Below are 56341 nucleotides of genomic sequence, written 5' to 3'. Positions count from 1 at the left end.
TCGGCGCTCTCGGCCGACATGCTGGTGCCGCTGCTGGAAGACGAGGGCGAGCGCTTCTCGCAGTCGCTGGCCATCATGGAATACCTCGACGAGACGCACCCCGAGCCGCCGCTGCTGCCGAGCGACCCGGTGGGCCGCGCCCATGTGCGCGCGCTGGCGCAGTCCATTGCCTGCGAGATCCATCCGCTGAACAACCTGCGCGTGCTCAAGTACCTGGTGAAGGACCTGAAGCTCGACGACGAGGCCAAGAACGCCTGGTACCGCCACTGGGTGCGCGACGGCATGCTGGCCTTCGAGCGCCAGCTGGCGCAGCACCCCGGCGGCACCTTCTGCTACGGCAACACGCCCACGCTGGCCGACTGCTGCCTGGTGCCCCAGGTGTTCAACGGCCGCCGCTTCGACTGCGACTTCAGCGGCCTGCCGCGCAGCATGGCCGCCTTCGAGGCCTGCATGGAACTCGACGCCTTCCAGCGCGCGCAGCCTTCGCAGTCGCCCGACGCGGAAGCCTGAGCAGGGTGAAGGCGATGGACGCGCATTGGCTGGTGCCCGACTGGCCCGCGCCGGCGAACGTGCGCGCCGTGTGCACCACGCGCCACGGGGGGGTGTCGCTGGGCCGCTATGACAGCCTGAACCTCGGCGACCACGTGGGCGACGAGCCCGCGCACGTGGCGCGCAACCGGGCGCTGTTGTGCGAAGCCGTCGGCGCCCAGCCGGTGTTCCTGCAGCAGGTGCACGGCACCGGCGTGGTGGCGCTCGATGCGGCGCAGGACGTGATCAGCGACGGCACCGCCGCCGATGCCTGCACGGCCACCACCGCAGGCCTGGCCTGCACGATCATGGTGGCCGACTGCCTGCCCGTGCTGTTCACCGACGCGGCCGGCCGCCGCGTGGCCGCCGCGCACGCCGGCTGGCGTGGGCTGGCAGGCGGGGTGCTGGAGCAGACGCTGAAGTCCTTCGGGGACGCGGGCGCCGCCGGGGTCATCGCATGGGTGGGGCCCTGCATCGGCCCTAAGGCCTTCGAGGTGGGCGCCGAGGTCAAGGCGGCCTTCGAGGCGCATGCGCCCGAAGCCGCATCGTGCTTTCGCGCTGCCCCGGGCAGCCCCCCCACCGCGGGCAAGTGGCTGGCCGACCTGCCCGCACTGGCGCGCCAGCGGCTGCGCACGGCGGGCGTCTCGTCGATTCATGGCAACGACGGCAGCGACACGTGGTGCACCGTCGGCAACCCGTCACGGTTCTTTTCGCACCGGCGCGACGGCGTCAGCGGGCGCTTCGCCGCGCTGGTCTGGAAGGCCTGAGTCCGCGGGTTTCAGTGCGGCCGGTGCATTGGCCGCTTCTGCTGCCTCTGCCGCCTTGCGCCGGGCGGCTTCCTGCGCCTCGGCCTCGCGCTGCTTGATGGCGCGCCGGCGTCCCGGGCTGCCCATCAGGTAAACCACCAGTGCCACCGGGCCCAATCCGTACAAAAGAAATGTGAAGATGGCGCCCAGCACCGTGCCATTGGTGTTGGTGGCTTCGGCCACGGCCATCATGACGACGACGTACAACCAGCCGATGACGATGAGGTGGATGAACACTCGGAGTTTCAGTTGGTAAATGAACGGCAGGAAAGGGCCGGGGAATGCGTTGTAGGTGCCTTGTGAATGCAGGATACTCAAAACACGCAAGCCATCCGTACCGATTCAGGCGAGGACCAGGAGACATGATGAAGCAACCCACGGGGGCCGATGCGTTCGCGCCCTTTCAGCAGGCACTTTCCGAGGGATGGAGCAAGGCGCTGGCGTCGTTCCAGCAGTCCGCCGCGCAAGGGGCTTCGGCCTTCGAGCCGGGTGGCACGCCGCTGTGGCAACTGCCCCAGATGCCGTCAATGCATGGGCTGCCCGGCGGCATGAAGCTGCCCGAGCTGCCCAAGTTCTCCATCGCGCCCGAAAAGCTCCAGTCCATCCAGCAGCAGTATCTGGCCGAGGCCACCGCGCTGTGGGGCCAGGGCTTCAACGCCAGGCCCGAGGGCGACAAGCGCTTCGCGGCAGATGCGTGGGGCAGCAACCCGCTGTCGGCTTTCTCGGCCGCGGTCTACCTGCTCAACGGGCGCACGCTGCTCAGCATGGCCGAGGCCATCGACGCCGACGAGAAGACCCGGGCGCGCCTGCGCTTCGCGGTCGAGCAATGGATGGCCGCTTCGTCGCCCAGCAACTCGCTCGCCTTCAACGTGGAAGCCCAGAAGAAGGCCATCGACACGCAGGGCGAGAGCATTGCCAAGGGCATCCAGAACCTGCTGCACGACATGAAGCAGGGCCACGTCAGCATGACCGATGAAAGCGCCTTCGAGGTGGGCCGCAATGTGGCCACCACCGAGGGCGCGGTGGTGTTCGAGAACGACTACTTCCAGCTGCTCGAATACAAGCCGCTCACCGCCAAGGTGTACGAGCGGCCGTTCCTGCTGGTGCCGCCTTGCATCAACAAGTTCTACATCCTCGACCTGCAGCCCGAGAACTCGCTCATTCGCTATGCGAACGAGCAGGGCCACCGCGTGTTCGTGGTGAGCTGGCGCAACCCCGATGCGTCGATGGAAAAAGCCACCTGGGACGACTACATCGAGAACGCCGCCATCCAGGCGATCCACACGGTGCAGGACATCACGGCGCCGACCAACAAGTCCGGGCAGATCAACACGCTGGGCTTCTGCGTGGGCGGCACCATCCTGAGCACCGCGCTGGCCGTGCTCGCGGCGCGCGGCGAGCAGCCGGCCGCGTCGGTCACGCTGCTGACCACCTTTCTCGACTTCAGCGACACCGGCATCCTCGACATCTTCGTGGACGAGCCCATGGTGGCCTACCGCGAGATGCAGCTCGGCAAGGGCGGCCTGCTGCCCGGCGGCGACCTGGCCTCGACCTTCAGCTTCCTGCGGCCCAACGACCTGGTGTGGAACTACGTGGTCGGCAACTACCTGAAGGGCGAGACCCCGCCGCCATTCGACCTGCTGTACTGGAACAGCGACGCTACCAACCTGCCGGGCCCGTTCTACGCCTGGTACCTGCGCAACACCTATCACGAGAACAAGCTGGCCAAGCCCAACGCGCTCACCGTGTGCGGCGAGAAGCTCGACCTGGGCAGCATCGACATTCCGGCCTACATCTACGGCTCGCGCGAAGACCACATCGTGCCCATCGGCGGCGCCTACGCGTCCACGCAGCTGCTGCCGGGCAAGAAGCGCTTCGTCATGGGCGCGTCGGGCCACATCGCCGGGGTGATCAACCCGCCGGCCAAGAACAAGCGCAGCCACTGGACGCGCGACGACGGCAAGTTCCCCAAGACCCAGGTCGAATGGCTCGCCGGCGCGAAGGAGCACCCCGGCAGCTGGTGGACCGACTGGGCACAATGGCTCAAGGGCCACGCGGGCAAGCAGGTCGCGGCGCCCAAGGACTATGGCAACGGCAAGGCCTACAAGGCCATCGAGCCGGCCCCCGGCCGCTACGTCAAGGCCAGGGCCTGACGGCGGCGCGCCAGGGCGCAACGGATTTCAAATCACTTCAACGGAGAACCTCATGGAAGACATCGTCATCGTTTCGGCAGCACGCACGGCGGTCGGCAAGTTCGGCGGCTCGCTCGCCGGCATCGCGGCCACCGAGCTGGGCGCCATCGTCATCAAGGAAGTGATTGCGCGTGCCAACCTCACGGCCGACCAGGTCGGCGAGGCCATCATGGGCCAGGTGCTGGCGGCCGGTGCCGGCCAGAACCCCGCGCGCCAGGCGTGGCTGAAGGGCGGCGGCACCAAGGAAACGCCGGCGCTCACCATCAACGCCGTGTGCGGCTCGGGCCTGAAGGCCGTGATGCTGGCGGCCCAGGCCGTGGCCACGGGCGACAGCGAGATCGTCATTGCCGGCGGCCAGGAAAACATGAGCATGGCGCCCCACGTGCTGCCCAACTCGCGCAACGGCCAGCGCATGGGCGACTGGAAGCTGGTCGACACCATGATCGTGGACGGCCTGTGGGACGTCTACAACCAGTACCACATGGGCATCACCGCCGAGAACGTGGCCAAGAAGTTCGGCATCGACCGCGCCGCGCAAGACGAGCTGGCCCTGGGCTCGCAGACCAAGGCCGCCGCCGCGCAGGACGCCGGCAAGTTCAAGGACGAGATCGTCGCCGTGAACATTCCGCAGAAGAAGGGCGACCCGGTCGTCTTCGACAAGGACGAGTTCATCAACCGCAAGACCAGCGCCGAAGGCCTGGCCGGCCTGCGCCCCGCCTTCGACAAGGCCGGCGGCGTGACCGCGGGCAATGCCTCGGGCCTGAACGACGGCGCCGCCGCCGTGATGGTCATGACGGCCAAGAAGGCCGCCGCGCTCGGGCTGAAGCCGCTGGGCCGCATCGCCAGCTACGCCACCGCCGGCCTCGACCCGGCCATCATGGGCATGGGCCCGGTGCCCGCGTCGACCAAGGCGCTGCAGCGCGCCGGCTGGAAGGCCGCCGACCTCGACCTGCTGGAAATCAACGAAGCCTTCGCCGCGCAGGCCTGCGCCGTGAACCGCGAGATGGGCTGGGACGTGAACAAGGTGAACGTGAACGGCGGCGCCATCGCCATCGGCCACCCCATCGGCGCGTCGGGCTGCCGCATCCTGGTGACGCTGCTGCACGAAATGCAGCGCCAGAACGCCAAGAAGGGCATCGCCTCGCTGTGCATCGGCGGCGGCATGGGCGTGGCGCTGACGATCGAACGCTGATCGCCTTGGCGTTGCGGTCGCTGCGGTCGCTGCGGTCGCTGCCGTTGTTGTCGCTCAGCGCGACATCGACGGCCGCAGCGCCATCGCCGCGCGCCAGCGCACGAGCTCGGGGTGCTGCTCCCCGGGCTTGACCCGCACCACGCGCGCGAAATCCACCGCCACCACGGCGGTTATGTCGGCCAGGCTGAAGCGGTCGGCGGCGAGAAACTCCCGCCCGGCCAGTCTCTCGTTCAGCGTCTCGAAGAACTTCTGCACCCGCACCAGCCCGCGCTGCGCGAGCTCGGGAATCTGCGCGTAGTTCACCGGCCCCGGCAGCGCCCGGTCGGCCATGGCGGGCGAGCTGTTGCGCAGCGTTTCGGCGATGGCCATCAGCCCCTCGAATTCCACGCGCCAGTTCCAGCTGGCGACCTCGGCCTTTTCCTGCGGCGTGACGCCCATCAACGCGGGCTCTGGGTAGCGCGCTTCCAGGTAGGCCGCAATGGCCGCGTTGTCGGCCAGCAGCGCGCCTTCTTCGGTGCGCAGCGCGGGCACGGTGCACTGCGGATTGATCTCGCGGTAGGCCGCGCCCAGTTGCTCACCACGGGCGAGGTCGACCTGCACCGTGTCGTGCGCAATGCCCTTCTCGGCAAGCAGGATGCGCGCGCGGCGCGGACTCGGCGCTGTGGCGCAGTCGTAGAGAATGATCATCGTCTGTCGAACTCCTCTGTCCCCTGGGAACTCATCGCATGAATGGCACGACCCCCGATAGCGTCTACACGCCGCCCACCGTCTGGTCCTGGAACAAGGACAACGGCGGGCGTTTCGCGAACATCAATCGCCCGATCGCGGGTGCCACCCAGGACAAGGACCTGCCGGTGGGAAAGCATCCGCTGCAACTCTATTCGCTGGCGACGCCCAACGGCGTGAAAGTGACGGTGATGCTCGAAGAACTGCTGGCGCTGGGCCACGCCGGCGCCGAGTACGACGCCTGGCTGATCCGCATCAACGAGGGCGACCAGTTCACCAGCGGCTTCGTGGCGGTGAACCCGAACTCCAAGATTCCCGCGCTGCTCGACCGCGGCGAGCCCGCGCCGGTGCGCGTGTTCGAGTCGGGCGCCATCCTTCAGTACCTGGCCGAGAAGTTCGGTGCCTTCCTGCCGAGCGAACGCGCGGCCCGCGCCGAATGCCTGTCGTGGCTGTTCTGGCAGATGGGCAGCGCCCCGTACCTGGGCGGCGGCTTCGGCCACTTCTATGCCTACGCGCCCACGAAGATCGAATATGCCATCGACCGTTTCGCCATGGAAGTGAAGCGCCAGCTCGACGTGCTCGACCGCCGCCTGGCCGAGAGCCGCTACCTGGCGGGCAACGAATACACCATCGCCGACATGGCCGTGTGGCCCTGGTACGGCACGCTGGCCAAGGGGCAGCTCTACGAGGCGGGCGTGTTCCTGTCGGTGGGCGAATACAAGAACGTGCTGCGCTGGACCGACGAGATCGCGCAGCGCCCGGCTGTGCAGCGCGGGCGCATGGTCAACCGCACCTGGGGCCAGCCGGACAGCCAGCTGCACGAGCGCCACGACGCGAGCGACTTCGACACCCGCACGCAAGACAAGCTGGCCACGCCTTCCTGAGCAGCGAGCGCGTCGGGCGGCCCGAGCGCCCCGAGCGGCGCGACACGTTCCACCCCCGCCGGTCCCCAGCCCCACGGAGCAACGATGAGCGACAAGATCCTGGTGTTCTACGGTTCGTACCGCTCCGACCGCATGGGCGTGCGGCTGGCCGACTACATCGTCGAGGGGCTGCGCGCGCGTGGCGACGACGCCGAGTTCATCGACGCCAAGGCGGTCGGCCTGCCCATGCTCGACCGCATGTACAAGGAATATCCCAAGGGCACCGCGCCCGCGGCCATGGAAGCGCTGGCCGAGAAGATCCGCACGGCCGACGCCTTCGTGTTCGTCACCGGCGAATACAACTGGGGCCCGCAGCCGGGGCTGAAGAACCTCACCGACCACTTTCTGGAAGAGTGGTTCTGGCGGCCCGCGGCGGTGGCGAGCTACTCGGCGGGGCGCTTCTCGGGCGTGCGCTCGGGCACGGTGTGGCATTCGATCCTGTCCGAGATGGGCATGGTCGTGGTGTCGAGCACGCTGGCCGTCGGGCCCATCTCGCAGACGCTGGACGCCGCCGGCAAGCCGACCGGGCCGGCGGGCGAGTCGCTAAACCGCTCCTTCGGCCGGTTCGCGGACGACCTGGCCTGGTGGACCGAGGCGGCGCGCGCGCAGCGGGCGCGCAAGGCGCCGCCGTACTAGCTGGTGCTGTAAGTCGTTCGACTACAAAAGATGCGCAGCCTCGTGAGGCCTGTTGCATCTTGTTCACCGCTCAAAAATTGAGCAAAGTGTGGAATAGCCATATAAAACAACGACTTATATTCGTTTTACAAGGCTCCACCTCAGTTGTCCCCAAAGTTGTGCACAGAAAGTGGGGACTACACGGGTCAACCCGTGTTTTCGGGCCGAGACCGAGGCTCGGACATCGAAAAATCGGCCAAAACCTAGGGTTTCACCTGATTCGACGGTGTTCAGGCCCTTGAAACTTGTTCACCGCTTAAATTTTGGGCAAAGTGTGGAATCCCTTTATAAAACAACCACTTGCGTTCGTTTTACAAAGCTCCGCCTGAGTTGCCCCCAAAGTTGTACACAGAAAATGGGGATTAACCCGGCTTGTACACACTTGCATAACAACTGCTGAAAAACGGCCTACCCAGGCGCTTTTCATGCTGGCGTGTCAGGCCCGGCTTCCGGCACGGCGTAGTGCCTGCACAGCGTGTCGACCAGCGCCTGCGCGTACACCGGCAAGGCCGCGCGGCTGCGCACCAGCAGGTACCGTTCGCGCACGCACCACGCGTCGGCCAGCTCGATGAGCGCGAGCTGCATGCTCTCCTGGTTGCGCCGCGCGGCCGACTCCGGTACCACCCCGATGCCCACGCCGCTGCCGATCATCCGGCACATGGCGTCGAAGCTGCCGAGCTGGATGCGCAGCTTCTGCCGCCTGCCCAGGTTGTCGGTGATCTGCGCCAGGAAGGCCTGCAGCGTGCTGCCTTGCTGCATGCCGACGGCGTCTTCGTCGAGCGTCTCGGCGAACGCGATGCGCCTGCGCTTGGCGAAGCGGTGCTTGCGCGCGGTGACCAGCACCAGCCGGTCGGTGCTGAAGTGGATCGACTCCAGCCCCAGCGTGTCGACCGCGCCCGCGACGATGCCGATGTCGGCGCGCCCTTCGCGCACACCGCGCGGAATCTGAGCATTCGGTTTTTCCTGAAGGTCGACGTTGATGCGCGGGTTGCGCGCCAGGAAGCCCGGCAGGATCTCGGGCAGGAAGTCGGTCACGGCCGTGGTGTTCGCGAACACGCGCAGGTGACCGCGCAGGCCGCCGCCGTATTCGAGCAGGTCGTCGCGCAGCTGCTCGGTCTGGTGCAGCACCAGCCGCGCATGGTGCAGAAAGGCCTCGCCCGGCGGCAGCAGCCGCACGCCGCGTGCTTCGCGCTGCAGCAGCTGCAGGCCGGCCTGCGCCTCCAGCGCCTTGATGCGCGCGCTGGCCGCGGCCAGCGACAGGTGCTGGCGCTCGGCGGCGCGCGTGAGGTTGCCGAGCTCGGCGGTGGCCACGTACAGGCGCAGGTCGGTCAGGTCGAAAAGCATGGCCGATGGTAGGCGCCGGGAAGGCCCCAGCCTTCGGAATTGCAGAAGGCTGGGTTCCGAATTCGCAGATTGCGCGGGCAGGAAGGGCAAACGACCATGCGGCCATGGAGACACCACACATGAGATTTCGCGCACGCGCACTGCTTGCGTTCGCCGCGGCAGCCACCCTGGCCTGCACCGGCCCGGCACACGCCGACACCTATCCCTCGCGCCCCGTGACCCTCGTGGTCCCGCAGGCCGCCGGCGGCACCAACGACATCGTCGGCCGCCTGGTCGGCCAGAAGCTCGGCGAGGTGATGCACAACGCCAGCGTGGTGGTCGACAACCGCCCCGGTGCGGGCGGCAACATCGGCACGCAGCTGGTGGCCAAGGGCCCGAAGGACGGCTACACGCTGCTCATGACCATCAGCAGCAGCCAGGCCATCAACCCGGCGCTGTACAAGAACCCGGGCTTCGACCCGGTGAAGGACTTCAAACCGGTCGGCCTTGTCGGCGCGGTGCCCAACGTGCTGCTGGTGAACCCCTCGTTCCCGGCGAAGAACTTCGCCGAGTTCCTGAAGCTGGCACGGCAGAAGGGCGCCAACTACCAATACGCCTCCGCTGGCAACGGCACGCTGAACCACCTGCTGGGCGAAATGCTCAACAGCATGGCGGGCATTTCGCTGCAGCACGTGCCGTACAAGGGCGTGGCGCCGGCGCTGAACGACGTGCTGGGCGGCCAGCTGCCGATCGTGTTCGCGAGCCTGCCCTCGGCGCTGGCGCACATCAAGGCCGGCAAGCTGCGCGCGCTGGCCGTGAGCGGCGACAAGCGCTCCGCCGTGCTGCCCGACGTGCCCACCATCGCCGAGGCCGTGCCCGGCTACAACGGCACGCTGTGGATCGGCCTGTTCGCCCCCGCCGGCGTGCCGCCCGAGGTGCTGGCCACCCTGCAGGAGGCCACGCGCAAGGCGCTGGCCTCGAAAGACCTGCGCGACAAGCTCGACCAGCAGGGCGTGGAGATTGCCGCGCCCACCACCCCCGAACAGTTCTCCGCGCTGCTGCATGACGACCTCGCCAAGTGGGCGCGCATCGTCAAGGCCTCTGGCGCCGCGGTCGACTGAATGCACCCCTCTATGCCTCCAATGACACCGATGAACGACACCACCCGACCCCTGGTCGACAGCGACGCGCTCGCCAGGCTGCAAGCCTGGCAGGGCCGCAGCGAAACGCTGGCCGACGACATCACCGCCGCGCCCGTGCGCGCGCTTTCCGCCACGCTGGACCGCGACGACGCGCCGCCTGTACCCGGCACGCCGCTGCCCGCGCTGTGGCACTGGCTCTACTTCCTGCCGCACGCGCGGCAATCGGAAATCGGCGAGGACGGCCACGCCAGGCGCGGCGGCTTCCTGCCGCCCGTGCCGCTGCCGCGCCGCATGTGGGCCGGCGGGCGGCTCGCGTGGGAGCCGGGCAACCCGCTGCGGGTGGGCGACAGGGTGGAGCGCACCTCGACCATCGCCTCGGTCACGCACAAGGCCGGGCGCACCGGCGAGCTGGTGTTCGTGCTGGTGCGCCACGAGGTGCGCAACGAACGCGGGCTGGCGCTGACGGAAGAGCACGACATCGTCTACCGCGCCGCCGCCCCACGGAGCGGGGCGGCCGAAGCCGGACCGCCGCCCACGCCCGCGCCCATCCCTTTGCCCGGGGACGGCGCCTTCAGCCGCGACATCGTGCCCGACGACGTGCTGCTGTTCCGCTACTCGGCGCTCACCTTCAACGGCCACCGCATCCACTACGACCGCCGCTACGTGACGCAGGTCGAGGGCTATCCGGGGCTGATCGTGCACGGCCCGCTCATCGCGACGCTGCTGCTCGACCTGCTGCGGCGCAACGTGCCGGGCGCGCAGCTTGCGCGCTTCGAGTTCCGCGCGGTGCGCCCGACCTTCGACACCGCGCCGTTCCGCGTGCACGGCAAGCCGGCCGAGGCAGGCGCCGATGGCAAGACCTTCAGCCTGTGGGGCGAAGACGCCGACGGCTGGCTCACCATGCAGGCCACCGCGGTGCTGGCCTGAGCGACGAAAGAACACCCATGACGCGACCCCTGGACGGCATCACCGTCGTCTCGCTCGAACACGCCATTGCCGCGCCGTTCTGTACCCGCCAGCTCGCCGACCTGGGCGCGCGCGTGATCAAGGTGGAGCGCCCCGGCGCAGGCGACTTCGCCCGTGCCTACGACGCGCGCGTGAACGGCGAGGCCTCGCACTTCGTGTGGGTGAACCGCTCGAAGGAAAGCCTCACGCTCGACCTGAAGCAGCCCGCCGCGCTCGAGGTGCTGCAGGCGCTGCTGGCCGACGCCGACGTGCTGGTGCAGAACCTCGCGCCCGGCGCCGCGGCGCGCATGGGGCTGGGCGCCGAGGCGCTGCAGGCGAAGCACCCGCGGCTCATCGTGTGCGACATCTCGGGCTACGGCGACGACGGCCCGTACCGCGACAAGAAGGCCTACGACCTGCTCATACAGAGCGAAGCGGGCTTCCTGTCGGTCACGGGCACGCCTGAGGACCCGTGCAAGTCGGGCAACTCCATCGCCGACATCGCCGCGGGCATGTACGCGTACACCGGCATCCTGGCCGCGCTGCTGCAGCGCGGCAAGACGGGCAAGGGCTCGCACATCGACGTGTCGATGCTCGAGTCGCTGGCCGAGTGGATGGGCTACCCGATGTACTACGCCTACGAAGGCGCCACGCCGCCGCCGCGCAGCGCCGCCTCGCACGCCACCATCTACCCCTACGGCCCGTTCCCCGCGGGCGACGGCGGCACGGTGATGCTGGGCCTGCAGAACGAGCGCGAGTGGCGCCTGTTCTGCGAGAAGGTGCTGCTGCAGCCGGGGCTCGCGAGCGACGCGCGCTTCGACAGCAACGCACGGCGCAACGACCACCGCGAGGCGCTGCGCGAACTCATCGTGGCGACCTTCGGGGCGCTCGACACGGCGCAGGTGCTGCAGCGGCTCGACACCGCGCAGATCGCCAATGCGCGCATGAACGACATGGCCGGCCTGTGGGCGCACCCGCAGCTGCGGGCGCGCGACCGCTGGCGGCAGGTGGGGTCGCCCGCGGGCGACATTCCGGCGCTGCTGCCGGCCGGGCGCCAGAGCGCCTTCGACTACCGCATGGACCCGGTGCCGGCCGTGGGCGAGCACACCGACGCCATCCTGCGCGGCCTGGGCCGCAGCGACGCCGACATCGCGGCGCTGCGCGAGGCGAAGGCGGTATGAGCGGGGCGCCTGCACCCGCATCTGCACTCGCGCACGAACTCGCGCCTGCACTCGCACCTGAACTCGCGCTCGCTCGCACCTTTCTCTTCGTGCCCGCCGACCGGCCCGAGCGCCACGCCCGCGCGCTGGCCACGGGGGCGGGCGGCGTCATCGTCGACCTGGAAGACGCGGTGGCGCCCGAGCGCAAGGCGTCGGCGCGCGCGGGGCTCGCGGCGTCGTTCGCCGCGCTGGCTTCGCAGCAGCGTGCGCGCCTGCTGGTGCGCATCAACGCCGCCGGCACGCCGTGGCACGACGACGACTGCGCGCAGGTCGACGAGCTGGCCGCGCAGGGGCTGGTTGCCGGTGTCGTGCTGCCCAAGGCCGAGCGCGCGAGCGACCTGTCGCGGCTTGCCGAGGCCGTCGGCGCCAAGGGCGTGCTGGTGCCGCTGGTCGAATCCGTGGCGGGGCTGGACGCGGCCGATGAGCTCGCCGCCGCGCCGCAGGTGCTGCGCCTTGCTTTCGGCAACCTCGATTTCCAGGCCGACCTGGGCCTGGCCTGCGACGCCGACGAGGCCGAGCTGGTGCCCGTGCGCCTCGCGCTGCTTATCGCCTCGCGCCGCGCCGGGTTGGCCGCGCCCATCGACGGCGTGACCGCCGACTGGCGCGACGCCGCGCGGCTGGCCGCCGACACCGCGCGCGCCCGGCGCGGCGGCTTCGGCGCCAAGTTGTGCATTCACCCGGACCAGGTTGCGCCGGTGCATGCCGCGCTGGGCCCGGACGCCGACGAACTGGCCTGGGCGCGCCGCGTGGTCGAGGCCGTTCGCGCATCGGGCGGCGGCGTGGTCAGCCTCGACGGAAAGATGGTCGACGCGCCGGTCGTGCGGCTGGCCGAACGGCTGCTGGCGCTGGGCGCGCGAGCTGCGCCTTGCGCGCCCTGACCGAGCCCCGAATACCCGAAAGCAGAGACAGCCGAAGACACATAACCCAAGGAGACAAAGAAATGAGCGCAACGAAGAAGACCTGGAAGTCCAACGCCCTGATCGCCGCCGCGGTGGGCGCCTGCCTGCTGGCCGCGCAGGCACCGGCCGGCGCGCAGCCGGCCTGGCCCGACAAGCCCGTCACCATGGTGGTGCCGTACTCGGCCGGCGGCCCCACCGACGTGGTGGCCCGCATGCTGGCCATTCCCATGGGCAAGTCGCTGGGGCAGACGGTGATCGTGGAAAACACCGTGGGCGCGGGCGGCACCATCGCGCCCACGCGGGTGGCCCGCGCGGCGCCCAACGGCTACACCATCCTCATCCACCACATGGGCATGGCCACCGCGCCCGCGCTGTACAAGAAGCTCAACTACGACCCGCTGAAAGACTTCGAGTACGTCGGCCAGGTGCTCGACGTGCCGATGACGCTGCTGTCGCGCAAGGACTTTCCGGCCAGCACCTACCCCGAGCTGCTGGCCTACGTGAAGGCCAACAAGGACAAGGTCACGCTGGCCAACGCGGGCGTGGGCGCGGTGTCGCAGCTGTGCGGGCTGCTGTTCATGAACCAGATCGGCGTGCAGCTCACCACCGTGCCCTACAAGGGCGCCGGCCCGGCGCTGAACGACCTGATGGGCGGGCAGGTCGACCTGCTGTGCGACCAGACCACGCAGACCGCGCCGGTCATCAAGGACGGCAACCGCGTGAAGGTGTTCGGCGTGACCACGCCCAGGCGGCTGTCGAGCATGCCCACCATTCCCACGTTGGACGAGCAGGGCCTGAAGGGCTTCGACGTGCGCGTGTGGCACGGCGTGTACGCGCCCAAGGGTACGCCGCCGGCGGTGATCGACAAGCTCAACGTGGCCTTGCGCGCCGCGCTGCAGGACGACATGGTCAAGCACCGGCTGGCCGAGCTCAGCTCGGAAATCGTGCCGCTGGACAAGCAGACGCCCGAGAGCCTGCGCACGCACCTGGCGGCGGAGGTGGACAAGTGGGGCAAGGTGATTCGCGCGGCGGGCGTGCAGGCGGACTGAGCTGGCGCGCCGGTCAGGCACCGTAGAGCCGAAAAAGGCGCCACTAAACTGGCGCCTTTTTCGGGAGGGAGACATGGTGCAGAACAGCCCGGCGCAATTCCAGTACGCCATCTTCGTCGAGGACAAACGGGGCCGCGAAGTGATGCACACCGCGCCGGTGCCCGAGGACGATGCGCGCTTTCTTCGCGAGCGCGTGCTGCCCACCCTGCAGCCGCTGGACGACGCGACCTACCTCGACGGCCCGGCCATGATCCTGCACACCGGCGCGCGGTTCAGCTATGTGCTGGACGGCGACGACCTGCTGTGGTGCGTGGAGTGGGAGCCCGGCCTGCTGGTCGTGCGCTTCTCGCCAGATGGCCGCATGGCCTGGACCGCGCTGCGTTCGCCGGTGCCGGGCTTCGGCGGGCGCAAGCCGCTCAAGCAGGACCTCGAGGGCTACGACGAGGACGCCGAAGACCCGCAGTACAACGTCGTGTTCCATGCGTGGGACGCGCAATTCGACGAGTTCTCGCGCACGCACTACGCCTTCGCGCCGGCCAGCGACGACGCGAAAAAGCGCTATGCGGCGGGGTTGCGCCACCCCGATGGCCTGGTGGCGACGGTGCCCGAGCGCAAGGGCAAGGCGCGCAGCGCATGGATCGCCGCCTGCCAGCGCCGGGTGCAGGAGTGGGCCGGCGAGGGGCTGCGGCTGAACTAGGGGGAGGGCGACGGCACCGACGGCGGTGCCTCGGCCGCCAGCGTTTCCTCGAACAGCGCGAGCAGTTGCCGCGCGAACACGTCCATGTTGCGCGGCCGGTCGGTGTCGCCGTTCTCGATGGTGCGGCTCACAGTGACCGCGCCCACGATGGCCAGGCACACATGCCCTGGCGCGTCACCGTACGGGCTGCCCACCGGGCCGGCCGCGCCGCTCTCGGCGATGCCCCAGCTCGTGTGGTGCGTGTCGCGCACGCGGCCGGCGACCAGGCGGGCGTAGGGCTCGGTCTCGCCGCGCAGGCCGGTCATGTCCTCGGCGGTCAGGCCCAGCAGGGCCCGGCCGGCGCGGCGCGAATACACGACCGCGCCGCCGCGGAAGTAGGCCGAGGCGCCCGGCACCGCGAGCAGGGCGGCCGACACCAGGCCGCCCGCCGAAGACTCGACCACCGCCACGGTCTGTCCGCGCGCGCGCAGCGTCTCGCCGACGCGCGCGGCCAGCACGGCCAGGGGTTCCAGCACCGCGGGGGCGCTCATGGCGTGCGCGCCGGGTTGCCCGGGCGCTTCACGTAGGCGGGCGCGCGCTCGTGGCTGGCCGTGCTGCCGTACACCGTGTCCGCCGGGTAGTACTCGGCCTGCAGCTGCACCTTGGCCGCGGCTTCCTCGCCCGCGGTGTGCGCGATGAAGGCCAGCATCAGGTCGGTACCGGCCGATACCCCGGCCGAGGTCCAGACGTTGCCGTCCCGCACGAAGCGCTGCTCGACCACCTTCACGTCGCCCATCGCGCGCAGCCGGTCGAGGGAGCCCCAGTGCGTGGTCGCGGTCTTGCCCGACAGCAGGCCCGCCGCGTGCAGCACGAAGGCGCCGGTGCACACCGACAGCAGCGCCTTGCAGCCGGGCGCCTGGTCGGCCAGGAAGCAGGTCATGGCGGGGTTGTCGACCTCGCGCCGGGTGCCCATGCCGCCGGGCACCAGCAGCCAGTCCAGCGGCGGGCATTCGGCAAAGGACACATGCGGGTTGATCGACAGGCCCTTGGCGCAGGCCACCGGCTCGCGCTTCTCGGCCACGATCAGGCAGGGGCTGGGGCCGCCGGCCAATTTGCTCCACATGGTCAGCATTTCCCAGGGGCCGACGAAGTCGAGTTCCTCGACGTCGGGAAACACGATGATGCCGAAACTCATACTTTCGAACTCCTATGCGAGGAAGCCCCGCGCGGGGCACGGTGACACGGACTGCTGCGAGGATAGAGCCTGCTCGCAAAGGCCGCTTCGTGACAGCTGGTTGCAAGCCTGGCTCAGTGTTTTCCTCAGAGAGCCGTGGCCTGAAACTCGCTAGAGTGAAGGCGGCCGTTCAGGCTTTTGCTACGTACATAAAGGAAATCTCATGAGCAAGAAAGTTGCATATGTCACCGGGGGCATGGGTGGCATCGGAACAGCCATCTGCCAACGTCTGCACAAGGACGGGTTCACCGTCGTCGCCGGTTGCGGCCCCACCCGCGACCACGGCAAGTGGCTGGCCGAACAGAAAGCCCAGGGCTTCGAATTCCACGCGTCGGTCGGCAACGTCGGCGACTGGCAATCCACCGTCGAAGCCTTCTCCGCCGCCAAGGCCGCGCATGGCGCCATCGACGTGCTGGTCAACAACGCCGGGATCACGCGCGACCGCATGTTCCTGAAGATGACGCCCGAAGACTGGAGCGCGGTCATCGAGACCAACCTGAACAGCATGTTCAACGTCACCAAGCAGGTGGTGGGCGACATGGTCGAAAAGGGCTGGGGCCGCATCATCAACATCAGCTCGGTCAACGGCGCCAAGGGCCAGGCCGGCCAGACCAACTACTCGGCGGCCAAGGCCGGCATGCACGGCTTCACCATGGCGCTGGCGCAGGAGCTGGCGGCCAAGGGCGTCACCGTGAACACGGTGAGCCCGGGCTACATCGGCACCGACATGGTCAAGGCCATCCGCCAGGAAGTGCTCGACAAGATCGTGGCCACCATCCCGGTCAAGCGCCTGGGCGAGCCGAGCGAAATCGCCTCGATCATCTCGTGGCTCGCGACCGACGAAGGCGGCTACAGCACGGGGGCCGACTTCTCGGTCAACGGCGGCCTGCACATGCACTAAGCATGCTGACCTTCACCTGAACAAGAAACCCGCCTCGGCGGGTTTTTTTGTTCACGGAATGTGGCTTCTACGAATGGAAAGTGGCCCGCACGCTCCTACAGTTTCAAACCCCTCCGGAGGCACCATGGAACACACAACAAGTACACCCGCCAATCCTGCCAAGAAACTCCCGATCTATCGCTCCCTCTACGTGCAGGTGATCACCGCGGTGATCATCGGCGTGCTGCTGGGCCACTTCTACCCGACGGTCGGCGAGGCCATGAAGCCCTTGGGCGACGGCTTCATCAAGCTGATCAAGATGATCATCGCGCCCATCATCTTCTGCACGGTGGTGGTGGGCATCGCCGGCATGGAAGACATGAAGAAGGTCGGCAAGACCGGCGGCCTGGCGCTGCTGTACTTCGAGGTGGTCAGCAGCATCGCGCTGGTGGTCGGCCTGGTGCTGGTGAACCTGCTGCAGCCCGGCGCGGGCATGAACGTCGACCCGGCCACGCTGGACACCAAGTCGATCGCGTCGTACACCGGCCCCGGCAAGATGACCGGCACGGTCGACTTCATCCTGAACATCATTCCCAACACGCTGGTCGACGCCTTCGCCAAGGGCGAGATCCTGCAGGTGCTGCTCATCGCGGTGCTGTTCGGCTTTGCGCTGCACCGTTTCGGTGGCCGCGGCACGCTGGTGTTCGACGTGATCGAGAAGGGCTCGCACGTGCTCTTCGGCATCGTCAACTACATCATGAAGCTGGCGCCCATCGGTGCCTTCGGCGCCATGGCGTTCACCATCGGCAAGTACGGCCTGGGCAGCCTGTTTTCCCTGGGCAAGCTGATGGGCACCTTCTACCTGACCTGCCTGCTGTTCATCTTCGTGGTGCTGGGGCTGATCGCCAGGTTCCACGGCTTCAGCATCTGGAAGTTCATCAAGTACATCAAGGAAGAGCTGCTCATCGTGCTGGGCACCTCGTCCAGCGAGTCGGTGCTGCCGCGCATGATGGAGAAGATGGAGAACGCCGGCGCGAACAAGACGACGGTCGGCCTGGTGATTCCCACGGGCTATTCGTTCAACCTCGACGGCACCTCCATCTACCTGACGATGGCCGCGGTGTTCATCGCCCAGGCCACCAACACGCACATGACGCTGGTGCAGGAGATCACGCTGCTGGCCGTGCTGCTGCTCACCTCGAAGGGCGCGGCCGGCGTGACGGGCAGCGGCTTCATCGTGCTGGCGGCCACGCTGTCGGCGGTGGGGCATGTGCCGGTGGCGGGGCTGGCGCTCATTTTGGGCATCGACCGCTTCATGTCGGAGGCGCGCGCGCTCACCAACCTGATCGGCAACGGCGTGGCGACCATCGTGGTGGCCAAGTGGACCAACGAACTCGACGAGGCCCGGCTGCAGGCCGCCTTGAACAACGAGACCTGGGTGGAAGCGCAGGAGCCCGAGCTGATCGAGGGGGCTCGTACCAGCAAGATGTCGGGCTGACGCTCGCGGGGGCCTGCACGGCGGCCTGTTCACACGCCCTGAACGGCCGCCCCGAAACACAAGCGCCAGGAACGCGCAAGAGATGGCCGGCTGACACGAAGGGGTAGGCATCGTTCCTGCAAAATGCGGCGATGCCCCACAGCGTTTCCCTCATCAACACGATCGCCGCCGGCCTCGGGCTGGCACTCGTGTTCGGGTTCCTGGCGGCCAAGCTGCGGCTGCCGGCGCTGGTCGGCTACCTGCTGGCCGGCGTGATCATCGGACCGTTCACCCCCGGCTTCGTGGCCGACGCCGGCATTGCCGCGCAGCTCGCCGAAATCGGCGTCATGCTGCTCATGTTCGGCGTGGGCCTGCATTTTTCACTCGACGACCTCCTGGCGGTGCGCAAGATCGCGCTGCCGGGCGCGCTCGCGCAGATCGCCGTGGCCACGCTGCTCGGCGGCGGCCTCGCCATGTGGTGGGGCTGGAGCCCCGGGGCCGCGCTGGTGTTCGGGCTCGCGCTGTCGGTCGCCAGCACCGTCGTGCTGCTGCGCGCGCTCGAAAGCCTGGGCATTCTCGATTCCTTCACCGGGCGCATCGCCATCGGCTGGCTCGTCGTCGAAGACCTGGCCATGGTGCTGGTGCTCGTGCTCATGCCGCCGCTGGCCGGCACGCTCGGCGGCCACAACGCCCAGGCCGCTCCGGCCGATCCGCTGTGGCAAACGCTGGGCCTCACGCTGCTGCAGGTCGGCGGCTTCGTGGCGCTGATGCTCGTGGTCGGGCGCCGCGTGTTCCCGTGGATTCTCTGGCAGGTCACGCGCACCGGCTCGCGCGAGCTGTTCACGCTGTGCGTGGTGGCCGCGGCCGTGAGCATCGCCTTTGCCTCAGCGGCGCTGTTCGGCGTGTCGTTCGCGCTGGGCGCTTTCTTCGCCGGCATGGTGATGCGCGAGTCGGAGTTCAGCCACCGCGCCGCGCAAGAATCATTGCCGCTGCGCGACGCCTTCGCCGTGCTGTTCTTCGTGTCGGTGGGCATGCTGTTCGACCCCTCGGTGCTCATCGAGCGGCCGCTGCAGGTGTTGGCGGTGGTGCTGGTCATCGTGCTGGGCAAGTCGATTGCGGCCTGCGCGCTGGTGCTGGTGTTTCGCTACCCGCTGGGCACGGCGCTCACGGTCAGCGCCAGCCTGGCGCAGATCGGGGAGTTCTCGTTCATCCTCGCCGGGCTTGGCGTGTCGCTCGGCCTGCTGCCGGTGGAAGGGCAGAGCCTGGTGCTGGCGGGCGCGCTCATCTCCATTGCCACCAACCCGCTGTGGTTCAGCCTGATCACGCCGATGCAGAAATGGCTGCACGCCCATTCGTCGTTCGCGCGCGGGCTGGAGTCGCGCGACGACCCGCTGGCCGAACTGCCGATGACCACCGAGGCCAAGTACCTGTCCCGCCAGGTGGTGCTGGTGGGCTACGGCCGGGTCGGGCGCCGCATTGCGCAGGAGCTGGACGCGCATGACATTCCCTACGTGGTCGCCGAGCAGAACCGCGAGCTGGTCGAGAAGCTGCGCGAGGCGGGCACGCCCGCGGTGTGGGGCGACGCGGCCGACCCGGCGGTGCTCATCCAGGCCCACATTGCGCGCGCCCGCGTGCTGGTGGTGGCCACGCCCGACGCCATGAACGTGCGCCAGATGATGGAAACCGCGCGCACGCTGAACCCCACCATCCAGACCGTCATTCGCAGCCACAACGAGCACGAGGCCCGGCTGCTGACGCAGGAAACTTCGGCCACCGTGTTCCTCGGCGAACACGAACTCGCGCAGGCCATGGCCCGCGACGTGGTGCAGCGTGCCGTCGCCATGGCCGTGCCGGCCTGAGCCTCGCGTTGACCCAGGCGCCGCGCCGCTCTTCGATCTCCAGGGCCTCAGAGGTCTTCGATGACCAGCGCCCGGTAGCGCTGCGCAATGGCGTACGGCACGGTGCGCACCGCCACCATCAGCCGCTCGGCGGCGTCGCTGTCGTCGGTCTTCACCAGAAGCGCGGCATGGCCTTCGCGCGCCAGCTTGGTGTAGGCGCGCACGGTGGCGCCTTCGGTGCCGGCGGAGGGCAGCGGGTCGTCGGCCTGTTCGACCGTCGGCGAAATCTGCGAGAGCACGGCCTGCGGCGGCAGCAGGAAGATGTCGTCGCGGCTCACGCCGCCATCGATCAGCTGCTGGCCGACGCGGGTGGCGTCTTCGGGCTTGGGGAACATCACCATCGAATAGCCGGTCGGGTAGAACGCGCCGCCGATGGTCGCCCGCATGCTCGGGTCAAGGCTGAAGGGTTTCATGCTGCCTCCTGGGTTGGTTTTTGCGAGAGAGGAGCCGCCGCAGTCACCGCACAGTCACCGCAGGCACCCCCTGTGTAAAACCTTAGGCCGCGCCACGGGCCCGCTCTGTAGGAGAAGCCCGGAAGCTGTCAACCGCACCTGTCCTCCAGCCATTCAACGTACAGCAGCCCACCTTCACGCCCATGCCCAACCCCAGAAACATCGCGCTCACCGTCCATGAGCTGGAGGCGGGGGAGTTCTATTGGGTGCTGATGGAGGCGGTGGACGATGGCTCCGCGCCAGGTGCCCCGTCCATTCCTGGCACGCCGGGTACACCGGGCACAGCGGGCACAGCCGGCGCCCCCGCCCACGTCTACCTTCCGCTCGAAGCCGCGCTCGAGCCCTACACCAGCTACTCCAACGCGCTGGTGGCCGGCGTGGCGGTCATGCGGCGCCTGTTCGGGCCCGAAGGAAAGCCCGGCTCCCTATAATTCCGCCGGTTTTGGTGTGTTAATTTTTCTTAACCGCACCAGACCACGGTTCGAAGGTGCCCCTCCCGCCATGTCGCATGGCTCCAGGGGTTAAACGGGAAGCAGGTGCGCCGCGTCGTCGATGACGCGGCAATGCCTGCGCTGCCCCCGCAACGGTCAGCGGATCTGGAAACCCTCACGCACGCGCCCCTTCATCGAGGGCTCGGCAGTCACTGCGCTTCGGCGTGGGAAGGCGAGGGTTTCGGTCGCGGTGTGCTTCCACTCGGCACGCCACGACGCTCCGCAAGCCCGGATACCGGCCTTCGCAACCGCCTTCGGACGCAGCGGGAGTGCGTGTCCGGGCCCGCCGCTTGGCGCTCGCGCGCACCGTGGCAGCCCTTTCGCCTTTCCCCTGCTGCGTCCTTCATCGGTCGGGAGCCTGCGGGGACGCAGGCCGGAGGAGAGCTCACATGGGTCGGACGACACAGGCGCGGCATCGCGCGGGAAGGGGTGCGCAGCTTCATCGGGCGCGCCTTTCGCGCCCTTCCCGCCTTTTGCACATTTCAGGCATTTCATTGGGGCTGGGCCTGGGTCTGGCTTTCGCTCCCGGCGCGTCTTTTGCGCAAACGGAAGCAACCGGCGCCCAAAGCCTGAACCCGGTGCGCGTCGAGGCCGACCGCCACGCGCCGCTGGCCATCGACGAGCCCACGGCCACCGGCAGCCGGCTCGGCCTCACGCCGCTGGAAACGCCGGCCAGCATCGAGGTGCTGACGGGCGACACCATCCGCGCGCGCGGCGACGTGTCGGTGGTCGACGCGGCCACCCGCGCCACCGGCATCACCGGTTCGCCCGCGCCGGGCAACGGCGGCACCGCCATGGCCGCGCGCGGCTTCACGGGCCACGGCTCGGTCATGCAGCTGTTCGACGGCACGCGCCTGTACGCGGGCGCGGGCACCGTCACCTTTCCCTTCGACACCTGGTCGGTCGACCGCATCGAGGTGCTGCGCGGCGCGGCCTCGGTGATGTACGGCGAAGGCGCCATCGGTGGCGCCATCAACGTGGTGCCAAAGAAGCCCACGCGCGGCCCCATCCAGAACGAGGCGCTCGTCACGCTGGGCTCCGACGCCACGCGCCAGGTTGCCTTCGGCAGCGGCGGGGCCATCAACGACAAGCTCTCGTACCGCTTCGACATCAGCCACCGCGCCACCGACGGCTTCATGCAGCGCGGCGAGGCCGAGAGCCTGGCCGTGGGCGCGGCCGTGCGGCTCGACGTGTCGCCGCAGCTGCAGTTCACGCTGTCGCACGACGAAGGCCGGCAGACGCCGCAGCGCTACTACGGCGTGCCGCTGATCGACGGGCGCCTGAGCAGCCAGACGCTGCGCCAGAACTACAACCTCGACGACGCCGAGATCAAGTACCGCGACAAGTGGACCCGGCTCGACGCGCAATGGACGCCCAACGACGCCGTGACGGTGCGCAACCACCTCTACCGCCTGGAGAGCAAGCGCCACTGGCGCAACAGCGAGACCTACACCTTCAACGCCACCACGCGCCGCGTGACGCGCGGCGACTACCTCGAAATCGGCCACGACCAGGAGCAGGTCGGCAACCGCACCGACGTGACCGTGAAGCACCGGCTGTTCGGCCTGGCCAACCAGGTGCTGGCGGGCTTCGACGTGAACCGCATCGACTTCCTGAACACCAGCGACACGCCCTTCGGCGGCCGCTCGGTGGTGGACCCGTTCACCTTCAACCCCGGCTATTACGCGTCGCCCGTGGCCTACCTGCCGCGCTACAAGACCAAGACCGACACCTACGCCTTCTTCACCGAAGACAAGCTGGCCTTCAACGAGCAGTGGTCGGTGGTGGGCAGCCTGCGCTGGGACCACGCCAAGGTCGCGCGCGCCGACCTGCAGAACGCCGCCAACAGCCTGGGCAAGACCTTCGAGTACGCCACCGGCCGCCTCGGCGTGGTGTACGCGCCCGATGCCACGCAGTCGTTCTACGCCCAGGTGGCGCGCGCGGCCGATCCGCTGACCTCGCTCATCAGCACTTCGGCCACGCAGGTGCCCTTCGAGCTCAGCACGGGCAGGCAGGTGGAGGTCGGCTACAAGCGCCAGCTGGCCGACAGCCGCGGCGCCTGGACGGTGGCGGCCTACCGCATCGAGAAGAACAAGCTGCTGTCGCGCGACGCGAACGACCCGAGCAAGACGCAGCAGGTCGGCCAGCAGTCGTCCGAAGGCATCGAGGCCACGCTCGACCTGGCGCTCACGCCCACGCTGAAACTGGAAGCCAACGTGGCCAAGCTGCGCGCGCGCTACGACGACTTCAACGAGGTGGTGAACGGCAGGCTGGTCTCGCGCGCGGGCAACACGCCCATGGGCGTGCCCGAAGAGGCGGCCAACCTGTGGCTCGGCTGGCGCTTTCGCCCGCAGTGGGAGGCCGCTTTCGGCGTGCGCTACGTGGGCCCGCGCCAGGTCGATACGGCCAACACGCGCAAGATCGGCTCGTACACCGTGGCCGACGCCTCGGTGAGCTGGCAGGCCAACCCGTCGCTCAAGCTGGCGCTGCGCGCCTACAACCTGGCCGACCGCAAGTACCCGGTGTCGTTCTCCAACAGCGGCAACCAGTGGCTGCTGGGCCGGCCGCGTTCGTTCGAGCTGTCGGCGCTGGTCAACTTCTGAGCGACGACCGAATGACTTCCGCATGACATCCATCTGGCGCCGCGCCTGGCCGCGCATCCGGCACTGGCTCTACTGGACGCACCGGTGGCTGGGCATCGGCGGCTGCCTGCTGTTCGTCATGTGGTTCGTCTCGGGCGTGGTGATGATGTACGTGGGCTACCCGAACCTCACCGACGAAGAGCGACTGGCCGGGCTCGCGCCCTTGCGCTTCGAGCAGGCGCAGGTGTCGCCCATGGCCGCGCTGCAGGTGCTGCCGGAGGACGTGCGCGCCCTGCAGCCGCGTCGCATCGGGCTGGAGATGCAGGCCGGCAGCGACGCGGGGCCGGTGTGGCGCATCGTCGATGCGCGCGGCGGGCGGCACACGGTGTCGGCGCGCGACGGCCAGGTGCCCGGCCCGGTCGATGCCGCGCAGGCCGAGGCCATCGCGCGCGCCTTCTCCGGCCACCCGGACGACGCGAACGTGCACTGGGCCGAGACGCTGGAGCGCGACCAGTGGACCGTGCCGCAGGGCCTGAACCCGCTGCGCCCGCTGCACCGCATCGCGCTGAACGACGCGGCCGGCACCGAGCTGTACGTGTCGCAGCGCAATGGCGAGGTGGTGCGCGACACCACGCGCTCGGAGCGCTTCTGGAACTGGCTGGGCTCGGTGCCGCACTGGATCTACTTCACGCCGCTGCGCGCCGACCCGCCGCTGTGGCACGAGGTGGTGGTGTGGCTGTCGGCGGCGTGCATCGTGTCGGCGGTCACGGGCATCGTCATCGGCATCCTGCGGGTGCGCCTGCGGCGGCGGTTTCGCAATGGCGCGGTCACGCCTTATTCGGGCTGGATGGCCTGGCACCACATCGCCGGTCTGGTCGGCGGCTTCTTCGTGCTCACCTGGATCATCAGCGGCTGGCTGTCGATGAACCCCAATGGCTGGTTCCAGCGCGGGCCGCTCGACGCGGCGGCCATGGCGCGCTACACCGGGGCCGGCACGCCGGCGTTGGCGTGGCCGCCGGCCGTGTTGCCGACGGAAGAGGGCGACGCCGCCGCGCGCGAGGCCGTGCTGCTGTGGTTCGACGGCAGGCCGCTGCTGCAGCTGCGCGACGCCAGGGCGCGCGTGCGCGTCGTTGATGCCGCCACAGGTGCGCCCGCGTCGTTCGGCAAGGAAGAAATACGGCGTGCCGCCGCGCGCCTGCGGCCCGGCGCCCCCGTGACGCTGGCCGTGCTGCAGACCCGGGAAGACTTCCACTGGTACGGCCACCACCGCGAGCGCGTGCTGCCCGTGTGGCGCGTGGAGTCGACGACCCGGCGCGCAGCTGGGTCTACATAGACCCCGCCAGCGGTCAGGTCGCGGGCAGCAACGACGCCAATTCGCGCCTGCGCCGCTGGCTCTTCAACGCGGCGCACAGCCTGGACTTTCCCTGGCTCATCCAGCACCGGCCGGCCTGGGACCTGGTGGTGTGGCTGCTGTCCATCGTCGGCACGGTGGCCTCGGCCAGCGGCGTGGTGATCGGCTGGCGCCGGCTGCGGCGCAAGCCCGGGCCGGCCGCCGCCTCGAAGGGGCTTGCGCAAGCCAGCCCATGAACGAACAATCAACTTTCGCACTGCGGTGCATTACAGGAGGTGCGTGATGCACATCGAACCCGGTCTCGTCGACGGAACCAAGATTTTTCTCAGCTACGCCACGGCGGCCGCAGCACTTGCCTACACGGGCAAGGTGGCCTTCGACACCGCCGTGAAAGAGGGCCTTGCCGGCCTGGCGCTGCGCTCGGCCATTGCCGTGGCGCTGGTGTTCTGCTTCTTCGAGGTGCTGCCGCACCACCCGGTGGGCGTGTCGGAGGTGCACCTGATCCTGGGCACCACGCTGCTGCTGGTGTTCGGGCTGGCGCCCGCGGCCATCGGGCTGGCGGGCGGCCTGCTCATCCAGGGCCTGTTCTTCGAGCCGCAGGACATTCCCCAGTTCGGCATGAACGTCACCACTTTGCTGGTGCCGCTGTTCGCCACCGCCGCGCTGGCGCGCCGCATCATTCCGAAGAACGTGGCCTATGTGGACCTGAGCTACCAGCAGGCCTTCAAGCTGTCGGTGGCCTACCAGGGCGGCATCGTGGTGTGGGTCGGCTTCTGGGCGCTGTACGGTCGCGGCATGGGGCTCGAAAACCTGGGCCAGATCGCCAGCTTCGGCGCCGCCTACATGACGGTCGTGCTGGTCGAGCCGCTGGTCGACCTGGGCGTGCTGGCCGCGGCCAAGGGCTGGCGCCGCCTGCAGGGCTCGGTCTTTGTCGAGCGCCGGCTGTACAGCGCGGTCTGACCCGTCGAAGCTGACCCTTCGAAGCTGACATTTCGAAGCTGACATTTCGAAGCTGACCGTTCCTCTTCTCGAGGGCGCCCCCGGCGACTGCCGCGGGCGCTCTTGCCATTCATCGCCGTGCCGCGGAAACCCTCCGCGACCCGAGCCACCTGAAAGACCTTCTCCCATGACACAAGCAAGCAACGCCAAGATCCCCGTCACCATCGTCACGGGCTTCCTCGGCAGCGGCAAGACCACGCTGCTGCGCCACATCCTCGGCAACGCCGAGGGCCGCCGCATCGCGGTGATCGTCAACGAGTTCGGCGAGCTCGGCATCGACGGCGAAATTCTCCGCGGCTGCGGCATCGGCTGCGACGACGAAGGCAACGAGCGCGAAGGCGCGCTGTACGAGCTGGCCAACGGCTGCGTCTGCTGCACCGTGCAGGAAGAGTTCCTGCCCGTGATGCTGCAACTGGCCGAGCGCCGCGGCGACATCGACGCGGTGATCATCGAAACCTCGGGCCTGGCCCTGCCCAAGCCGCTGGTGCAGGCCTTCCAGTGGCCGGACATCGCCAACATCTTCACCGTCGATTCGGTGGTCACCATGGTCGACGGCCCCGCCGCGGCCTCGGGCCAGTTCGCCGAGAACCCCGCCGCCGTCGACGAGGCCCGCCGCGCCGACCCCAACCTCGACCACGAGTCGCCGCTGCACGAGCTGTTCGAAGACCAGCTCTCGGCCGCCGACCTGGTGGTGCTCAACAAGACCGACCTGATGGACGACGCCACGCGCGCGCAGGTCGAGGCGCTCGTGCGCGAAGAGCTGCCGCCCGAGGTCAAGATCGTCGCCGCCACCGAAGGCCGGCTGCCGCTCGCGCTGCTGCTGGGCCAGGGCCGCGCGGCCGAAGCCACCATCCACCTGCGCGAAAGCCACCACGACCACGAGGAAGAGCACGACCACGACGAGTTCGACTCGCTCGTCATCGAGCTGCCGCCGGTGGACCGCGACAGCCTGCTGGCCGTGCTGAACACGCTGGTCGAGCAGCACACCATCTACCGCGTGAAGGGCTTCGTCGCCATTCCGGGCAAGCCGATGCGCCTGCTGGTGCAGGGCGTGGGCCGCCGCTTCGACCACCACTTCGACCGCCGCTGGCGCGACGGCGAGGCGCAGCGCACGCGGCTGGTGTTCATCGGCGAAGACCTGGACGAGGCGGTGCTGCGCAAGGCGCTGGACGAGGTGAGCGCGGTGGCTGCCTGAGAGCCTGAAAACGCGACCACCTGACCGCCTGACCCCTCTGACCCCATGACCGCATGCACCTGCTGAGCACCCAGCCCGGCCGCTTCGTCGAAGACGACAGCGTCGTCACCCGGCTCGACCAGACGCCGGGCGACATAGTGGTGCTCAGCTCGGCCGACACCACGCTGGCGCTGCTCGCCGCGGCGCGCACGGCGCTGGCGGCCACCGACCCCGGCTACCCGTCGCTGCGGCTGGCCAACCTCATGTACCTGAAGCAGCCGGCCTCGCTCGACCTGTACATCGACGAGGTGCTGCAGCACGCGCGCGTGGTGGTGGTCGACCACCTGGGGGCGGAGTCGGCATGGGCCTATGGGCTGCAGCAGCTCGAGAAGCTCGCCAGGCGCAAGGGCCAGCAGCTCGCCATGTTCTCCGGCGATCTGCAGGAAGACGAAGACCTGCTCGCGCGCGGCACCGTGCCGCGCGACGTGAGCCGACAGCTGTGGCAGTACACCCGCAGCGGCGGCGCGGGCAACGCGATGCAGTTTCTGCGCGCGGTGGCGTTCCACGGGCTGGGCCATGGCGAGGCGCCGTTGCCGCCGCGCAGCCTGCCGCAGGTGGCGCTGCACGTGCCGCACGCCATGGGTGGCATGGGCGCGGCGCACACCGTGGCCGGCATCGACGACCTGCGCGCCGGCTGGCACGCGGATGCGCCGGTGGTGGCGCTGGTGTTCTACCGCTCGCACCTGCTGTCGGGCAACACCGTGGCTTTCGATGCGATGGCCGCCGCGCTGAGCGCCGAGGGGCTCAACCCGCTGCCCGTCGCGCTCGATTCGCTGAAGGACCCGCTGTGCCTGTCGACCTTTCGCGGGCTGTGCGCCGCGCACGACGTGCAGCTGGTGCTGAACACCACCGCGTTCGCCGCGCTGGGGCAGGGCATGCAAGGCATGCAAGATGACGATGGAGACGAAGCCGAGGCCGTCGCGCTGGCGGGCGACGCACCCGTGCTGCAGGTGATCGTGAGCGGCGGCAACCGCGAAGACTGGCTGGCCGACAGCCAGGGCCTGCGCCCGCGCGACATCGCGATGCAGATCGCGCTGCCCGAGATGGACGGGCGCATCATCACGCGCGCCATCAGCTTCAAGGGGCTGTCGCACCGCTGCGAGCTCACGCAGACCGAGGTGGTCAACTACCAGCCCGAGCCCGACCGCGTCGCCTTCGTGGCCGAGCTGGCGCGGCGCTGGTGCAGGCTGCGCAGCCTGCGCGCCGAAGACAAGCGCGTGGCGCTCATCCTGGCGAACTACCCGGGCAGTGAAGGCCGTATCGGCAGCGGCGTGGGGCTGGACACGCCCGCGTCGGTCGTCGACCTGTTGCGCGCGATGCAGGCCGAAGGCTACGTGCTGGGCGCCGCAAATGCGGTGCCCGAAGACGGCGACGCGCTCATGCGCAAGCTGCAGCAAGGCATTGCCAACGACCCCGACCAATGGGCCGCGCGCCCCGCGTGGCAGAGCTACGCGCTGGCCGACTACAGCGCGCGACTCGCGGCGCTGCCAGAAGGCATGGCCGCCGCCATCGACGCGCGCTGGGGCACGCCCGCGCAAGACCCGATGGTGCGCCAGGGCCGCTTCATGATCGCCGGGCTGCGGCTGGGCCGCGTGTTCGTCGGCATCCAGCCCGCGCGCGCTCTTGGTGGGCTTGGCGGGCTTGACGGGCTTGGTGCGGCCAATGGATCGGGTGCCGCCGACTACGCGAGCTACCACGACGCCGAGTTGGTGCCGCCGCACAGCTACCTGGCTTTCTATTTCTGGCTGCGCGACGTGTTCGCCGTCGACGCGGTGGTGCACGTGGGCAAGCACGGCAACCTCGAATGGCTGCCGGGCAAGAGCCTGGCGCTGTCGCAGGCCTGCTGGCCCGACGCCATCCTGGGGCCGCTGCCCAACGTGTACCCCTTCATCGTCAACGACCCGGGCGAGGGCGCGCAGGCCAAGCGGCGCACGCAGGCCGTCATCGTCGACCACCTGATGCCGCCGCTGACGCGCGCCGAGAACCACGGGCCGCTGCAAGACCTGGAGCGCCAGGTCGACGAGTACTACGACGCGCTGCTGGTCGACGCGCGCCGCGCCAAGGTGCTGCGCGCGCAGATCCTGTCGGCCGTGCGCGCGCAGCACCTGGTCGAAGAGCTGGGCATGCCGGGCGCGGAAGACGACGCCGTGCTCGCGCGCGTCGATGCCTACCTGTGCGAGCTGAAGGAAACGCAGATCCGCGACGGGCTGCACGTGTTCGGCGCGTCGCCGCAAGGCCGCCTGCGGCGCGACACCTTGCTCGCGCTGGCACGCTACCCGGCGCTGGACGGCGCGGGCGACAACGCGGGGCTGCTCGGCGCATTGGCCAGAGACCTGCTGCCCGGCGACGCCTTCGACCCGCTCGACATCGATGCCGCCGAGCCCTGGCAGGGCGCGCGCCCCGCGCTGCTGCAATCGGTGAGCGCCGACGCGTGGCGGCACCAGGGCGACACGCGCGAGCGGCTGGAGCTGCTTGCGCAACGTTTGCTGGAAGAGGGCGCCTGCCCGCACGAACTGACACGGACCGCGGCCGTCATGCGCCGCGTCGAACGCAGCCTCGCGCCCGCGCTCGATGCCTGCGGCCCGCAGGAACTGCTGCAGTTCTCGCGCGCCCTGCAAGGCCGCTTCGTGCCGCCGGGCCCCAGCGGCTCGCCGTCGCGCGGCCGGCCCGACGTGCTGCCCACCGGGCGCAACTTCTACGCGGTCGACACCCGCGCCATTCCCACGCCCACCGCGTGGATGCTGGGCCTGAAGTCGGCCGCGCAGCTGGTGGAGCGCCATCTGCAGGAGCATGGCGACTACCCGGTGGCCATGGGGCTGTCGGTGTGGGGCACGGCCACCATGCGCACCGGTGGCGACGACCTGGCGCAGGCCTTCGCGCTCATCGGCGTGCGGCCCAAGTGGGCGCCGGGCAGCCAGCGCGTGGTCGATTTCGAGGTGCTGCCCACGGTGGGCATCGGCCGCCCGCGCATCGACGTCACGCTGCGCATCTCGGGCTTCTTCCGCGACGCCTTTCCCAATGCGGTGCAGATGTTCGATGCCGCCGTGCAGGCCGTGGCAGCGCAGGAAGACGAGGATGCCGAGCGCAACCCGATCCGCGCGCGCATCCTGCGCGAGGCCGCGGCGCTGCAGGCGCAGGGCGCTTCGCCCGAAGACGCGCGCCTGCAGGCCGGCTGGCGCGTGTTCGGCTCGGCACCCGGCAGCTACGGCTCGGGCCTGCAGCCGCTGTTCGACCACGGCGACTGGCAGACCGACGACGACCTGTCGAAGGCCTACGTGGGCGGCAGCGCCCATGCCTACGGGCAGGGCAGCGACGGCGTGCCGGCGGCCGCCGCGCTCACGCGCCGGCTTCGTGCCATGAACGTCGTCATGCAGAACCAGGACAGCCGCGAGCACGACCTGCTCGACTCCAACGACTACTACCAGTTCCAGGGCGGCATGGCCGCCGCCGTGCGCCACCTGAGCGGCCGGCAGCCGGCCATGTACCACGGCGACCACGGCAACCCGCAGGCACCGCGCGTGCGCACGCTGAAAGAAGAAATCAGCCGCGTCATTCGCTCCCGCGTGGTCAACCCGAAGTGGATCGCCGGCGTGAAGCGCCACGGCTACAAGGGCGCCTTCGAGATGGCCGCCACGGTGGACTACCTGTTCGGCTTCGACGCCACCGCGCGCGTGGTCGGCGACCACCAGTACGCGATGGTGGCCGACGCCTACGTGCTCGACGCCGCCACGCGCGACTTCGTGAACCAGCACAACCCGCGCGCGCTGCACGACATGCTCAGCCGCCTGCTCGAGGCCATGCAGCGCGGCCTGTGGCAGCAGCCCGGCGGCTACAAAGACCAATTGGAAAACCTGCTGCTCGACCACGAGCAGCAGATGGAAGGACTCCCCCGATGACCACAGCCGCCCCGATGCCGGTGCCGTTCCCCTTCGCCGCCATCGCAGGCCAACCCTTGCTGCGGCAGGCGCTGCTGCTGGCCGCGGTCGACCCTGGGCTGGGCGGCGTGCTCATCGAAGGCCCGCGCGGCACCGCCAAGACCACCGCCGCGCGCGCGCTGGCCGAGCTGCTGCCGGGCGCGCCCTTCGTCACGCTGCCGCTGGGCGCGAGCCTGGAAAGCCTGGTCGGCACGCTCGACCTGGGCCAGGCGCTGGCCGGGCACGAGCTCAGGTTCGCGCCCGGCCTGCTGGCGCGCGCGCACGGCGGCGTGCTGTACGTGGACGAGATCAACCTGTTGCCCGACGCGCTGATCGACTCGCTGCTCGACGCCGCCGCCAGCGGCGTGAACGTGGTGGAGCGCGACGGCATCTCGCACCGGCATGCCGCGCGCTTCGTGCTCGTGGGCACCATGAACCCGGAAGAGGGCACGCTGCGACCGCAGCTGCTCGACCGCTTCGGGCTGTGCGTGCACCTGCGCAACATCGAGGACGCGGCCGAGCGGCAGGCGATCGTGCGCGCGCGGCTGGCCTTCGATGCCGACCCGCAAGGCTTTCGCGCGAAGCACGCTCAGGAAGAGGCCGAGCTGGCCGCGGCGCTGGTGCGCGCACGCGCGCTCGTGGCCGATGCCGGCGCGCTGCCGTATGGCGACGCGGTGCATGAAGCGGTGAGCGCGCTGTGCATCGCGGCCGGCGCGGACGGCTTGCGGGCCGACCTCGTCATGCTGCGTTCGGCCCGTGCGCTCGCGGCGTGGGAGGGGGCGGCGGCGATCACCGAAGCGCATGTGCAGCGCGTGGCCGAGGCGGTGCTGCTGCACCGGCGCAAGCCCGGCACCGAAAGCGCGCCGCCCGCCGCGGCACCTGCGCCCGCGAACCCATCCGGCAATTCGTCCACCGGCGCCCCCGCATCTGCGAACAACGCCGGCGACAGCAACAACGACAGCAACGACGCGGACGACTGGGGCGCCATGCCCCCCGAGCCCGTCGGCATCGAGCGCGTGAAGCCGCTGCGCCCGCTCATCGCTTCGCAGCAGGCCGCCGCAAAAAAAGCCTGAGCCTCCGGAACACCGCACCCGCTGGCGCACGCCAGGGTGACCGGAGGCAGGGCACGCAAAGGGACGCGTGGCATGGCCCCGTCACGCAGGGCACGGCCTTCGACTGGCCGCGCACCTTCGCGGCCCGCGGCGCCGACGCCTTGCGCGCCGCGCACCTGCGCCGTCGCCCGCAGCAGTCGCGCAGCGGCGCGCTGCATTGCTTCCTGCTCGACTGCTCGGCCTCGATGCGCAACGACGGCAACCTCGCGCGCGCCAAGGGCCTGCTGCTCGCGCTGATGCAGGAGGCCTACCAGCGCCGTGACCACGTCGCGCTGCTGTGCTTCGCCGGCGAGGTGGTCGAGCTGCGCCTGCCCCCGCGCCGCGCCAGCGCCTGGAACGACGACTGGGTCGCGCCCATTGCCGCGGGCGGTGGCACGCCGCTGGTGCTGGGCGTGCAGCGCGCCGAGCAGCTGCTGGCCAGGAACGAATCGCGCCAGCGCTGGCTGTGGCTGCTCACCGACGGCCGCAGCAGCGAAAGCCCCGCGCGCCCGCAGGCGGCGGACGTGGCGTGCGTGGTCGACTTCGAGGCCGCGCGCCTGCCGCTGCACCGGGCGCAGCGGCTTGCCACGCAATGGGATGCGCGCTACCTCGCGGTGTAGGGCTGAGCGGCTTTTTGCATCGCCGTTGCGTTACCGTGCAGCATGCGCTTCAACACCTGCTTTCCGACCCTGGCTGCAACGCTTTCCCTCGCCTTTGCCCTGCTGATGGTTCTGACCCCGACGACGACCGCTTTCGCCCAGCCCGCCGCAGTGCCTGACGCCGCGGCCTGCCAGGCGGAAGAAGCATCGCTGGAGCGAGACATCGACCTTGCCCGTTCGCGCGGACAGATGCTGCGCCGCCAGCAACTGGCCGAAGCCTTGAACGCGGTGCAGGCCCGGTGCAAGGCGCCGGCGCCGGCCGGCAGCCGGGCGGCGCGCATCGACAAGCTGGAGCAGGACATTCGCTCGCTGCGCACGCAGCTCGAGCGCGCCGAAGACCAGTTGCGTCAACTGAAGAACGAGTCGCCCTGACGGGCGACCGGCCGCCTCACAGCGCGGTGGACGCGACCGCTTCGCTCGGGTTCGTCGCCTGGACGACTTCGGCTTCGGCTTCGGCTTCGGCTTTGGCTTCGGCTTCGTCAGGCGCCGCCAGCATCGTTCCCCGGCAGGCCTGCGCGCCGCAATGGCAGGGGTACTTCGACGGCGGCGAGCCGTCGTCCGCGGTGAGCGAATAGTCGATGAACAGCTCGTCGCCCGCGTCCACCGCCACCAGCGTCTGGAACTTCAGCACCAGCTCGCCGCCTTCGTCGTATTCCTCCACCGCCTCGCAGTTGGGTTCGCACGAATGGTTCAGGTGGCGCGTGGCGTTGCCGCCCTTGGCGCCGTCGATGGTTTCCTGGTTGGTCAGCGTGAACAGGTAGGTCAGCTGGTCGTCCCAGGCCTTGGTGGCGATCTCGGCCTTGGTGTAGCGGCGGCCTTCGTACAGGCCCAGGAAAGCCTCGGCGGGCAGGTCGAGCGTGGCGAAGGCGCCCAGGCCGTGCACGCCGCTGGGGCCCACCCGGATGAATGGGGTGGACGAGGTCTGCTTGCGGTGCTTCATGGGGTCAGGAAAAAAACGGAAAAACGAAACGGTAGCGGGAGCCGGGGCGGGAATCAAAGCGCCCCGAAATGTCCGTCACGCGACAGGCAGCGTCGCCATGAAGCAGGTGCCCTCGCTCGCGCAGGAGCTCACCTGCAGCGTGCCGCCGTGGCCGGCGACGATTTCGGAGGCGATGTACAGGCCCAGCCCGAGCCCGCCGCCGGGCTTGCTGTGCGCCGGGCGCCAGTAGGGCTGGAAGATCTTCGCGAGGTCGTCCTCGGGAATGGGCGCGCCGCCGTTGGTCACCGACAGCACCAGCTGGTCGCCCTCGATGGCCGCGCGCACGGTGATGGGGCTGTCCGGCGCGCCGTGCGTCACTGCGTTGCCCAGCAGGTTGGACAGCACCTGCTGGATGCGCCCCTGGTCGCAGCGCACCGCGCCGTTGATGGCGATGTCGTCGCGAATGTCCAGCCGCGGGTTGGCCGCGCGCACTTCGTCGATCACGTCCGTCAGTGCCGAGGCCAGAAAGTCGGCCTCGCGAATGCTCAGGTGCATGCCCGAGCCCAGGCGCACGCGCGCCAGGTCGAGCACGTCGTCGATCAGGCCCGACATGCGCCGCGTGCTGGCCTTCAGCCGGTTGCCCAGCTTGACCAGCTCGGGCTCGGTCTGCCGGCGCACCAGCAGCTCGGCCGCCGCGCCCACCGACGACAGCGGGTTGCGCAGGTCGTGCCCCAGCACCGCGATGAACTGTTCGCGCAGCTCGGCCGTGGCGCGCTCGGACTGCAGGGCGGTTTCGGTGCGCTCCTGGCGGTCTTCGGTTTCCAGCTGGCGCGCGATGAGGTCGGCAAAGGCGGTGAACATGGCCACCACCCGCGCGTCGGACACCACGGCCGGGCGCGGGTCGATGGCGCACAGGTTGCCGAAGTACTCGCCGTTGCTGTGGATGATGGGCACCGAGATGTAGCTCTCGATGTTGTACATGCGCGGCGTGTGGTGGTTGAAGTACACCGGGTCGGTGCTGGCCCGGTCGATCACCACGGGCTGGCGGGCCATGCGCGATTCGCTGCACAGCGTGGTTTCCACCTTGAGCTGGCCGCCGGGCTTCAGGCCGAACTGGATGGTGTCTTCGACCGCGCAGGCGGTCCAGGTGCCGTCGGTGACGCGGGCCACGGCGGCGAAGCCCATGCCGGTGTTCTGGCAGATGACCTTGAGCAGGGAGGGCACCGCGCTGATGCGCCCGATGGCGGCCACGTCGCGTGCGATGGCGATTTCGGAATCGACGTCGGCCGGATCGACGGTGAGCACAGTGGAGGCCGAAGAAGTCACCAAGGCCGTGCCAGGCACAGCGGGCACGGCAGGCGAAGAGGGGGCGGGGGCGGGGGTCAAGGTGCGGAAATGGTACTGCAGCGGACCATGTCTTGGTACATGGCCGTGGCGGCGCAGGGTAACGGGGTCACGGGGGTCACGGGGGTCACGGGGGTCACGGGGGTCACGAGGTCAAGGGATCACGCGGTCACGGGGTGACACGGAGTCAGGGCTTCGGGTCCAGCGAGGCCAGGCAGGCCACGATGGCGTCGGCCGCCTCGTCCAGCCGGGGGCCGGGGCGCATCATGAGGTCGAAGCGCGCCGAGGCGAAGCTGCACACCCGTCCGCGCTGGATGGCCGACATGGCCGACCAGCCCGGCCGCCCGGCCATGGCCGAGATTTCGCCCAGCGCCGACACCATCAGCACGTCGGGGTTGGCGCGCACCACGAATTCGGGGCTCATCTTGGGAAAGGGCCCCAGCGTGCCCGGCACCGCGTTGCCCAGGCCCAGCCGGGCCAGGGTTTCGCCGATGAACGAGCTTTCGCTGGCCGCCGCCATGCCACCGTGCACCTCGAAATACACCCGCCGGCCCTGCCAGCCGGCCGGCACGCGGGCCCGCGCGGCGTCCAGCCCCGCGTCGAGCTTGCGCCAGAAGGCCTCGCCCGCGCCGGGGCGGCCGGTGGCGCGGGCCACGGTTTCCATCACGCGGCGCATGTCGGCATGGGTCTTGGCGTCGAGCGCCAGCACCTTGATGCCCAGGCGCTCCAGCGGCTCGGCGGCGCGGCTGCGCGGGCGCAGCAGCACCAGGTCGGGCTTGAGCGACACGATGCGTTCGATGTTCGCGTCGTCGATGCCGCCCACCTGCGGCAGGCCCTTGACCGAGGCCGGCCAGTTGGCGTGGCGGTCGATGCCCACCAGCCGGTCGCAGGCGTCGAGCGCGCACACCGTTTCGGTGAGCGACGGCATCAGCGACACGATGCGTCGCGCCGGCGCCTGCAGCTCGACCGTGGTGCCGCGGTCGTCCTCGAGCCGGATGCTCCCGGCCGCATGCGCTGCGTGCGCCGCCGCCCCGAAGCCCAGCGCCACGAAGGCGGCCGCCTTGGCAATCTGCCGCACCTGGCGCGCGGTGCTGGAAAGCGGCTGTGGCCAGTGTGGCGCAGGGTTCGGCAGGGCGGGGGAGTTCATCGAGGCAGGACGACGCGGTACGGGACGAAAGGGGAAGGCGGGAGCCCGCCAACAACGAAAAGGCGCGAGCCCGCCTATTGTCGCGGCGTCTGCATGCGCAGCAGCCGCGCCGCCTCTTCCATGCGCGCGTCTTCCACCTCGCGCAGCACGTTGCCCAGGTCGACCGGGCCGCTCTCGCGCACGAAGGTGCCCGTCAGCTCGGTCTCGGGGCGCAGCAGGCCGCGTTCGTAAAGCTGCCAGATCTCGTCGCCGTAGTGCGTGCGCAGCAGCCCGGGCTCGTACTGGCCGAAGAAGTTGCGCAGGTTTTCCACGTCGCGCAGCAGCATGCGCTTGGCGTGGTTGTTGCCCGCGGCGTCCACCGCCTGCGGCAGGTCGATGATGACGGGGCCGTCTTCGGCCAGCAGCACGTTGAACTCCGACAGGTCGCCGTGCACCACGCCCGCGCACAGCATGCGCATCACCTCGCGCAGCAGGCTGGCGTGGTGGCGCAGCGCGTCTTCGCTCGAGAAGGCCACGTCGTTCAGGCGCGGGGCGGCGTCGCCGTTGGCGTCGGTCACCAGGTCCATCAGCAGCACGCCTTCCAGGAAGTTGTGCGGCGTGGGCACGCGCACGCCGGCGGCGGCCAGGCGGTAGAGCGCGTCGACCTCGGCGCTCTGCCAGATGGCCTCGGTCACCTGGCGGCCGAACTTGGTGCCCTTGGCCATGGCGCGCGCCTCGCGGGTGTTCTTCACGCGGCGGTTCTCGGTGTAGTCCACCGCTTGGCGAAAGCTGCGCTTGTCGGCCTCCTTGTAGACCTTGGCGCAGCGCGTTTCGTCGCCGCAGCGCACCACGTACACCATGGCCTCCTTGCCGCTCATGAGCTGGCGCACCACGGTGTCGATCAGGCCCTCGTCGATCAATGCCTGCAGTCTGGGGGGTGCTTTCATGGCCGTGCCTCCTGGGAATCCTGTTGTAGAGCCAGGGGCCGGGCCGCGAGGAAGTTCCTCAGGCCTTCGGTGCCGATCTGGTAGAGCCCATCATGCCTGTGCGGCGCAAAGCCCAATTGCCGGTTGATGGCGAGCATGGGCGCGTTGACCTCGGCGTTGCTGGTCACGGCCAGCGCCACCTCGGGGTGGCGCTCGCGCACCAGCTGCAGCATGGCCGCCTTCACGCCCTTGGCCAGGCCCTTGCCGCGCCAGGGCCGCGCCACCGCCGTCAGGTTCTGGAACATGCGGTCGGGAAAGCGCGGGCTCCAGGCGGCGTCGCACACCGCCGCCACGTCATTGCCGTCGAGCAGCAGCACCATCAGGTGGTCGCCGCCGCGGCGGTCCATGTCGGCGTACCAGGTGCGGTAGCCCTCCAGGTCGTAGCGCATCGGTGGCCGCGCCAGCCCGGTGGTGGGCGCGTCGCCGAGCAATGCCGACAGCGGCGCCATCAGGCCCGCCAGCCGCTCGAAGGGCACGCGGCCCGCATGCACCTCGGCGCGCAGGCCGTGCGCGGGCGCGAAGCCTTCGCCACGCCAGCGTGCCAGGGCCTGCCAGTCGAGCCCGGCGAAGGGCATGCGGTTCTCCACGGCGCGGTGCTTCTCGGCGGCGCCGATGGCTGTCAGGAAGGCGTGGCCTTCGGGCAGGTGCGCCTTGACGGTGGCGACCGACTTGCCCTGCGCGTCCATCAACGCCAGCAGCGAGCGCAGCAACGCGCTGGCCACGCCGCGCCGCCGGTGCGGCCGCAGCACGCCGCCCCAGGCATCGACGAAGGGCGCGAAGGCCTCGTGCTCGGGCGTGCCTTCGCGGCGAAAGCTCGCGGTCAGGCTGCCGATGAACTCGCCGTGCACGCCGAGGGCCAGCACGCGATGGAACGCGTACAGCGCGTTGGGCTGCAGCACGTCGTGGCGTCGGTCGGCGTCGGCCAGCGCGGGCTCGTCGGGCGTGTCCTCCGCATGGCGCAGGCGCCAGTAGGTGAGAAAGCGGCCCCAGTCGTCTTCCGACGCGCGATGGGGATCGAAAACAGTGGTCACGGTGCGCCGCGACACAGCGGTCGCGGCTCGGGTTTCAAGCATGGTTGGCCTTGGCTCGATGAATGAACGGAGGCACCGCCGGCACGTGCGTGCGGGCGGTGGCGTCGTGGATCGGAGCGGCTTGCGTCTCCGGCCTTGAAACCGGGACGGGAAGGGCAGACTGAGAAATCAGGCCGACGGCATTGAAGGCGTCGACGCGAGAAGCTTCAGTTCAGATGAGGCCCGACAAGCCGCACGTGGGTAGCGTTGGTAGGGGCTTGAATTGCAATGTCGTCCATCGTGCACCTCCGCTTTCAGTGGGTTGTCGAAGCGGTGAATGTAGCGGCGTTGCGCCGCCCTGTGAAGCGGCGTGTGCAGCAGCGTGTGACTGGCGTGCACGCCCGCATGCGTGTGTAGCATCGCGGCCTCGAAGCCACGCACGCATGCACTCCCATGGCGAACACCGAACCGCTTTCCCACTCGAGCTTTCTCTACTTCACGGGCCAGGGCTCCGACAAGGTCTACCAGGTGCACCTGCGCCCTAAGGACGACGGCTGGGTGGTCGACTACGGCAACGGCCGGCGCGGCGGCACGCTGGCCACCGGCACCAAGACCAGCAGCCCCGTCGCGTACGAAGCCGCGTTGAAGATCTACGACAAGGTCGTCAAGGAAAAGACGACCAAGGGCTACACGCCCGATCAATCCGGCGCGCTCTACACCGCCACCGACCTCGCAGGTCGCGTCAGCGGCGAGCTGCCGCAGCTGCCCACGCTCATCGCCGAAGACCAGGCGGCCCGCTACTTCGACGACCCCGCCTGGGGCCTGCAGGAAAAGGCCGATGGCGAGAACCGCATCCTGCTCATCGAAGGCGGCACCGTGCGCGGCACCAACCGCCGCGGCCTGTTCGTCGACATACCGCAGGCCTGGGTCGGCGTTGCCGCTGCGGGCGCGGGCGCGGGCCGCACCGTGATCGCGGGCGAGCACGTGGGCGATGTGTTCATGGCTTTCGACCTGCTGGAGCTCGGCGGGCAAGACCTGCGCGGCGCGCCCTTCATCGAACGCTTCGGCCATCTGCAAACCGTGTCCGGCGCCGTGCCGTGGATGAGCGTGCTCGCGCTGGCGCTCACCGCCGAAGGCAAGCGCGAGCGCGCCGGGCAACTGCTGGCCGCGCATGGCGAAGGCTATGTGCTGAAGGCGCTGGCCGCGCCGTTCACGGCCGGCCGCAGCACCACCAGCCTGAAGTTCAAGTTCAACCAGAGCGCGACCTGCGAGGTGATGCGCGTCAACGCGCAGCGCTCGGTGGCCGTGGGGCTGCGCGACGAGTCGGGCACGCTGGTCGACCTGGGCAACGTCACCGTGCCGCCGAACGAGGCGCTGCCCGCGGTGGGCACGCTGGTCGAGGTGCGCTACCTGTACCGCTATGCGGGCGGCAAGTTCGAGCAGCCCGTGTACAAGGGCCAGCGGCCGGACATGACGGCGGCGGACGCGGTGTTGTCGCAGGTCACGCGCATCAAGGACCGCAGCGCGGTGCTGGAAGACGACGCAGGCTGAGCGCCGCGCGAGGAGGCCGCGCAGCCCATGGTCCATTCGCGCGAAAGATTCTTGGTGCTTTGCGCGCGCACTTCGCAAACCTAAGCTTCGAGGCATTGAACAGCCTCGAAGGAAAGCGATGAGCGAGAAAGTATTTGTGGCCGGCGCCACGGGCGCGGTCGGAACCGCGCTGGTTGCGTTGTTGATCGACGCGGGCTACACCGTGTACGGCAGCACCCGTCGCGCCGACCGCGCCGCCGCGTTGCAGGCGCAGGGCGTGCACCCGGTGGTGGTCGATGTGTTCGATGCCGACGCGCTGAAGGCCGCGCTGCTGCGCATCGCGCCTTGGGCCGTGGTCCACCAACTGACCGACCTGCCGAAGGACCTGAACCCGGCCCGCATGGCCGAGGCCGCCGCGCTGAACGCGCGCGTGCGCACTGAAGGCACGCGCAATCTCGTGGCCGCCGCGCAGGCCGCGGGCGCGCAGCGGCTGGTGGCGCAGAGCATTGCCTGGGCTTACGCGAGCGGCCCGAAGCCCTTCACCGAAGACCAGCCGCTGGATGTGTACGCCCAAGGCACGCGCCGCGTGAGCGTCGATGGCGTGATGGCGCTGGAGCAGGCGGTGCTGGGAACACAGGGCGCGCATGGCATCACGGCCACCGTGCTGCGCTACGGCCAGCTCTACGGCCCGGGCACCTCGACGGCCGAGCCCAAGGGCGCGATGCCGCTGCACGTGGCCGCGGCCGCGCGGGCCGCATTGCTGGCGCTGCAGCGTTCGACGGGCGGTGTGTTCAACATCGCCGAAGACAGCGCGGAAGTCAGCAGCGAGAAGGCGAAGCGCGCGTGGGGCTGGACAGCGGACGCACCGCGCGCCTGACCCACCGACAGCTCAAGGCGTGGAGCCTCACCGGCCCGCTGCCAGCGCTCAGCTCACTTCCAGAACTGCCACTTCGATTTCTTCGGCTCCACCGGTGCGGCCGGCTCGGCCGCTGCCTGCGCGGCCGCTCCCAGTGTTCCCTTGATGTTCGAGATGCGGCCGAGTTCGTCGAAGCTGATCTCCATGCTCCCTTCACCGGCCCGCTCCGCGCGAATGCCCGTCGCGCCGCTCGATGCCACGTGCAGCCCCTGCTGCCGCAGGAAGCCCGTGACCATGCGGCGGTGGTCCACGTCGAACTGCGAGATCACTTCCATCAGCACCGTGTTCACGCGCGCCAGCGGCACCGGCGCCAGCACCTCGGGCGGCACGCCGTCGAGCAGCGCGAAGAGCGCGCCGCCGTCGTAGGGCGCGCGGTAGTAGCAGCGCCCGCCTTCCAGCCCGCTGCAGGTCATGGCGAGCATGTGGTCGGTGATGTCGCCCAGCTGCAGCGAAGGCGCGGTGAACGCCTCGATGTCCTGCGCCTCGCCCAGGTGCCGGATGCGCAGCGCCGCCTCGGTCAGCTGCGGCGGCAGGTTGCTCTGCGTGTTGGCCCAGGTCCACAGCCAGGTGTCGGGCTCGAAGGCGTGCGTGCCCAGCAGCTGCACGGGGTATTCCAGGTCGTCACCGAAGCGCAGCGTGCCGCGCTGGATGTCCAGGCCCCAGGGCCGGTCGCCGATGACGTCGCCCAACGCCATTTGCCTGGCGAGGGAGGAGGCTGCGTGGTCTGCGAAGTGATCCTCGAAAGTGCTCATGTCTTTTTCTTCTGGATGGTTGTTGATGGTTGCTTGTTGCCTGCTCTTGTCTGCGTTTTCACGGCTGCGGCAGGCCGCGGCCTACCGCGCCTTCTCTCCGTCGCGCACCGATTCCACCGCGCCGTTGAAGAAGCGCACGACGGCCAGGAAGTTGCCTTCGCCGCGGTAGAAGGTCCAGTCTTCCATCGGCACGCACTGCTGCGTGACCACCTGCTGTGGCGGCGCGCCAGGCACCTGTGGCGGAATCCAGATGACCTGCGGGCGCGGCACGCAGACGAACTCTTTTGCCACCGGCTCGCCGCATTTCTGCACCACTGAAAACCTGGAATCCCCCACGCCTGAAAGCCTGCCTCCGCAGCTCAACGACTGCGCCGATGCTTTGGCGATGCAAACGGAAGCAGCAAAAAATAGGAGGGCGGTTGCGGGCAGGATGTGCATTCGGCTTATGAATTTCGAAAACGCCACTCTATCTAGTTGGAGGCGGTGTACGCATGAACGCTGACTCGGTGCGTACTGATTGCTCACATCTACATTCATTCTTGCAGTGCCGAGCGTACAGGGCATTCTGGACGCGGCCTGTAGTCGTTAGGCGTTGTGCTTGGAACAACAGCCGGGTTGACACGATGTCCGACAGGCAAATTTAGCGCTAATCTTCAACGTCGTGACGGAGTTTTTACAAATGCGTAGCAAACCAAAATTAGGCGGCCATCAATGATAGAAAAATTGGCGATAGAGCTATTTAAAAAATTTTCAACAGATCAAAGTTTTCATCTTCAACAGCAGAATGATGGCGCTTATTGGAAAAAGCCTGGCGCCGTCTCTGCGAAATTAATTGAAAGAACGCTTTATAACAAAGGATCGATCGCGATTTTTCAAAAAAACCAAGACTCTACAGTAAATTGGGTCTGCTTTGATTTTGACATTTTAACTGCCGCATTGAATAGAGGCGATTTGGAGTCAGCTCAAAGGGAACTGAAAAATTGTGTACAGGAATTTTGTGTGTGGCTAGATGACGCAGGACTCAGGTACATACTGGAATTCTCCGGAAACAGAGGATTTCATGTGTGGTTAATAATGGGATCTCCGATTAGTCAAAGAGCTGCTTTCGGATTGCAAAGAGAAATACTAATTCGCTCGGATCTCGAGTACGACAATAGATTGATCGGAATTGACCTTTTTCCCAAAGCGCCGAATCCGACGACAGGATTGGGTAATGGCGTAAAAATGCCATTCTCGCTACATGCAAAGTCACGTTGCTATGCCGTCTTGCTCGGCTCGTCCGAGGAAATAATTTCTAGTTCTCTTAAATACGAAAATCTCCAAGATATTGACTTGAAAAAATCCGTGGACATTCTTCAGTCATATTTGCCACTAAGTAAGCTAGAACTAGAAGAAAAGCTCGGACTTAATAGCCATGCTCTAGATAGTGAGGTTGCAGCTGGTGCGCGCGTGCGAGCCATTCACGTTCGTAGCCCAGGATTCACGGTGAAGGCGCTTTTGGATCATTGGAGGTCTTCCCCGTTGCTAGGGAAAATAGCGCAAAAGGTTTGTGACGGAGCGCTTAGCAACGATGAGCGAAAATTAATAGTAGGCATTCTGTGCAATGTCCGATTAGGAGGTAGTGACGCCAATTACTCGTTGGAAACAATGATTCAAATATTTGCGTTGACGAAAAATTTCGATAAAGCAAGAACCGAACAGGCTATAAAAAAGCTATCGTCGTTTACATTTCCATCGCAAAATCAGATCGAATTTTGTTTAGACGGCAAATTTGAACGTACGTTGTCTACTGAAGATTTGATTAAGCGGTGCATTCCGGGCTATGTCTCTTACGATCAAGGTAATTTTGATCTTTGCGCGAGCGATATCGAGGTTACGAGAATTGCGGAGTTAAATTATTTGTTTGCAAATGATGAGGCGCAGTCAAGACTGACTATCAACCAACTCGTTGCCGAAGATGTCGAGGAACTGCAAGACGAAGTTGAACGCCTAATTGCAGATGTAAATTCCACAAAATTCTACAAACACATTCGCGTAGAAGAGGGCAAAACTCGCGTACTTTATTCTCTGGGTGCGCCAGGCCGAGTCGCGACTTCGGCATTAGTAAAGCAGCTAGTTCATTTTCTTGACCTTAAGCCCAGCCAAAATTCGTTCGGATATCGAATAAATAAGGGTTTTGCTAAAAGTCAAATTTTTCAACCTTGGCTGTATAAATGGGTGGAGTTTACCGGAAACATAGAAGCCGCGATATCCGATCCCGACTATAAAAATTATTACATTGTAAAAACGGACATTAGTAAATACTACGATGAAATTCCTCACGACAGCATAAAACGTTTGATTTTGGATAGCGATGATGTAAATATCAAAGCCAAAGTTGAATTGCTATCTAATTCGGAGCGTGAAAAATATTCAAAGATCGTAGATTGCTTATTTTCAGTTTCGAAACTGCTTGTTGGTGGAATTAAAGGGTTGCCTCAAGGGCCAGCTTATGCGCGCTGGCTAGCTGAAATCTACCTTCGAAGCTTGGATGCGTTGTTCGATGAGCATTTGGCGTCTGAGAGGGTTTATTTGTATCAAAGATATGTCGATGACATTTTCTTTATTGCAAAGGATGAAGTTGCCGCTAAAAACTTTTTGGATCAAATAAAAAAGCATCTTGCAAACCTGGGGCTTTTGCTCAATTTGGAAAAAACCTCTGTGGTGAAGATATCAAACTTTAGTGCGGAATTTGATAAATACAGGTCGCAATCCAAATACTCCGTCGACACAGTGGCTAAGAATTTTAACGAAGCAACAGAGGCGGAGAAAAATAATGCAATTTCAGAGTTTTTGAAAATTGTTCAATCTGATACTTGTGCTGACGATTTGGCGTTCATTTACTCGCATTTGCAGGGAGTCGATTATTTCGACAAATGGAAACGGGAAAAGGCGGCCTCAATCCTATCCAAAAAGATTGGAAGAGGCTCAATGTTTCGGCACCTTTTTTCATTTATCGTCGAGGATCCCAAAAATTGGGAGCGATTGGGCGAGGTTGAGAAATTTACTTGTTTACAGTCAGAGGTATTGACTTCTGTGCTTTTTGAATATTTTTCAACTGGTAAAAACATTGAATTGCCATTGGCGGATTTGATGGCTTTGGTGCTCCCAAAGCTTGAAACATCAGAAATCGTCGAAGAGCATATCGCGCTGATCTATATATCTTTCGGTGAAATATTCGAGATTAGCCGAGCAAAACCAGAAAAAATCGTCGAATGTTTGGGTTCTTGCGTTGACTTCGATAAGCCGATTATAAGCAACAAGCTATTGATGTATATAAACACCGAGCTTAATCAGACGAATTCGCTGCGCCGATTTGTTCGAGTTTTATATTCGCTTTGTGCAAGCGATACGATTCAAGGCCAAGGGCTAAACGACCTTGCATCCGTTTTTTTTGCGAAGATTTCAAGCGACTATCGCAGCAAAAAAATCGAAGCCAATTCTGCGCCAGAGCTCTCCAATCGTCATCTTGCGGCTAAATTTCATTTTCTTATTTGTCTGTATTCCGTTTCAAAATTGCACGCTGCTGATGAGTTGCTTCGCGCTGTATGGAGTTATTGCATTCATCTTCACAATCTGTTTGAATCCGATGAAACTCCGCCGTTATCTAAAGGGAGTTGGCTAAAAAAGATTGACCTGATAGAAATCGACCCGAAAAAGGTGATGCTTTTTGTTTCCGCAATAATAGATGGAAATTTTGTTCGCGGCATTGAAGACCGGCATAGGGTATTTGAACAGTATCACAGCACACTGTTGGTATATTTTGTTTTAAGCTCCAAGCGTATCGATGCAAAAGAACTAAGTTTGGAATTGTCAAAACTTAGCGAAACAGCGGAGTTTTACAAATGGCTGCTTCATAGCGATGGAGTGCATTTTTTCCCATCTAACAGGGACTGGTTCGAAAAAAATCTTTTAAAAAACGACGTAATTATGCTGCGCCGTGGATCACAAATTTTGATCAGGCGAGCGGAGAGCGAGTTTGCTGTTGGCTCAAACCCAATTAACGCTCACCAAGGATATGCAGAAATAATTATTGACTATGATCAGAAGACTTCAATTTCGATTTCAGAGTATTTGGATGGACGGTCAGTAAAAGAGAAGGTTATGACTTTAGAGAGCTACCTTCTACGTGGCAAAAGCTTTCAGTCATTTCCAAATTTATTTACCTACGATCAGGTTTTGAAGAAAGATACCCTTGATCCTGTAAGTAAGGAGTTTGAGGTTGGTCAATATCTTGTTTTTGAAGGCGTAGGCGAAATTGTCGATGCGTTTGAAAACAACGAGAAGAATTTCGTGTCGTGCTATTTGAGTCTGGATCGCACTGAGCCCGGTGTTCCAAGCTTTAAATACATTTGCGAGCGGTACGTTAATAATCTTGACCATGATATAGAAGTGTCACGATTTATAAATGCTGCCGCTAAATTTCTGCCAGACGACGAAAAAAGCCTCGACGAATTTTCCATTGACATTGCATTGAGTACCGCCTTGTATTCTTGTATTGGCTCGGAGAACTCGTCTTTAGCTAGGATTGATAAATTTTCTCGACAATACAGTCGCTTTCGGGGAAGCGACCATGGCCGCCATATTTTTGCGGTTGACGATAAGACTGTTTTAGTGGAGGGGAGTCCGTCAGGCCTTCTCTGTTCGCTTCAGTTCTCATTAAGCAAAATCAGAGACGTTGTTTATCCGACATTTCCTTTTTTCCTAGATAAGGATATTCTGGAATTTGAAAAATTGATAGCGCGTTTGGTTAGTTTAATAAGCCCAGAGGTGCCGGTGAGTTTAAAGCGTGTTACCGCAATAGCTCTTCCTGCTTCAGAAAAAATATCAGTCTCTGGGGAGTATTACCCATTTGAGAATGTGAGGCTGATCAATGTTTACCTAGGAATTTTTGAGGTCGCACTTCACCAGCATGTGCCACTAATTAATTCGGCAGAACATATTTATTCATGCAAAATTGGCGGTGATGTGTTTTTGTTGCCAATGCCGACAAGTATTAGCAGAATGTTTGCCGGGTTAAAGTTTCGTTTTGAGAGCATTTTCAGCCACGGGGCTGTTACTAGCTATCCCGTAAGAAAAATTATAACTGCAGATATTTTCTCTCAGTTGCGAGGGTTTTCAAAGGCTGCAGCAGTAATTTCCGTGCACCGACAAATTCCTACTAGTGAAGCTGTATCAAGGCTTGAGCGCTGGCTTGAATATGTACCCGCCTTTATGCAACAAACTTTAGTTACTTTGATCGCCGCTCATGTGCAAATGGATAGTCAAGAAATACGTGAATTTCTTGACAAGGTTAGAGCGCTTTTGGAAAGCGATACCCAGTCGGCTATTTGTATAAAGCGTGTCGAAGATATGGGTGGGGCTCACCGGCTAATGATCTCCGACTCCAGAATTAACAGAAAGCTGGATTTGCTTCATCCAAGGCACGTCAAAGAAGGGGTGCAGGAAATGACTGTGATTGTCGATAACATTATTTCAGGAAAGCAGTTGGTCGATGCTTTTAAGCATTACCTTATGGTTGATGTCTCTTCGAGAGTGAATATGTATTTCTCGCTAGAAGGCAAAGCTGCTGCTGATTTTCGAGATAGGTTGCTCGGCCTGAAGCGTATTAATATTTGCACGGTGCTGTACGTTGAGAAAAATTTCGCAGGCATCCAAGAACAACTGCGGAATTTAATATCTAGCGATTTGAAAGTCGAGATTGTCAACGGTCGAGATATGCAGGGTGATGCGACTTTCTCCACAACCCAAAAAATCGGAGAAAATGATAAGGCTGAAATAAGGGACGTGCTGTTGAGCGCGAAAGGTGCCGATTTCTTGAATAATTTTTTTGAAAAGCTTCCAAATGGAAAGTCTGGAAAGGCTTTAAAGTTGGAGGATATAAATAGTGCAAACTTAGTTGCTCGGTATCAGTCGTTGCCCAAAAAATCATTTTGGTTTTTAAGCGCTTCGCTTCGTGCCGATCCAACCTCTCATCCATTGGTAAGAATTTTGGAGAATAATGAAATAAAGAAAGGGAGTCGATAGGTAGGTTTTAGGCTAGGACTATATGTTGTTGCGCCCTAATCGATTTTATGTGGTGACTTATTAGTGTTTTTAAATTGATCTCCTAGAGGCGGGCCGATGGCAAGCAGCCCGCCAGACCAGCCTTACCCGCCAGTCCCCGACGCACCCTTGCGCGCCGTCTCGTTCACCTGAAACAACTCCCCGGCCTTGCGCGCCAGATCAGCCGCGAGCCAGAGCAGGTTGTCCAGTTGTCGAGGCCCTGTCCCGTTGCACCAGTCGATGTCTTGCCCATAGCAGACCCACAGGAGTGCTTCGAGCTGGGAGAGGGTGTTTTCAAGAAGATCCGCCGCGTCAGGGGTAGCTGGGGCGCTGTCTTCGGAAGCTCCGGGCGTGGGTGGCCGGGCTATAGTCTTGGTAGCCATTTTTGTGCGGTCCTTTAGAGGTAAGTGCACGTCTTTGGTTAGACGGTCGGGGTGGTCGTACACCCCGGCCGTCGCCTTTGATACCTCGCATCTGCATCGCTGCTTTCGCACCGACAACCTGCCGCGAGGCAAGCAGTTCTTCATTCAGTGATTTGTCTGTGTCGTGAGTGGCACCTTCCTTGTTTCCCTTGACGGGGTTTTGAGTGGCAGGGGCATTCACTGTAGGCAAGAGCGGGCGTTGTGTGGCCGTCGCACGCATCACGAAGTCGCGATTCACGCCAACAAATGCAGCTTCGGCGCTGCGGCGTGAAGCTCGTTTTGGCCGCGGAAAGGCAAGCGCTTGCCAGGTAGCAATCGGCCATCTTCCAAACCCGAAATTCACCATCCACAAACACCGTCACCGGGCGGCGCGCCGGGCTCTGAAATCGGTCTGCCACGCGCCTGCGATTTGCCACCCAAGATCTGACAAGGGCCAAAAGAAGCCCAGCAGGAGCCTATCGAACGCCCGAACAAAGCCCACCACAGGCGGCGTTGTCCTGCACGCCGCGCCGCGGCTTCGCCCTAGAAGGGAAGCACTGCAGGGCCAGTGCTTCGTGGCGCCACAGGGGCAAGTCAAGGAGTCAGCCGTGAACCCATTTCTTTTCCGCTGGCGGCCGGCATGACCGAGTTGCGGCTTTGCGTCGACTACGTGCTCGCGCATGGCGGAAAACACCTAGTTCGTTCGGCATGGTTGCCCGACTCCCCGCGCACGCGAAGCCTGCTCGACGAGATGGCCGCGAACGCGCAGGCGATGGATGCGCTGGTGCGCTGGTGGATCGAGCGGCGCGAGCCCGAGATGGAGAAGGGCCAGCACGGTGGCAAGGGCGGCAAGCGCCTTGTCGAGGCGCCGCGCGGTGGGCCGAGCCCGTTCGCAAAGCCGTCCAACAAGCCGTCCAGGAAACCATCCAGCAGGCCATCAGCGCCCCTGTGGAATCCCACAAAAGATGTATTGCGCTGAACGGGGCGGCGCGATTTACTTGCGCATCCAAACCCCAGGGGGAAGGCGATGGACAGGTCTACATGGCACAACGCGACCATTACCCTGAAGCTCCCGCGCGACACGGCGCCCGACGAGGCCATCGTCGCGCTGCGGGCCGCCGGCATCCCGGTCGATGAACAGGGTTGCGCGCAAGCCGGCTTCCTCCACATGCGAACCACGCAAGACTACCGCTCGCACGTGTTCCGATGGTTCGCGCACGAAGAATCGGGAATGCTCGCGAGCTTCTCGGCGCGTTAGCTGGCGGGGTGTGTCTGCTGACCCGCCGGTCAGCGCCGCCTCGGGTCCGCGAAGCGCTCCCTCAGCGCTGGCGTGGGCCACGCCTCGCCGGGCGAAGAGCCCAGGCCGGCCAGTGTCCATATCGCATCGGTGTCGTGGCGCTGCAGGTCGCGCATCAGATCGGCGAGCGCCGGGCTGTCTTTCAGGCGGTCGGTTTCGGCCAGTTCGCTGCGCAGGCCGGGCTCGGCATCGGCCACATCGGGCAGGCCCTGGGTGCGCAGCAAGATGTGCTGCGGGTAGCGCTGCGCGACGAACAGCTCGAAGGCTTCATACATCGGCCGGTAGCACTCGCCGATGGCGCTGACCACGCCCTCGCGGCGCGCAGCCAGCCGCTGCATGGCGGTGGCGTTGTCGGTGACCAGGTAGGGGTAGGTGGCGTCGGGGCCGAAGTCGTCCAGGCACTCCTCGCGCTCGATGGCGGCGTCTTCGTCGTCGATGTCGTAGGCGTCGACAAAGCGCGCGTGCCGAATGTCTTCTTCAGTGAACATGGCCCGCCAGAACAGCGGCAAGAAGGCGTTGGCTTCCAGCTCGGCACCGTCGCCGAAAAAGCCCTGCCATTCGTTGTGGCTGCCCTCGGGCATGCGCGGCAGGGCCGAGCTCGACAGGTAGACGGGGTGTGACATGCGCTGCGCTCCGGGGTGGGTGGTCGGTGCGGCCGGTTTGGCCAGCGGGCATCTTAGGAGCGGCGCACGTCAGGCCGGTGTAGGAGGGCGGTGCTTCAGCAACGCCCCGGCCGGCTCAGCCGACCGCCTAGCCATTCAGCCGCCGATGGGCGAGCACAGTTCCACCAGCAAGCCATCGGGGCAACGCACATACGACACGACCTGGCCCCACGGCTTGGTCACGGGCGCTGACAGTTCCACCGCGCCAGCCGCCACGGCACGCGCATGCGCCGCGGCCACGTCGGGCGTGACGAAGCCAAGCTCCATGCCCAGCGGCTGGGCCGAATCGGACGCGGCCACATGGCCCTGCGCAAAGTTCGATTCGGCGAGTTCGTGCGACGCAAAGGCGAGCGCGGTCTCGCCCGTTTCCAGCTCGCCGTAGGTGCCCGACTCGTGAACAAAGCGCGTTGCAAAGCCGAAGGCCCGCTCGAAGAATTGCAGGGACTGGGCGACGTCGGGAACGTAGGCGATGGTGTAGCCGAACTTCATGGGTGTATTGGGGGGCTTTGAAGAGACAGTGGATAGATTGCAGGGGCCGGCGTCACTCTATCCAGCCCCATGCCTCAACAACCCGATGCACCCGTGAACCACAAGCCCTTGCTGCCTTCGTTGCCCCTGGGCGTCACGTGGGTCGCAACGCAGCAGGGCGAGTCTGGCGACTTCATCTACAAGCGCAGCGACGGCCTTGCCTTCGCCAAGGTGGCCGCGGCGCATGGTGCCGAATCGCTGAACGAAGAGCGCCGCCGCACCGAGTGGCTCGCGCCTTTCGGGCTGGGCTGCGCGCAGGTGCTCGACTGGCGCACCGCGCCCGAGGGTGCCTGCCTGGTCACCAGCGCGGTGCCGGGCGTGCCCGCGAGCGCGTTGCCGGGCGCCGACCTGCTGGCGGCATGGCCGTCGATGGCGCAAAGGCTGCAGGCGCTGCATGCGGTGCCGGTCGCGGGTTGCCCTTTTGTGCGCAGCCTTTCCGGCATGTTCGCGCGCGCCGCGGACGTGGTCGCGCGTGGCGCGGTGAACCCCGACTTTCTCGCGCCCGAAGACCGGCACACGCCGCCGCAACAGTTGCTCGACGCGCTGCGCGCACAGCTGCCCGAGCGGCTCGCGCAGGAGGCGCGCGAGCGCGTCGTGTGCCATGGCGACGCGTGCATGCCCAACTTCATGGTCGACCCCGGCACGCTGCGCTGCACGGGCCTCATCGACCTGGGCCGGCTCGGCGTGGCCGACCCATATGTCGACCTGGCCCTGTTCGTGGCGAACGCGCGCGAGAGCTGGGCCGATGCGGCGCAGGCGCAGGCGGCGCGTGCCCGACTGTTCGAGGTGCTGGGCATCGGCGAGCCTGATGACGAGCGGCTCGCGTTCTACCTGGGGCTGGACCCGCTGACCTGGGGCTAGCGGGTGCTAGGTGAGGCTGGATGGGCATGAAAGCCGGTCTGACCTGCGCCTGACCCTCCCTATAATTCCGCCGCTTTGTGCGGTATTTCTTCTTATTGAAGTTTTACTGCGCAAACCAACGGTTCGAAGGTGCCCCCGCCAGCCACATGGCCCCGGGGGTTAAACGGGAAGCAGGTGCCCCGTGTCCGCACGACACGGCCATGCCTGCGCTGCCCCCGCAACGGTAAGCGAATTCTGGAAACCCCTGGGCCCATGCCTTCTCGGCATGGGCAGCCACTGCGCCTTTCGAGGCGTGGGAAGGCAGGGCGTTTTCGCCTCGGTGAGTGCACGGCTGTACGGCTCTAGGCTTTACAGCGTGCATCACCGAGGCAGTTCGCAAGCCCGGATACCGGCCTTCGCAATCGCCTTCGGACGCTGCGGGAGTGCGTTTGTCCGGGTCGGCCCCGTGCCGCGTGCCTTCGTGCGCGCAGGCCCGGGCCGATGTCGTGCCGACGTTTTTCTTCTTGCGGCGTTCCCCTGTGTGATCTGGCTCGCGGGCGTGCGGGCCACAAGGAACAACGCGTGCGCGACAAACTGAGCCCTCCCACTTCCCTCATCGGTGCCAGCCTGCTGCTGGCGCTTTCCGGCGCCAGCGCGCAGGAAGCGAAAACCGCCGATGCATTGCCGACCCTGACCGTCAACGAGAAGAAGACGATCACCACCGCCACCCGGCTCGAAGCCGATCCGCTGCGCATTCCGTTCACCACCTACTCGGTGGACCGCGCGCAGATCGACGCGGTGGGCGCGGTGACGCTGGAAGACACGCTGCGCACCGTGCCGGGCCTGCAGTTCGGCACGCAGGGCAACTACTACACGCGCTTCGAAACGCGCGGCCTGCGCGACACGCAAGACGTGCTGGTGCTGATCGACGGCGTGCCGCTGCGCCAGCTGCAGGGCAATGCCGACATCACGCTCATCGCGCCCGACCTGGTCGACCGCGTGGAGTTCATCAAGGGCCCGGCCTCGGCGCTGTACGGCAAGAACGCGATCGGCGGGGTGGCGCAGTTCTTCATGAAGCCCGAACGCGCGGGCGGCACCGTGACCACCACGCTGGGCAGCTTCGGGCGCACCGACGCCAGCGTGCGCTACCGCTGGGACTTCGAGCGCGGCAACCTGTACATCGGCGCGGCTAACAACGACTACAAGGGCTTCCAGCGCGACGCGGGCCGCGCGCAGGCCGCGGCCGTGCTGGGTGGCGACTTCGCGGTCACCAACAACTGGAGCACGGGCTTCCAGATCTACGACTCGCACGTGCGCGGCGACCGCGGCTCCATCGTGCCGCTGCAGAACGGCAAGCCGATGTTCGGCATCAGCTCGCGCGACAACTACGGCATTCCTGATTCGTACGTGGTGGGCGACTACCAGTCGTTCGCGTGGAAGAACAAGATCGACTTCGGCGGCGGCTGGTCGCTGAACCACCTGAGCAGCTTCTCGCGCTACGACCGCTTCTTTGCCGGCGGCATCACCATCGTGCCGCCGCCCGCTGCGGTGAACAAGGGCTACTCGGAAAGCGACACCTCGGACCGCGGCGTGTTCCACGACGTGGCGCTGACATGGCTCACCGGTGGCAAGCGTTGGAGCAACGAGCTGCAGTTCGGCGTGAACATCGAGCGCGGCTGGCAGAACCTCGACTCGCCCACCTTCACCAACGCACCCACCTACCGCGGCCCGTTCTACAACGTGCCGGTGAGCAACGTGCGCAACGACCCGCGCGGCATTCGCGGCGCCACCACGTACTCGCGCTTCGACCAGGAGGTGCGCAGCTTCTACGTGCAAGACCGTTTCGAGTGGGGCGCCTTCGGCGTCACCGCGGGCCTGCGGCACGACAAGTTCGAGCAGACGCTGGGCCGCTCGGGCACCAGCGTGGTCTCCGCGCAGGAGGGCAGCCGCACCAGCCCGCGCCTGGGCGCCGACTGGGCCTTCGCGCGCAGCGCCGCGGCCACGCACGCGGTGTTCGCGAACTGGAGCGAGGGCTTCCGCCCGCAGGCCGTGGCGCTGAACACGCGCAACAACGTGGTGGTGCCCGACATTCTTCGCCCCGAGCTCACCCGCAGCAAGGAGGTGGGCGTGAAGGGCCGCGCGGGCAGCGATGCCTGGGCCTACCAGGTGAGCCTGTTCGAGGCGGAGAAGGTCGACGGCCAGCGCGCCTACCGCAGCGGGCCCGACTCGTTCGTGTTCAGCAACGCGACCTCGCGCACCAAGGGCATCGAGTCGTCGATGCAGTTCCAGCTTTCGCAGCACTGGAACGGCTACGTGCACTACACGTGGCAGGACGCGCGCCTGAAAGACTTTCAGACCTACACCGACAGCGGCGCGCGCAGCACCAACTTCGGCGGCTACCGCGTGCGCATGTCGGCGCACAACATCGCCGGGGCGGGCGTCACCTGGGCGCAGGGGCCGTGGTCCGTCACGGGCACGGCCAACTACGTGGGCAGCCGCTACCTGCGCGACAACACCGTCAACCCGCAGAAGCTGCCGGGCTACCTGCTGGCCAACGTGGCGGTGAGCTACAAGGCCACGCCGCAGCTCACGCTGCAGGCCGGGGTGAACAACCTGACGAACAAGTACTACATCGGCGACGACCTGTCGGCGCAGGACGCGGGCAACGCCGGCGCGCCGCGCACCTTCTTCGCGCGCGCCCGATACACGTTCTGAGCGGCATGAAGCGGCGAACGGTGCTGGCAGGAATGGCGCTCTTGAACCTTGCTCTGCCTGCGGTCGGCGAGGACCGCTTTTCGGGCGACGGCTTTCCGCGCGAGCTCACCGATGCCGTCGGCCGGCGCGTGCGCATACCGGCGCCGCCGCAGCGCATCGTGGTCGTGTTCCCGAGCAACGTGGAGCTGGCCTGGGCGCTGGGGCTGGAAGACCGCGTGGCCGCCATCGGCGGGCGCGTGCGCTGGCCCGAGTCGGCCAAGGCCAAGCCGAGCATCGGTGGCTCGCTGGGCTATTCGGCCGAGGCGGTGGCCGCCTACCGACCCGACCTGGTGGTGGTGACGCCGTCGCACTACTCGGCGCTGAGCCTGGTGGAGGCGTTCGAGCGGGTGCAGGTGCCGGCCATCGTGCTGGCGCACCCTGATTTGCCCTCGGTGTTCCGCAACATCGATCTGCTGGGCCGGGCGACCGGCGTCGATGAGGCCGCGCGTGCCTTGCGCGCCGGCATGGAAGCGCGCCTGCAGGCCGTGGCGCAGAAGGTGGCGGTGGCGCCACGCCGCAGCGTGTACCTGGAAACAGCCGCCGCCGCGCGCGGCGCCTACCAGACCATGGGCACCGGCCACTACGCCAACGATGCGCTGCAGTGGGCCGGCGGACGCAACGTGTTCGCCGACCTGCAAGGTTCGCAACAGGTGAGCGCCGAGGCCATCTTCGTGCGCGACCCCGACGTGATCATCTCGCTGCAGCAGGTGCCCAAGAGCGCATCGCTGATTGCCGAGCGCCCCGGCTGGCACAGCCTGCGCGCGGTGAAAGAGGGCCGCGTGGTCGTGCTGGAGCGCAGCCACAAGCTGATACCCGGGCCGCGGCAGATCGAGGCGGTCGAAGACTATGCGCGGGCCTTGCATCCGGAGTTGTTCGCATGAACGAAGACAAGCGCGTGTCGAACGTCACGCTGTGGCTGGTGCTGGGCGTGGCGGCGGTCGCGGCCGTTGCGCTGGCCTTGAGCATCGGCGCGGGCACGGTGTGGCCCACGCGCTGGTTCGCCAGCGGCTCGCTCGACGCGGAGCTGGTGCGCGTGTGGCGTGCGCCGCGCGTGGCCGCGGCCTTCTTCGTGGGGGCTTGCCTGTCGCTGGCGGGGCTGGTGTTCCAGGGGGTGTTTCGCAACCCGCTGGCCGAGCCCTATCTGCTGGGCAGCGCAAGCGGCGCGGCGGTGGGCGCGGCCATCGCGTTGCTGCTGCCGGCCATCGTGCCGCCGGCGCTGAGCCTGCCGCTGCTGGCCTTCGCGGGCGCATGGGGCGCGAGCTGGCTGGTGCTGCTGGTCGGGCGGCTCGGCGGTGAATGGCAGGCCGGCCGGCTGCTGCTGGCGGGCGTGGCGCTGGCCGCGATTCTTGCGGCGCTGCGCAGCCTGATCCTCATGGTGTACGGGGACGAGTCGACCAACCTGCGCGCCGTCATCTCGTGGCAACTGGGCGGCGTGCAGACGCCGACGCCGGGCGAGGTGGCGGTGCTGTTCGCGGTGCTCGCCGTGCTGGTGCTGCTGGTGCGCTCGCTGGCCCACGGGCTCGACGCGCTCGGCATGGGCGAAGACACGGCGCACAGCATGGGCGTGCGCGTGCCGCGCTTCTCCGCCTGGGCGGTGCTGGTGGCCTCGCTGGCGACCGCGCTGGCGGTGAGCTGGGGCGGGCTCATCGGTTTTGTCGGGCTCATCGTGCCGCACGTGCTGCGCTGGTGGATCGGGCCGCTGCACGCGCGGCTGGTGCCGGCCTGCGCGGTGGCGGGCGGCATCTTGATGGTGCTGGTCGACGGCGTGGCACGCGCGGCGCTGGCGCCGAGCGAGATTCCGGCGGGGCTGTTGACCGCGCTGATCGGCGGACCGTTCTTCATCGCGCTGCTGCTGTGGAGGCGGGCATGAACGACGCGCTGGCTTTCGAGGGTGTGTCGGTCGGCGTTTCCGCCGCTGGGGTCCGGCGCCTGTTGCTCGACGGCGTGAGCCTGGCCATTCCCGAGCGCGGGCTGCTCGGCATCGTCGGGCCGAACGGCTCGGGCAAGACCACGCTGCTGCGCACGGCGCTCGGGCTCACGCCCTTGGCCTCGGGCCGCGTGCTGCTGCGCGGGCGTGCGTTGAAAGACTGGCCGGCGCGCGAGTTCGCGCGGCACATCGGCTATGTGGCGCAGCAGGGCGCGAGCCACTGGGACCTGAGCGTGAACGAGATGCTGCGGCTCAACGCGCCCACGCTCTCGGCGGAACTGGTCGAGCGGTGCGAGCTGGCGCCGCTGCTGTCGCGCCGCTTCGCCACGCTCTCTGGGGGCGAGAAGGCGCGCGTGAGCGTGGCGCGCGCACTGGCCCACGACCCCGCGCTGCTGCTGGCCGACGAGCCCGCCGCGCACCTCGACATTCCGCACCATCACCGCCTGATGGCCATGCTGCGCGAGACGGCGGCGCAGCGCGCGGTCGTCGTGGTGCTGCACGACCTGCATGTGGCCAGTGCGTGGTGCGAGCGGCTCGCGCTGTTCTCGGGTGGGCGCTTGCTGGCGCACGGCGCGCCTGCGGAGGTGCTGACGCCGGGGTTGCTTTCCGCGGCCTACGGCGCGCCCATCGCGTCGCACGAGGTCGGCGCGCTGCGCTTCTTCACCGGCGTGCCGGGGCAATGAACGCCAGCGTGAACGCGCCGTTGC

The 56341-nt window shown here is 66.5% G+C and carries 52 protein-coding genes and 2 riboswitches (2 of these 54 only partly in view); of the genes, 36 read left to right on the top strand and 16 right to left on the bottom strand.

Annotation, left to right across the window (positions count from 1 at the left end):
* Together maiA and pgeF are read left to right on the top strand one after the other, a co-directional pair.
* A protein-coding gene (maiA, locus tag AB6807_RS26080; RefSeq protein WP_116907155.1) for a maleylacetoacetate isomerase crosses the window boundary here: on the top strand, positions 1–510 show its 3' portion. Its footprint begins 129 nt before the window's first position; the window shows 510 of its 639 coding nt (coding positions 130–639); the start codon falls outside the window, past its left edge; its stop codon occupies positions 508–510.
* Positions 511–524: 14 nt separating this feature from the next.
* The gene (gene pgeF / locus AB6807_RS26075) at positions 525–1295 is read left to right on the top strand and encodes a peptidoglycan editing factor PgeF (protein ID WP_371086812.1); all 771 of its coding nucleotides are present in this window, start codon (positions 525–527) and stop codon (positions 1293–1295) included.
* Here pgeF and AB6807_RS26070 read toward each other — a convergent pair.
* Positions 1227–1571 (bottom strand): hypothetical protein, encoded by a 345-nt coding sequence (locus AB6807_RS26070; RefSeq protein ID WP_371086841.1) that lies wholly within the window; start codon positions 1569–1571, stop codon positions 1227–1229. The two genes, pgeF and AB6807_RS26070, sit on opposite strands and share 69 nt — an antisense overlap.
* A 125-nt stretch (positions 1572–1696) precedes the next feature.
* On the opposite strand from AB6807_RS26070, the gene phaC reads away from it, so the two are divergent.
* Together phaC and AB6807_RS26060 are read left to right on the top strand one after the other, a co-directional pair.
* Complete coding sequence (gene phaC / locus AB6807_RS26065) at positions 1697–3487, top strand: class I poly(R)-hydroxyalkanoic acid synthase (protein ID WP_371086811.1); 1791 nt, start codon at positions 1697–1699, stop codon at positions 3485–3487.
* A 52-nt stretch (positions 3488–3539) separates the two neighbouring features.
* Positions 3540–4718, top strand: coding sequence for an acetyl-CoA C-acetyltransferase (locus AB6807_RS26060; protein WP_116907158.1), 1179 nt, complete (start codon positions 3540–3542; stop codon positions 4716–4718).
* 54 nt (positions 4719–4772) lie between these two features.
* Here the strand turns inward: AB6807_RS26060 and AB6807_RS26055 are convergent, their stop codons facing one another.
* A complete protein-coding gene (locus tag AB6807_RS26055; RefSeq protein WP_116907159.1) occupies positions 4773–5405 on the bottom strand; it encodes a glutathione S-transferase family protein in 633 nt (210 codons plus the stop codon).
* Positions 5406–5443: 38 nt separating this feature from the next.
* Between AB6807_RS26055 and yghU the strand changes: the two genes are divergently transcribed.
* Positions 5444–6328 (top strand): glutathione-dependent disulfide-bond oxidoreductase, encoded by an 885-nt coding sequence (gene yghU / locus AB6807_RS26050; protein WP_371086810.1) that lies wholly within the window; start codon positions 5444–5446, stop codon positions 6326–6328.
* Between the two features lie 84 nt (positions 6329–6412).
* The gene (locus AB6807_RS26045; RefSeq protein WP_371086809.1) at positions 6413–7003 is read left to right on the top strand and encodes an NADPH-dependent FMN reductase; all 591 of its coding nucleotides are present in this window, start codon (positions 6413–6415) and stop codon (positions 7001–7003) included.
* A 462-nt stretch (positions 7004–7465) separates the two neighbouring features.
* On the opposite strand, the gene AB6807_RS26040 is transcribed toward AB6807_RS26045, so the two are convergent.
* Positions 7466–8386, bottom strand: coding sequence for a LysR family transcriptional regulator (locus AB6807_RS26040; RefSeq protein ID WP_371086808.1), 921 nt, complete (start codon positions 8384–8386; stop codon positions 7466–7468).
* Between the two features lie 119 nt (positions 8387–8505).
* Between AB6807_RS26040 and AB6807_RS26035 the strand changes: the two genes are divergently transcribed.
* The 6 genes from AB6807_RS26035 (at position 8506) to AB6807_RS26010 (ending at position 14317) form a co-directional block, all read left to right on the top strand.
* Complete coding sequence (locus AB6807_RS26035) at positions 8506–9486, top strand: tripartite tricarboxylate transporter substrate binding protein (protein ID WP_371086807.1); 981 nt, start codon at positions 8506–8508, stop codon at positions 9484–9486.
* 30 nt (positions 9487–9516) lie between these two features.
* The gene (locus tag AB6807_RS26030; protein WP_371086806.1) at positions 9517–10434 is read left to right on the top strand and encodes a MaoC family dehydratase N-terminal domain-containing protein; all 918 of its coding nucleotides are present in this window, start codon (positions 9517–9519) and stop codon (positions 10432–10434) included.
* A 17-nt stretch (positions 10435–10451) separates the two neighbouring features.
* Positions 10452–11633 (top strand): CaiB/BaiF CoA transferase family protein, encoded by a 1182-nt coding sequence (locus AB6807_RS26025; protein WP_371086805.1) that lies wholly within the window; start codon positions 10452–10454, stop codon positions 11631–11633.
* Positions 11630–12550, top strand: a complete 921-nt coding sequence (locus tag AB6807_RS26020) for a CoA ester lyase (protein WP_371086804.1) — start codon at positions 11630–11632, stop codon at positions 12548–12550. The genes AB6807_RS26025 and AB6807_RS26020 overlap by 4 nt, the downstream gene beginning before the upstream one ends.
* A gap of 62 nt (positions 12551–12612) precedes the next feature.
* A complete protein-coding gene (locus AB6807_RS26015) occupies positions 12613–13620 on the top strand; it encodes a tripartite tricarboxylate transporter substrate-binding protein (protein WP_371086803.1) in 1008 nt (335 codons plus the stop codon).
* A 76-nt stretch (positions 13621–13696) separates the two neighbouring features.
* A complete protein-coding gene (locus AB6807_RS26010; RefSeq protein WP_371086802.1) occupies positions 13697–14317 on the top strand; it encodes a hypothetical protein in 621 nt (206 codons plus the stop codon).
* Here the strand turns inward: AB6807_RS26010 and AB6807_RS26005 are convergent.
* Complete coding sequence (locus tag AB6807_RS26005; protein ID WP_371086801.1) at positions 14314–14847, bottom strand: CinA family protein; 534 nt, start codon at positions 14845–14847, stop codon at positions 14314–14316. The two genes, AB6807_RS26010 and AB6807_RS26005, sit on opposite strands and share 4 nt — an antisense overlap.
* Positions 14844–15491, bottom strand: a complete 648-nt coding sequence (locus AB6807_RS26000) for a DJ-1/PfpI family protein (protein ID WP_371086800.1) — start codon at positions 15489–15491, stop codon at positions 14844–14846. Before AB6807_RS26000 ends, AB6807_RS26005 begins: the two co-directional genes overlap by 4 nt.
* Positions 15492–15693: 202 nt before the next feature.
* Between AB6807_RS26000 and phbB the strand changes: the two genes are divergently transcribed.
* The 3 genes from phbB to ybaL all read left to right on the top strand — a co-directional run bounded on the left by phbB (position 15694) and on the right by ybaL (position 19746).
* Positions 15694–16431, top strand: a complete 738-nt coding sequence (gene phbB, locus AB6807_RS25995; protein ID WP_116907170.1) for an acetoacetyl-CoA reductase — start codon at positions 15694–15696, stop codon at positions 16429–16431.
* Positions 16432–16555: 124 nt separating this feature from the next.
* Positions 16556–17908 (top strand): dicarboxylate/amino acid:cation symporter, encoded by a 1353-nt coding sequence (locus AB6807_RS25990; RefSeq protein ID WP_371086799.1) that lies wholly within the window; start codon positions 16556–16558, stop codon positions 17906–17908.
* A gap of 131 nt (positions 17909–18039) precedes the next feature.
* Positions 18040–19746 carry a YbaL family putative K(+) efflux transporter gene (gene ybaL, locus AB6807_RS25985; RefSeq protein ID WP_371086798.1) on the top strand — a complete coding sequence of 569 codons (1707 nt, stop codon included), beginning with the start codon at positions 18040–18042 and terminating at the stop codon, positions 19744–19746.
* Between the two features lie 47 nt (positions 19747–19793).
* Here ybaL and AB6807_RS25980 read toward each other — a convergent pair whose 3' ends face one another.
* Positions 19794–20198, bottom strand: coding sequence for a hypothetical protein (locus AB6807_RS25980; RefSeq protein ID WP_116907173.1), 405 nt, complete (start codon positions 20196–20198; stop codon positions 19794–19796).
* 182 nt (positions 20199–20380) lie between these two features.
* Between AB6807_RS25980 and AB6807_RS25975 the strand changes: the two genes are divergently transcribed.
* From AB6807_RS25975 to AB6807_RS25930, 10 genes are all read left to right on the top strand, one after another.
* A complete protein-coding gene (locus tag AB6807_RS25975; RefSeq protein ID WP_371086797.1) occupies positions 20381–20668 on the top strand; it encodes a hypothetical protein in 288 nt (95 codons plus the stop codon).
* A 37-nt stretch (positions 20669–20705) separates the two neighbouring features.
* Positions 20706–20987, top strand: a riboswitch (cobalamin riboswitch).
* 319 nt (positions 20988–21306) lie between these two features.
* Positions 21307–23331, top strand: coding sequence for a TonB-dependent receptor (locus AB6807_RS25970; protein ID WP_371086796.1), 2025 nt, complete (start codon positions 21307–21309; stop codon positions 23329–23331).
* Between the two features lie 22 nt (positions 23332–23353).
* Positions 23354–24643 carry a PepSY domain-containing protein gene (locus tag AB6807_RS25965; protein WP_371086795.1) on the top strand — a complete coding sequence of 430 codons (1290 nt, stop codon included), beginning with the start codon at positions 23354–23356 and terminating at the stop codon, positions 24641–24643.
* Positions 24562–24897, top strand: a complete 336-nt coding sequence (locus AB6807_RS25960) for a PepSY domain-containing protein (RefSeq protein WP_371086840.1) — start codon at positions 24562–24564, stop codon at positions 24895–24897. Before AB6807_RS25965 ends, AB6807_RS25960 begins: the two co-directional genes overlap by 82 nt.
* A 46-nt stretch (positions 24898–24943) precedes the next feature.
* Complete coding sequence (locus AB6807_RS25955; protein WP_371086794.1) at positions 24944–25621, top strand: energy-coupling factor ABC transporter permease; 678 nt, start codon at positions 24944–24946, stop codon at positions 25619–25621.
* A gap of 166 nt (positions 25622–25787) precedes the next feature.
* Positions 25788–26855, top strand: a complete 1068-nt coding sequence (gene cobW, locus AB6807_RS25950; RefSeq protein WP_371086793.1) for a cobalamin biosynthesis protein CobW — start codon at positions 25788–25790, stop codon at positions 26853–26855.
* A 53-nt stretch (positions 26856–26908) separates the two neighbouring features.
* Positions 26909–30790: a cobaltochelatase subunit CobN gene (gene cobN / locus AB6807_RS25945; protein ID WP_371086792.1), complete on the top strand. Its 3882-nt coding sequence runs from the start codon at positions 26909–26911 to the stop codon at positions 30788–30790.
* The gene (locus AB6807_RS25940; protein WP_371086791.1) at positions 30787–31881 is read left to right on the top strand and encodes an ATP-binding protein; all 1095 of its coding nucleotides are present in this window, start codon (positions 30787–30789) and stop codon (positions 31879–31881) included. Before cobN ends, AB6807_RS25940 begins: the two co-directional genes overlap by 4 nt.
* Positions 31882–32021: 140 nt before the next feature.
* Complete coding sequence (locus AB6807_RS25935) at positions 32022–32519, top strand: VWA domain-containing protein (RefSeq protein ID WP_371086790.1); 498 nt, start codon at positions 32022–32024, stop codon at positions 32517–32519.
* Positions 32520–32561: 42 nt separating this feature from the next.
* Positions 32562–32930, top strand: a complete 369-nt coding sequence (locus AB6807_RS25930; RefSeq protein WP_371086789.1) for a DUF1090 family protein — start codon at positions 32562–32564, stop codon at positions 32928–32930.
* 16 nt (positions 32931–32946) lie between these two features.
* Here the strand turns inward: AB6807_RS25930 and AB6807_RS25925 are convergent, their stop codons facing one another.
* From AB6807_RS25925 to AB6807_RS25905, 5 genes are all read right to left on the bottom strand, one after another.
* Positions 32947–33498, bottom strand: coding sequence for an SET domain-containing protein (locus AB6807_RS25925; protein WP_371086788.1), 552 nt, complete (start codon positions 33496–33498; stop codon positions 32947–32949).
* Positions 33499–33573: 75 nt separating this feature from the next.
* Positions 33574–34830, bottom strand: a complete 1257-nt coding sequence (locus AB6807_RS25920) for an ATP-binding protein (protein ID WP_371086787.1) — start codon at positions 34828–34830, stop codon at positions 33574–33576.
* A gap of 178 nt (positions 34831–35008) precedes the next feature.
* Positions 35009–35968 carry an ABC transporter substrate-binding protein gene (locus AB6807_RS25915; protein WP_371086786.1) on the bottom strand — a complete coding sequence of 320 codons (960 nt, stop codon included), beginning with the start codon at positions 35966–35968 and terminating at the stop codon, positions 35009–35011.
* 74 nt (positions 35969–36042) lie between these two features.
* Complete coding sequence (locus AB6807_RS25910) at positions 36043–36894, bottom strand: PA4780 family RIO1-like protein kinase (protein ID WP_116907185.1); 852 nt, start codon at positions 36892–36894, stop codon at positions 36043–36045.
* Positions 36891–38006, bottom strand: a complete 1116-nt coding sequence (locus AB6807_RS25905; protein WP_371086785.1) for an N-acetyltransferase — start codon at positions 38004–38006, stop codon at positions 36891–36893. The genes AB6807_RS25910 and AB6807_RS25905 overlap by 4 nt, the downstream gene beginning before the upstream one ends.
* Before the next feature lie 390 nt (positions 38007–38396).
* Between AB6807_RS25905 and AB6807_RS25900 the strand changes: the two genes are divergently transcribed.
* Complete coding sequence (locus AB6807_RS25900; protein WP_371086784.1) at positions 38397–39494, top strand: hypothetical protein; 1098 nt, start codon at positions 38397–38399, stop codon at positions 39492–39494.
* A gap of 118 nt (positions 39495–39612) precedes the next feature.
* Positions 39613–40350, top strand: coding sequence for an NAD-dependent epimerase/dehydratase family protein (locus AB6807_RS25895; protein WP_371086783.1), 738 nt, complete (start codon positions 39613–39615; stop codon positions 40348–40350).
* A 53-nt stretch (positions 40351–40403) separates the two neighbouring features.
* Here AB6807_RS25895 and AB6807_RS25890 read toward each other — a convergent pair whose 3' ends face one another.
* Positions 40404–41141: a DUF6882 domain-containing protein gene (locus AB6807_RS25890; protein ID WP_371086782.1), complete on the bottom strand. Its 738-nt coding sequence runs from the start codon at positions 41139–41141 to the stop codon at positions 40404–40406.
* 81 nt (positions 41142–41222) lie between these two features.
* Positions 41223–41579 carry a DUF2845 domain-containing protein gene (locus AB6807_RS25885; protein ID WP_371086781.1) on the bottom strand — a complete coding sequence of 119 codons (357 nt, stop codon included), beginning with the start codon at positions 41577–41579 and terminating at the stop codon, positions 41223–41225.
* Positions 41580–41852: 273 nt separating this feature from the next.
* Here AB6807_RS25885 and AB6807_RS25880 point away from each other — a divergent pair, with 273 nt between their 5' ends.
* The gene (locus tag AB6807_RS25880) at positions 41853–47207 is read left to right on the top strand and encodes a reverse transcriptase domain-containing protein (protein ID WP_371086780.1); all 5355 of its coding nucleotides are present in this window, start codon (positions 41853–41855) and stop codon (positions 47205–47207) included.
* 122 nt (positions 47208–47329) lie between these two features.
* Here the strand turns inward: AB6807_RS25880 and AB6807_RS25875 are convergent, their stop codons facing one another.
* The gene (locus AB6807_RS25875) at positions 47330–47608 is read right to left on the bottom strand and encodes a hypothetical protein (RefSeq protein WP_371086779.1); all 279 of its coding nucleotides are present in this window, start codon (positions 47606–47608) and stop codon (positions 47330–47332) included.
* Between the two features lie 658 nt (positions 47609–48266).
* Between AB6807_RS25875 and AB6807_RS25870 the strand changes: the two genes are divergently transcribed.
* Both AB6807_RS25870 and AB6807_RS25865 read left to right on the top strand, forming a co-directional pair.
* Complete coding sequence (locus tag AB6807_RS25870) at positions 48267–48605, top strand: hypothetical protein (protein WP_371086778.1); 339 nt, start codon at positions 48267–48269, stop codon at positions 48603–48605.
* Positions 48606–48653: 48 nt separating this feature from the next.
* Positions 48654–48884 carry a hypothetical protein gene (locus tag AB6807_RS25865; RefSeq protein WP_116907196.1) on the top strand — a complete coding sequence of 77 codons (231 nt, stop codon included), beginning with the start codon at positions 48654–48656 and terminating at the stop codon, positions 48882–48884.
* A 29-nt stretch (positions 48885–48913) separates the two neighbouring features.
* Here the strand turns inward: AB6807_RS25865 and AB6807_RS25860 are convergent, their stop codons facing one another.
* The gene (locus tag AB6807_RS25860) at positions 48914–49546 is read right to left on the bottom strand and encodes a hypothetical protein (protein WP_371086777.1); all 633 of its coding nucleotides are present in this window, start codon (positions 49544–49546) and stop codon (positions 48914–48916) included.
* Between the two features lie 135 nt (positions 49547–49681).
* Entirely contained in the window at positions 49682–50074 is a 393-nt protein-coding gene (locus AB6807_RS25855; protein ID WP_371086776.1) for a VOC family protein, read from the bottom strand.
* A gap of 69 nt (positions 50075–50143) precedes the next feature.
* On the opposite strand from AB6807_RS25855, the gene AB6807_RS25850 reads away from it, so the two are divergent.
* The 6 genes from AB6807_RS25850 to AB6807_RS25825 form a co-directional block, all read left to right on the top strand.
* The gene (locus AB6807_RS25850; RefSeq protein ID WP_371086775.1) at positions 50144–50974 is read left to right on the top strand and encodes an APH(3'') family aminoglycoside O-phosphotransferase; all 831 of its coding nucleotides are present in this window, start codon (positions 50144–50146) and stop codon (positions 50972–50974) included.
* Between the two features lie 110 nt (positions 50975–51084).
* A riboswitch (cobalamin riboswitch) is annotated at positions 51085–51386 on the top strand.
* A gap of 149 nt (positions 51387–51535) precedes the next feature.
* Positions 51536–53668 (top strand): TonB-dependent receptor, encoded by a 2133-nt coding sequence (locus tag AB6807_RS25845; RefSeq protein WP_371086774.1) that lies wholly within the window; start codon positions 51536–51538, stop codon positions 53666–53668.
* Positions 53669–53700: 32 nt separating this feature from the next.
* Positions 53701–54588, top strand: coding sequence for an ABC transporter substrate-binding protein (locus AB6807_RS25840; protein ID WP_371086773.1), 888 nt, complete (start codon positions 53701–53703; stop codon positions 54586–54588).
* Positions 54585–55577, top strand: a complete 993-nt coding sequence (locus AB6807_RS25835; protein ID WP_116907207.1) for an iron ABC transporter permease — start codon at positions 54585–54587, stop codon at positions 55575–55577. Before AB6807_RS25840 ends, AB6807_RS25835 begins: the two co-directional genes overlap by 4 nt.
* The gene (locus AB6807_RS25830; protein WP_371086772.1) at positions 55574–56317 is read left to right on the top strand and encodes an ABC transporter ATP-binding protein; all 744 of its coding nucleotides are present in this window, start codon (positions 55574–55576) and stop codon (positions 56315–56317) included. The genes AB6807_RS25835 and AB6807_RS25830 overlap by 4 nt, the downstream gene beginning before the upstream one ends.
* Positions 56314–56341: the beginning of an LLM class flavin-dependent oxidoreductase gene (locus tag AB6807_RS25825; protein WP_371086771.1), read on the top strand. Its footprint extends 1016 nt past the window's final position; only the first 28 of its 1044 coding nucleotides appear in the window; the start codon lies at positions 56314–56316; its stop codon lies off the right edge, out of view. The genes AB6807_RS25830 and AB6807_RS25825 overlap by 4 nt, the downstream gene beginning before the upstream one ends.

The sequence above is a fragment of the Variovorax sp. RCC_210 genome (assembly GCF_041355175.1).
Classification (GTDB): Bacteria; Pseudomonadota; Gammaproteobacteria; order Burkholderiales; family Burkholderiaceae_C; genus Variovorax.
The sequence above is the reverse complement of the archived record's forward strand: the minus strand, read 5'-3'. Positions and strand labels throughout refer to the sequence as shown.

Bases quoted from the DNA above. Each gene is read 5' to 3' on its own strand.
- AB6807_RS26020 (WP_371086804.1), top strand. From the start codon at position 11,630: ATGAGCGGGGCGCCTGCACCCGCATCTGCACTCGCGCACGAACTCGCG.
- AB6807_RS26025 (WP_371086805.1), top strand. From the start codon at position 10,452: ATGACGCGACCCCTGGACGGCATCACCGTCGTCTCGCTCGAACACGCC.
- AB6807_RS25835 (WP_116907207.1), top strand. From the start codon at position 54,585: ATGAACGAAGACAAGCGCGTGTCGAACGTCACGCTGTGGCTGGTGCTG.
- AB6807_RS25965 (WP_371086795.1), top strand. From the start codon at position 23,354: ATGACATCCATCTGGCGCCGCGCCTGGCCGCGCATCCGGCACTGGCTC.
- AB6807_RS26005 (WP_371086801.1), bottom strand. From the start codon at position 14,847: ATGAGCGCCCCCGCGGTGCTGGAACCCCTGGCCGTGCTGGCCGCGCGC.
- AB6807_RS26015 (WP_371086803.1), top strand. From the start codon at position 12,613: ATGAGCGCAACGAAGAAGACCTGGAAGTCCAACGCCCTGATCGCCGCC.
- AB6807_RS25905 (WP_371086785.1), bottom strand. From the start codon at position 38,006: ATGCTTGAAACCCGAGCCGCGACCGCTGTGTCGCGGCGCACCGTGACC.
- AB6807_RS25930 (WP_371086789.1), top strand. From the start codon at position 32,562: ATGCGCTTCAACACCTGCTTTCCGACCCTGGCTGCAACGCTTTCCCTC.
- AB6807_RS25890 (WP_371086782.1), bottom strand. From the start codon at position 41,141: ATGAGCACTTTCGAGGATCACTTCGCAGACCACGCAGCCTCCTCCCTC.
- AB6807_RS25885 (WP_371086781.1), bottom strand. From the start codon at position 41,579: ATGCACATCCTGCCCGCAACCGCCCTCCTATTTTTTGCTGCTTCCGTT.
- phaC (WP_371086811.1), top strand. From the start codon at position 1,697: ATGATGAAGCAACCCACGGGGGCCGATGCGTTCGCGCCCTTTCAGCAG.
- AB6807_RS26030 (WP_371086806.1), top strand. From the start codon at position 9,517: ATGAACGACACCACCCGACCCCTGGTCGACAGCGACGCGCTCGCCAGG.
- AB6807_RS25925 (WP_371086788.1), bottom strand. From the start codon at position 33,498: ATGAAGCACCGCAAGCAGACCTCGTCCACCCCATTCATCCGGGTGGGC.
- AB6807_RS25860 (WP_371086777.1), bottom strand. From the start codon at position 49,546: ATGTCACACCCCGTCTACCTGTCGAGCTCGGCCCTGCCGCGCATGCCC.
- AB6807_RS25880 (WP_371086780.1), top strand. From the start codon at position 41,853: ATGATAGAAAAATTGGCGATAGAGCTATTTAAAAAATTTTCAACAGAT.
- AB6807_RS25870 (WP_371086778.1), top strand. From the start codon at position 48,267: ATGACCGAGTTGCGGCTTTGCGTCGACTACGTGCTCGCGCATGGCGGA.
- phbB (WP_116907170.1), top strand. From the start codon at position 15,694: ATGAGCAAGAAAGTTGCATATGTCACCGGGGGCATGGGTGGCATCGGA.
- AB6807_RS25990 (WP_371086799.1), top strand. From the start codon at position 16,556: ATGGAACACACAACAAGTACACCCGCCAATCCTGCCAAGAAACTCCCG.
- AB6807_RS25975 (WP_371086797.1), top strand. From the start codon at position 20,381: ATGCCCAACCCCAGAAACATCGCGCTCACCGTCCATGAGCTGGAGGCG.
- AB6807_RS25940 (WP_371086791.1), top strand. From the start codon at position 30,787: ATGACCACAGCCGCCCCGATGCCGGTGCCGTTCCCCTTCGCCGCCATC.
- AB6807_RS25910 (WP_116907185.1), bottom strand. From the start codon at position 36,894: ATGAAAGCACCCCCCAGACTGCAGGCATTGATCGACGAGGGCCTGATC.
- AB6807_RS26045 (WP_371086809.1), top strand. From the start codon at position 6,413: ATGAGCGACAAGATCCTGGTGTTCTACGGTTCGTACCGCTCCGACCGC.
- AB6807_RS25840 (WP_371086773.1), top strand. From the start codon at position 53,701: ATGGCGCTCTTGAACCTTGCTCTGCCTGCGGTCGGCGAGGACCGCTTT.
- AB6807_RS25830 (WP_371086772.1), top strand. From the start codon at position 55,574: ATGAACGACGCGCTGGCTTTCGAGGGTGTGTCGGTCGGCGTTTCCGCC.
- AB6807_RS26000 (WP_371086800.1), bottom strand. From the start codon at position 15,491: ATGAGTTTCGGCATCATCGTGTTTCCCGACGTCGAGGAACTCGACTTC.
- AB6807_RS25900 (WP_371086784.1), top strand. From the start codon at position 38,397: ATGGCGAACACCGAACCGCTTTCCCACTCGAGCTTTCTCTACTTCACG.
- AB6807_RS25915 (WP_371086786.1), bottom strand. From the start codon at position 35,968: ATGAACTCCCCCGCCCTGCCGAACCCTGCGCCACACTGGCCACAGCCG.
- AB6807_RS25865 (WP_116907196.1), top strand. From the start codon at position 48,654: ATGGACAGGTCTACATGGCACAACGCGACCATTACCCTGAAGCTCCCG.
- AB6807_RS26040 (WP_371086808.1), bottom strand. From the start codon at position 8,386: ATGCTTTTCGACCTGACCGACCTGCGCCTGTACGTGGCCACCGCCGAG.
- AB6807_RS25855 (WP_371086776.1), bottom strand. From the start codon at position 50,074: ATGAAGTTCGGCTACACCATCGCCTACGTTCCCGACGTCGCCCAGTCC.
- ybaL (WP_371086798.1), top strand. From the start codon at position 18,040: ATGCCCCACAGCGTTTCCCTCATCAACACGATCGCCGCCGGCCTCGGG.
- cobW (WP_371086793.1), top strand. From the start codon at position 25,788: ATGACACAAGCAAGCAACGCCAAGATCCCCGTCACCATCGTCACGGGC.
- cobN (WP_371086792.1), top strand. From the start codon at position 26,909: ATGCACCTGCTGAGCACCCAGCCCGGCCGCTTCGTCGAAGACGACAGC.
- AB6807_RS26055 (WP_116907159.1), bottom strand. From the start codon at position 5,405: ATGATCATTCTCTACGACTGCGCCACAGCGCCGAGTCCGCGCCGCGCG.
- AB6807_RS25955 (WP_371086794.1), top strand. From the start codon at position 24,944: ATGCACATCGAACCCGGTCTCGTCGACGGAACCAAGATTTTTCTCAGC.
- pgeF (WP_371086812.1), top strand. From the start codon at position 525: ATGGACGCGCATTGGCTGGTGCCCGACTGGCCCGCGCCGGCGAACGTG.
- AB6807_RS26035 (WP_371086807.1), top strand. From the start codon at position 8,506: ATGAGATTTCGCGCACGCGCACTGCTTGCGTTCGCCGCGGCAGCCACC.
- AB6807_RS25850 (WP_371086775.1), top strand. From the start codon at position 50,144: ATGCCTCAACAACCCGATGCACCCGTGAACCACAAGCCCTTGCTGCCT.
- AB6807_RS25980 (WP_116907173.1), bottom strand. From the start codon at position 20,198: ATGAAACCCTTCAGCCTTGACCCGAGCATGCGGGCGACCATCGGCGGC.
- AB6807_RS26060 (WP_116907158.1), top strand. From the start codon at position 3,540: ATGGAAGACATCGTCATCGTTTCGGCAGCACGCACGGCGGTCGGCAAG.
- AB6807_RS25875 (WP_371086779.1), bottom strand. From the start codon at position 47,608: ATGGCTACCAAGACTATAGCCCGGCCACCCACGCCCGGAGCTTCCGAA.
- AB6807_RS25895 (WP_371086783.1), top strand. From the start codon at position 39,613: ATGAGCGAGAAAGTATTTGTGGCCGGCGCCACGGGCGCGGTCGGAACC.
- yghU (WP_371086810.1), top strand. From the start codon at position 5,444: ATGAATGGCACGACCCCCGATAGCGTCTACACGCCGCCCACCGTCTGG.